Genomic DNA, 57671 nt, shown 5'->3' on the forward strand with positions numbered 1-57671 from the left:
TTCCGTCACTCCGCCTTTTCTTTCCGTCGCTCTGCCGTCGCTCTGCCTTCTTTCCGTCACTCTGCTCTTTCTTTCCGTCACTCCGCCTTTTCTTTCCGTCACTCCGCCTTTTCTTTCCATCACTCTGCTCTTTCTTTCCGTCGCTCTGCCCTCTATCCGTAACTTTGCCCTTTCTATCCGTCACTCTGCTCTTTCTTTCCGTCGCTCTGCCTTCTTTCCGTCACTCTGCTCTTTCTTTCCGTCACTCCGCCTTTTCTTTCCGTCACTCCGCCCTTTCTTTCCGTCGCTTTGCCTTCTTTCCGTCGCTTTGCCTTCTTTCCGTCGCTCTGCTCTTTCTTTCCGTCACTTTGCCTTTTCTTTCCGTCGCTCTGCTCTTTCTTTCCGTCGCTTTGCTCTTTCTTTCCGTCGCTTTGCCCTTTCTTTCCGCTGCCTTACTTTTGCTATCCGTCTCTTTTCCTTTTAAAAACCTATCTAAAATAAAAAAAGACGTCCAACAAGTACGAAAATACTTATCGGACGTCTTAATTCTATTAATTATGCTTTTTGATAGCGCAGCACTGGTGTACGAGCAGCGCGTGTTTCGTCTAGGCGAGATACGACTGTTGTATGTGGTGCTTCTTGAACGATTGATGGATTTTCTTCTGCTTCTTTTGCAATTTGAATCATCACATCGCAGAATGCATCTAACGTTTCTTTAGATTCTGTTTCTGTTGGCTCAATCATTAACGCCTCTTCCACATTTAATGGGAAGTACGTTGTTGGTGGATGGTAGCCAAAGTCCAACAGACGTTTTGCTATATCTAGAGTACGAACGCCAAGTTTCTTTTGACGACGACCTGATAATACAAATTCATGCTTACAATGACGGTTATATGGTAGATCATAGAATGGCTCTAGGCGACGCATCATATAGTTTGCGTTTAGTACAGCGTATTCTGTTACAGCTTTTAAGCCATCTGGACCCATTGTACGGATATATGTGTATGCACGTACATTGATGCCAAAGTTACCATAATAAGGTTTAACACGTCCGATTGATTGTGGACGTTCGTAATCGAAGTGGTATGTTCCTTCTTCTGTTCTTACTAAAACTGGTTTTGGAAGGAATGGAATTAAGTCCGCTTTTACACCAACTGGACCTGAACCTGGGCCACCGCCACCGTGAGGGCCAGTAAATGTTTTGTGTAGATTTAAGTGTACGCAGTCAAAGCCCATATCACCAGGACGCGCTTTACTCATAACTGCGTTTAAGTTTGCTCCATCATAGTATACTTTACCGCCAACAGAGTGAATTAGCTCTGCCATTTCGATAATGTTTTCTTCAAATAGACCAAGTGTATTTGGATTTGTCAGCATCAATGCCGCTGTGTCAGGACCAACTACTTTGCGTAAATCTTCAATATCTACTAAACCATCTTCATCTGATTTAACAGTGATAGTTTCAAAGCCTGCAACTGTTGCCGATGCTGGGTTTGTACCGTGAGCTGAGTCAGGAACAATGACTTTATTACGGTGACCTTCACCATTTGCTTCATGGAATGCGCGGATCATCATTAATGCTGTCCATTCACCATGAGCACCTGCTGCAGGTTGTAATGTCACTTCATCCATACCTGTAATTTCAACTAATGACGTTTGTAGATCATAAAGAAGCTCCATCGCACCTTGAGTTGTTGATTCGTCCTGTAATGGGTGAACATTAGCAAAACCTGAAATTCGTGCAACGGCCTCGTTAATTTTAGGATTATATTTCATTGTACAAGAACCAAGAGGATAGAAACCAGAGTCTACACCGTGGTTGCGACGAGAAAGTGCTGTATAGTGACGCATAATATCAAGTTCAGAAACCTCTGGTAATTCTGCCGCTTCCGCACGTACTAAGTTCGCAGGAAGTAAATCTGCAAGATCAACCTCTGGTACATCAAGTGCTTCTAAGCTATAGCCTACGCGACCTTCTTTGGAAATTTCAAAAATGAGTGATTGATTTTCGTTATGCATTAAGAGCCCCCATTTCTGCAACAAGTGCATCAATTTCTTCCTTCGTGCGTAATTCTGTTACTGCGATTAGCACGTGATTTTTAAGAGATTCATATGTTTGACCTAAAGGATAGCCACCAATGATACCTTTTTCAATTAAGCCTTTATTGATTTCTTTCACACATTTATTTGTTTTCACAACGATTTCGTTAAAGTGTGCACCTTGGAATGCAACTGTAAAGCCTGCCGCTTCAAAAGCATTTTTAGCATAGCGTGTTTTCGCAATATTTTGAGTAGCCATTTCACGAACACCTTGTTTACCTAGAGCAGTCATTGCTGCAGATGCTGCAAGTGCAAGAAGTGCTTGGTTAGAACAAATATTAGAAGTTGCTTTATCACGACGGATATGCTGTTCACGCGCTTGTAATGTTAATACATAACCACGACGACCTTCCCCATCCACTGTTTCACCAACCAGACGGCCTGGAACTTTACGCATAAGCTTAGTTGTTACGGCAAAGAAACCACAGTGTGGACCACCGAATGCTTCAGCAATACCAAAGACCTGTGCATCCCCTACACAAATATCAGCACCAAGTTTACCAGGTGGTGTTAAAATACCTAGTGCAAGCGGATTTGAAGATACAACAAATAAACTTTTTGCCTCATGTGCAATGTCGCCAATTACTTGTAGGTCCTCTATTTGACCAAAGAAGTTTGGATATTGTGTAATTACAGCTGCTGTATTATCATCGATTAGTTCTTTTAAAGCTGCTACATCTGTCACACCATCTTTTTGAGGAACTGTAACAATTTCAATGGATTGGCCGTATGCATATGTAGCAACAACATCTCGATACTCAGGGTGAACCGTTTCAGATACTAAAATTTTCTTACGGCGTGTATGTCCAGCTGCAAGCATGCCTGCCTCAGCTAGTGCTGTTCCCCCATCATACATAGAAGAGTTTGCTAGATCCATACCTGTAAGCTCTGCAATCATCGTTTGGAATTCAAAAATTGCTTGTAATTCCCCTTGCGAAATTTCTGGTTGATACGGAGTATACGCTGTGTAGAACTCTGAACGAGAAATAACATGGTCCACGATAATTGGCTTATAGTGATTGTATACGCCTGCACCTAAAAACGATACGTTAGCATTTGTATCCTTATTTTTTGCAGCAAGTGCCGATAATTCTTTTAATAAAGCTGACTCTGATTTTGCATCTTTAATATCATATAGGCCTTTAAAACGTACTTTTTCTGGAATATCCTCAAATAACTCATCAACTGAAGATACACCAATTACGTCTAACATTTCTTGTTTATCTTGCTCCGTCATAGGTAAATAACGATGTTTCATAAATGTAGCTCCCTCTTTTCAAATATTATTTTGAACGCTTGTAAAACGGTGTTTCTACTGTCACTACCTTTAAGTGCTTACCACGAATTTCGATTTCTAATTCAGTTCCGATAGTTGCGAATTGGCTGTCAATTAATGCGTTACCAACATTACGTTTAGAAGAAGGAAGTTGAGTACCTGTTGTCACTTCACCGATTTCCTTACCGTCCTTAAATACTTTATAGCCATGTCGAGGAATTCCTTTATCGATCATTTCAATGCCCACAATTTTACGTGACAGTCCATTCTCTTTTTGCGTCACTAATGCATCATGACCAAGAAAGTCTTCTTTATTTAATTTCACAGCAAAGCCAATACCCGCCTCAAGAGGTGAAATTGTCGCTGATAGCTCTTGCCCATATAATGGAAGACCTGCTTCAAAACGAAGTGTATCACGGCATCCTAAACCAGCTGGCACAACGCCTTTGTCTTTTCCAGCCTCTAAGATTTTATCCCATAACGCTTTAATATCTTCTGGAGAGCCGTATAATTCAAAACCATCTTCTCCTGTGTAACCACTACGAGAGACTAATGCTTTATGACCAGCAACTTCAACATCTGCTTGGAAGCGGAAGTATTTAATGGCACTTACATCAGTAGCTGTTAATGATTGAAGTACCTCTTCTGCTAATGGACCTTGAAGGGCAATTTGTGCATAAGCAGAAGATTGATTGTCGATTGTGACATCAAATTGATGTTGATTTTCCATCATCCAATCATAATCTTTTTCGATATTTGCAGCATTGACGCACAATAAATAATGCTCATCGGCTAATTTATATGTTAGTAAGTCATCGACAACACCACCATCTTCATAGCACATTGCATTGTATTGCGCTTGACCTACTGCAATCTTCGAAATATCATTTGTCAAAAGATTTTGTAAAAAATTTAGAGAATCAGGACCAGTTACTAAAATTTCACCCATATGTGATACATCAAATAAACCTGCACGATTACGTACTGCATCATGCTCTTCCTTAATAGAAGAAAATTGTACTGGTAATTCCCATCCACCGAAGTCAATTGTTTTACCACCATATTTTGCGTATTCGTCAAATAGAGGTGTACGTTGTAATTCGTTCGTCATTCTTTTTGCCCCCTTATTGTTAGTTCCATTTTTACTGGTAGTAGTTCGTCTGTTTTTGTATTAGTACAATGAATGTTCTGCCAATTCATTTAAATGCTTAAACAAAACATTTTGACATAAAAAAAGACAGACGAACCCCTTTTCGGGATTCTCTGTCCTTGCACCTGAAAGTTACACCAGACTGGCTCGCATTGTTACAATGCCAATCAGCCGGCTTTCTCCTTCGGTGGCTGTTGTAATACAGCTCTCTCCAGAGTTGCGTCTTGTACGAGTCCTTTTACCTGAGAGATTCATAACCTTTGCTACTTGCTCCTTCGGTGACGTCTACAACGTTCTCTCCCCGCACAATCATCCGCCCAAGATTTATCTTGGTACTATTTAGTATTCAATGAACTTTTAGTTACTTATTTGTCTATATCCTAACATTAATTGCATTGAAAAGGCAATCATTTTTTAAATTATAATAAAACACGAACATTAAATTTAATTTAAAATGTTATCGTTCGCCTTTCAACCTTTTAACTTGGAATACTAAATACTCAAGAATTTGACGGATTGTCCTACTCTCTGTTAACACCTGTATATGTCCTGCCTCACGATAGAACTTTCTTCTGTAATGATACAGATTCTCTAGCTCCTCTTTTGTTGAACTCTGTACGATTGGTCTATTTGGATCATGCTGTATTCGTTTGTAAATATCTTCGAATGTCGCATCTAAAAAAAACACGAGTCCGCTGCGTCTCATTATTTTTCGATTTTCAGCATTGACTGCAACCCCACCACCTGTTGAAATAATACAAGCTTCGTCTCGAAAATTTTCTAAAAATTCTGTTTCTATTTCTCGAAAACGTACTTCTCCGTATTTTTCAAATATTTGTGGGATTGTCATACCTTGCTGCCTAACAATTTCACGATCCATATCATAATATGGCATCTTTAGCAAATAGCTTAAACGTCTTCCTAACGCACTTTTCCCGCAGCCCATAAAGCCAACTAAATATATTTTTCGCATTCGAATCACCTTCTTATAACTACGATTCTACACTGTCTGACAAAATTTGTCCCAATAAATTTATCGTAGCTCGAACATTCATCTTTTCTAGCCCTTCATATGTTCGAAACTGAATTTCATAAGACGTATAATACGTAAGAACAAAAGTAGTTACAAAAAATAATAATGCAATTGCGATTAAAAAAATAGCCCCTCTGTCATTTTTCAATAATTGGTACATAGAAGGTTCGCTCCTTTTGGATACCGCTTGGAAATTCAACAGCTACCGTTAACATATTTTTTTCATATTTGAACTGGCATTTATTTATACCAATTAACATTGGCACATGACCACCCTTTACTTGATCACGAATTAGATTGCTATAACAATCAATATTATGAATGGTATCTGCCGTTTGAAAAGTTATTCTCTTTTGATCTTTTCGAATCGTAAATGATGAAATATCCTCTAAATATATATTCAAATCATAAGCAAATAGCTCCCACTTCGATTGTTCATCAGAAAGTACCGTTGTTTTCATTTCTGCGAACCAAAGCATAATGAAAACAACAAGATGAGCAATAAGCACAAAAACAACTAATTGAAACAACGCTTCTAATAATGTATAGCCCCGCTCATTCATCGACTTCACCTGTCAACTGGATGCATTTTTTACGCAATTCTCGTGTATTTTGAAAGCTTACACATATCCCCTGCCCATCAAAAGCCCAATTATATTCTACATTTTCGATTGTTTTAGAGCCTTCCACTTGCTGTAAAGAGCGATAGTGCTTTAAGCCCTCATAGGCCGTTTCAGCTGCTATAACCTCTAGCTTCTTGTTGTAAAGAGTTGTTTTCATAGTGTAGCTAATGGGTATTAATGTCGTGCATAAAAACATGACAATGACCACTGATAGAATCGTTTCAACAAATGAATAACCAGATTCATTCAACTCTCGACCTCCCTCGCCCTAACGTAATCACAACTTTTTTAATGCCCTGGGGTGTATTAAAATAAATAGACCCTGGAGTCATGATGTTCCCATAGTAGTTAAATATAATCGTGTGCACCGAACTCGAATCAGGAATGAATTCAACCCCTTTCGGAAAAGGGCGTGCATATAATTCGGTATAAAAATCTTTTTTAATGATATATCTTTTTGATGAACTCTCAAACTTCATCGAAATATATTCTCTTTGATGCATACTATAAGTTTGTATATATTGAATATCTAATTGAATTTGTGAAAAAAATTGTTCAAGCTCCCGATTTTCCGCTGCTTTTAACGAATACTTTACGACAATTACTGACAAACACATAACGATAAACAATACCATTAGCATTTCAACAAACGTAAAGCCACGCTCACTTTTTATAACAACCATTATCCACCAGAACCTGTTTCAGCAGAGGTCTTTGCTAATCGTACTTCCCCTTCATTAGTGATCATAATCTCTTCCTTATTAGGACAGGTCGTTTCATTTTTCTTTAAATAGCCTTTTGCTACTAAATCTTCAATAGTTGGATAAACCATAAAATCTACTCGATACGCCTCTACCTGCCCCTGCACCATGCTAATATATGCTTTACAGCCCTTCTCATCGATCGTAGCAAAATGTTTCGTAACGTTTGGAATTGTGATTAAAATTAATATTGATATAATCAACAAGACTATTAGCATTTCGATCAAAGTAAATCCGGCTTGCTGCTTTATACGTTTCATTATTATCCTCCTAAACTAGTTCAATCATGTTATATATTGGTAATAATAAACTGACATATGCGGCAACTATGCACAGTGCAATAATGATAAAAAAGCTCGGCTGCACAAACGCAAGGATTTTATGCAATAGCTGCTCCTGCTTTTCTGTCAATAATTCGCTATACAATATTAGCTCTTTCCCTAAATAGCCACTGTTTTCTCCATGCTCAACAAATGTCGAGAAATCCTTCTGCCAAACTGCCATCAAATTTACAGCTTGTGTTAACGTATCACCGAAAACAACACGTTCCTTTATACATCGAGCCAGATATTGGAGAAATGGTTGAAGTCGCTGCTCCTCTAAAATTTGTAGACTTGCCTGTAAAGAAAATCCACTTTGTAGCAGACTTCCTAAATACGCAGCAAATTGTCTCGTCAAAGATATTCTTACCCAAATCCGAATAAATGGGGTTTTTAGGATCATATTTAGCTGGTGAGCAATTGGTTGTCGTTTGAGATAAAGCTGAAAAATCAAAATGCTACAAATTACTGCTATCGCTACGACAATTAGAGCATCAGGAAAATGTAACAGTATTTTTGACAAAGCAACGCTCGTCTCCTCTGTGCCGGTAGTTCGATTTGCCACCATTTTTTCTATATTGGGAAAAAATACGGTGCGAAATACTAAAAACAACAGCAACAAAAATAGTATGAGTACCATTGGATACAAGAGTAGCTTCATTAATTTTTTCTTTGTGGACTCACTCAAAGCCATTTGCTTAGCCACACCTTTTAGCGTCTCAATCATATGGCCATTGTTTTCTGCAACTGTAATAGCCACTAAATGCTGTTTTGAAATATGCAAAGCTTCAAGAACTCCCGAAACACCGACTCCTTGCCTCAGCTTCTCATTGATTAGCTTTTGTATTTCTTCATGTGCTTTAATATGATGGGGCAATAGAATAGAAATAGCTTGCGGGAATAAATAGCCTTCCTGCATTAGCACGCTTAATCGACTAAAAAAACGAGCTTGTTCCTTTACTTGCCAAATTGTCGCCTTTTTATATTCAAAACGAATTCTCTCAATAAACTTTTGTATTCGCATAGTTCTGGCTCTCGATTAATTCTCTTTGACCTGTAAGCGTTACATCATGTGGTAGCTCAAAGCTAGTTTTTTGCTTAATTGCCTGAAGGGCACTTTGAAGATGAGCGTTGCTTAATATTTCAAACAATGCGCGACGTTCTTCCTGGTTAATTGGCGATTGGAAAAGTGTTTGAGCAACAACACCTACCACAGTTTGACGAAGTTCTTCTACTGAAACGCCTAAGTCCATGAATCGATAAAGGCAATTGACTGAATCCTTGGCATGAATCGTCGTTACCACTAAATGACCTGTTAACGAAGCCTCGATTGCGACTTTCGCTGTCTCTTTATCACGTATTTCTCCAATCATAATAATGTCAGGTGAGTGGCGTAAAATAGCCTTTAAGCCTGTCGCATATGTAACACCAGCTCGTTCATTCACCTGAATCTGAAGTAGATTAGCCTGATTATTTTCTACAGGATCCTCTAATGAAATGACGTGTCTATTTAACTCTGAAGAACAATAATGGATCAAAGAATACAAAGAGGTTGACTTACCAGAGCCTGTTGCACCAGTGAAACATAATAGCCCTTGTCGGTGTTTCACAAGTTCCATTAACATCTCTGCCGCATGCTTGGAATAAGATAGGGAAGTAAGTGGGAAAGTATGATTTTGCAAAAGAAGCCGGATAATTAGACTTTCTTTTAAAAATACTGAGGGAAGTGTAGAGACACGGAAGGCATATTGATCTTGTTCCATAGCTTTATGGAAGGCGCCACTTTGGTTTTATTAAAAGTCAAGAAATTAATTAAAGTACCCGATAACTAGATATCCAATTATAATGTCACACATTATATAGGTATTAAGAAAAGGATAGATGAACAGGAATTATACCTGTTTGTATCTATCCTTTTTGCGCACCATATGACCACATTAACTACTACAACATTAAATTTCCCTCCACTAATACCACAACAAATAATCATTTGTTTCTTCAATAATCGCGCTCTTGAATTGAATAACTAATATATACTAGTAGATAATTTCTTTAATTAACTTTTCAACAATATTCATTTCCTTATAAACGGTGGTTAACAGGTTTTCTAAAGATTCAGATGTTAGTGTTTCTACCATAATTTCGAAATAGTTTTTGCTCAATGAAGGAGTAATCTCCTGAGAAAGCCTATAATGAAACAGATTATTTCTAAAAGTACTGCAATTAAATATTCTATTATGAGTCTCTATTACTGCGGTAATCGTTTCTTGTTGTTCTTCTAGAGCTTCGAAATAGCCTGATTCAGAAGCAAAACCTATTGCTTGGACAGAGTAATAGTAAATCAATAATTGAATTCTGTATTTCAGTGGATGTTCGTCTATTAGTAAATCTAAAATATAAAGGGCGAAATTTAATTGACATTGCATATTCATTAAATATAATGAAACTCTTTCATCCATAAAATTATTAAAAATATTTCTACGTTTTTCTGCGCTGTAGATATAATCTTGGTAAATGAAGTCTTCACAATCTAAATTAGTAATGTAATCCTCTCGCTTCAAATGTGGTGACGTGTATCCTTCTAGCACAGAACAAAACTCGTTTATGTACATAGCGACCTGTGTACTAAATTTGAATACATCCTTCCCAACTTCCCCTACACTTGAATTAAATGGTTTAATATATAAATTTATTTGACTGCTGTTAGCATACGGCTTATTTTTATAATAGAAAACACCTAAATCGTCTTGTCCGAATGCTTTTACATATGCTAATTGTTCTTCAGTATATCCTTTTATTAACTCTTGATGAAATTTTTTTATATCACTATCTAGCATCTCTATTGAAGTTCTTAGTTTTTTTTTATCAGTAAGTAATTTGGAACTTACTCTTATTTTTTTGATAAGCTTCGTAAAACTCTCTCCATTTATATCTTCAAATTTACTAGAAAGTACAACAGTATCTTCAATCAGAAAAAGACTATCAATTCCATCAACAATCAATGAAAGATACGGTAATAGTGAATTTGAGATATTTGATTGAATATTTTTTGGTAAGTTTATTAATCTGTAAATCATTTTTTTACATTCGTATACTTCACTGATTAACTGGCTTCTAGAGACTTGCAATAAATCCATATCTACCACCTCGGTTAATATCTACTTTCTTTATTCTCTTACGTTAAACGGCTCTCTAGTCCGAAAGGTACTATCACTGGCTCAAAACTGTGCATACATGGCTCAATTCACTAACAATAATAAAGAGACAAAGATTCTGTTTAACTATGCTGTCATATAGTTTAAGTAAAATATCTCACAAAGTCCATACTAGCGATATCAAAAGAATTCATATCTCTGGGTACTATACTCCATTGAATGGCCCGTTTTTACTATAGGAAACAGACCTATAGCGAAAAGTGTTGATTTAAAATAAAGATTGATAATTTATAAAAAAGACACGATGTTTTGAATAAAGTCGCGACGTTTATAAAAAAGTTGCGATGTTTCGCCTCTTTGGATAGGAATATTCTAAAGGGGGTGTTTTTATAGTTAAAGGGAAAAGAACATCTGAAGTTGAAAAGTGGATTAAGTAAATGTTGGGTGACAATAGAGTTGTTCCGTTAAAGGATTATTAAAAGGAAGAAATTTCTTGTGGGAATTATGAGGATTTGAAATAATGGAATTCTTAGAATTATAAACAAAAAAGCGAGGGTGACAATAGATGGACAATGAAAAGTCCCTAGAAATACTTCGAGTAATCACAGAAAGAGAAATAGCTTATCAAAGAGCAGTAGCACTATCAGTTCAAGCACTTACAGAAGATGAACGAAGTTGGATAAGGCAGGTTGTTAGTGGTTACGATGCTGATTCTCTTACAATATCGCCATCCTATGTCCATCTAAAAAAAATACAGTTTGAACGTAATGCAAATAAAGAAATTGTGAGAAAAGAGTTAGATGCTCTAAGTAAAGAAATAGAAAAATTTACTCCACAAGAGTTGATTAAACTTGGTAATAAAAAAGAAAGAGATAGCCGAGGTATTGAGGATTTCGAAGGTATTTATATCATACATAATCTAGTAAAAGATATTTATTACGTTGGACAATCAATAGGAGTATTCGGCAGGGCTTATAAGCACTTTGTTACAAATCCAGCAGAAAATAGGGCTAGGTATTCACTAAGCGTTGAATTCAATCTTCCTGAAATATATGAGGATTATCGTTTAGGAGAAAAATTTAGTATTAGTTTAATCCCTTTAGAGAATACATCATTTTCAACTCTAGACGAGTTTGAGTATAATGCTATAAGTGCATATAATGCATCAGTTGAATATGGTGGTTATAATCGAACACATGGTAATGTAATAAATAAAGGTTTTTTCAAAAATGATGACCTCGAAAAAGCTGCGAGCTTAATATTAAATAAGATAAAAGGAACGGAAATTTTTTCAACCCTTACAAATGATAAACTAAGGATGAAGTACACCAAGACTTTATCCTCAGAACTTGTATTGCCAAGCAATCCACCTTTTCTCCTTAACTTTGTTAGGATGATAAAAGAGTATCAAAAGGCTAATAAAAAAAGAATTTATAAGAAATGATCAAACTTTATTATAAAAAATTGATAATAAAATTCAAATAAACCATCCTTTTGATCAATCTTTTTTTCAAAAGGATGGTTTTTATTTGCAATAAAATAGGGATTACAGGGAACTTTTTAATCAAACTTTATTCAAAAGCTACAAAAAGTAAATAAATGAGGTCATTTAAGAGGTCAAATAAATAAAAAGTACACCACTAATATATAAGTGATGCACTAATTTTTATATTATGTGTGACATTAAAGACAAGTTATTATTTTCATAATAAAAACATACACTCACTTATCTTTAATTTACATAGTAGGACGGGGTAAAAATATTATTATCTAATTTTATAACAGGCTTTAATAAGTGTTTTTTTATCATTAGACTTTCACTTAGACCAATTAATCAAAATTAAGACTCCCTACGATTAGAAAATGACTTGATTTTCTCAACCATGTCAAACTACAACTACCCTCAATCAATCTCCATTATTTAAGTTAGTATTATCTAAAGTGCTTTTTAATGAGCTTCGATTCTGATTCAGATAAATTAACCCCAACATGAATTGTTTGATTTATTTTGAACTGCCTTACAAGATTAAAAATTTCAAAAGAATGTTCTGTTTTACGATATAAGTCCTTTGTAATCTCTATTTGAGGTGGAGAACTCAAATACTGATAAAATTTTTCATTATCTAATGGCCCTCTATAGATATCAAATTTAGTACTTGGAATTTCAATATATTTACCTTTATCAAAATACTTTAGTAAAGGTGGTTTTCGACTAATAAACTTCACTAAAGAAGATTCATCAACCATATATACGCCATTAACAAAAATTGGAGCTCCCATCATCGATGTAGTTAGTAATATTCGGTGTACTTTCTTAGGTTTAAAATTCGCTTCTAATTCTAACTGCTCAATTACAAAATTAATATTTTCTTCGTAAAAATCCGCTATTCGGTTTAATTGATAGGTTTCTTCATATAATTTATATAAATGATTAGCATGTTGTCTGACTGTAAAAGGTTGAATGTGAGCTTTACATTCTATAAAGTACAACTCATCATCCAATACAAAAGCAATGTCACACTCATATTCTTGATTTGTTTTTTTATACAAGGACGAGTTTTTCAGATGTTTTAAATCTAGGGAAGCCTTCATTCTTTCCTCAAATTCAGGTCCTCTGAAAGCCAAATTAATATTTCGGTTAAGAAAGTTAGAAGCCAGTGCTCTAGAGGGATCAGCATTAGAAGTTAAGGAAGGTATTAAAACTAAATTTTCATCAAATTTTATCAAGGGACAATCTATTAAATCTTGACTTTTATCTTCAAATGTAAACATTCGAATTATTTCCTTCGACTCTACTCTAGTAAATCCATTCTGTTGAAAAAGCTTTTCCCATTTACTGTTAGGCTTACAAATACAAACCTTATCCAAATTAAAAATCGATAATTTCCCTCTTCCCTTCAAGAATTTTTTAGATTCTGAAGTTAATAATCTGTATGCACGGATCCAATCAATTAATTTAATATCATTAACTTTCTTTTCTAAAAAAGGATCGCCAAAATATTGTACTGCAAATAAATAGTCTAATTGGTGGTCTATATTATTTAGAGTGTCATCAGTAATTTTCTCTCTCGTTTCCAATACATTTTGTAGTTGTCCTAATTTCCCCATCTGCCACCCTTGACGAAGATTTAAAAATCTCTCATTAGAGACAACGTTATTTAGTTCAAAATTTTCATCCATAATTTCAAATTGTATTTTTCCTTGATTATCTCTTTTAACACTTACATCTGAATACTGCCAGTACTCCAAAATTTCATTTATAGTGTTCCAGAACTCACTAAAAAATATATGATACCAAGATGATTTTAATGTTTTAGGAGATATATTTCTTTTAATTCCTTTAAAGCCGTACTGTTTAAATTTAAAGTATTTTAAAATCATTCCTGATGATTCAATTGCCGAGTTAAATAACGCTTCTCTAGTATTAATATCTGTAAGCTCTACCTGAGAAGAAATATCTAATTCATCACTGTAATGAGATTCCTTAAATGAACTTAAATATAATTCTAGTGAAATTAAATAAGCTGCTACTTTGTAACTATCGTGGATTTGTTCAAATTCTTTAAAAAACCCTTCTCTTTCCTCAGTCAAACTTTCAAATAAATATTCTATAGATTCTATTTCCGATAATAAATTACTGATTTTTTCTATATCTGAACCTTCAATTTGCATAATAATATGCTCAATAACTTCTTTGAACTGTTGCCTTCTTTTAGAATTGTTAAAGATATTCACAGCCAATCCAGATGCCTTAAGTATATTTAAAACCTGTTCTATATCTTTTTCTTTCAAAGTCTTATCCAATAAAACTTTAAAGCTATCTATACCTTTTTTTAATTCATTTTCATATTTATAAAAATTAAATCTTTCAATATTTGTAAGAGCCAATTTAGTTTACTCCCCACTGTTCCGCACCTAATTAATCGGAGTTTTCTGTTGATTCAAAATCTATTACGAATATAATTTTTAATAATCGAACTAATTCTTTTTTCCTTCCGCAAAATTATGGTCTTATTCAGGAAAGAGGCTATGTTAATTTAAATAGAGTCTATACAAATTAATTAGAGAAAAACCCTAACTTTGTCAATATGACCCGATTATCACTCTACAAAAAAACTTAACCAATAGATCATTATAAAATCTATTTAAACTATGATTAAGACTTATAATCATATATTAGGTAGTCAATGTAATTGCAAATTCTGATAGCATAAGTTTAAAGGCATTTACGTATTTTTCATCTAAAATTTTACTGGGTTTATGGCTGGTATAATCAATATGATTTATATTGTCAAAATCTAGGGTATCATACTTGCCAGATTCTTCTTTCTTTAATGTCGTAGTCAGTATTATTTGGTTATTAAGCTCACTAAATAAATCTATAACCTTTTGTTCTTTGTCTGACGATAAATCTTCTGCTCGGAAAGAATCAACAATAATTGGATAGTCATGTTTTAGTTCGCTTGCTAAAGAATAAATCTTTACTAACTGAAAAATTGTTTCTTCACTACCAGAAAATACTTCATCTTGTTTAGTGAAGAGGCTTATAAATTCCAAGTTTCCTTCTGGATCTATAAATTTATATTTTTCATTCATTATTTTTAGAATTGATTCAATCAACGCAACTTGATTAGCTTTATCAGTTTCCTCCAATTCCGTAGAAGCTGTTAAATCCGAGCTTAAATCGGAAATCTCTCGCTCAATTTCAAGAATTTTCTTCTCCGTATCTGCTGCGCTAAAAATGTCTTCTTTGTATATTAACAAAGCCTCTAAAGAGACATTCTCAACAGCTAGCAGATCATTTATTTTTGTTTGTTGAAATGCTATTAACTCTGTAATGCGTTCAATTTCTTCTTTGTAATCTTCTATTTTATTTTTAATTGAATTCATTATATCTGCTCTAATTTTTGGAGTAGATACATCAAAAGTATATGATTTTTCCCCACTTAACTTGTAACCTATTTGAATAGAGCCACAATCTAAGCATACTACTTTACCACTCTCCATTTCACGGTTAAGAGAGTTTAATTCCTTTATTGTACCTTCACATTTCGACATCCTATTAAATATTAAATTCCGTTCCTTTTGAAGCTCTGTTAATGTTTCTTTTATTGTTTCTATTTTCTGGATATTCTTCTTAAAGTTTTCTCTATCATTCACGCTGCTTAAATAAGAAATTGGTTTTTTTTCTGATTTTAAAATTTTATTTTGTTTTAATAACAGCTTTTTTTCTTCTTTCAATTTAGCTATTACTTTTTTCTTTCCTTTTATTTCCTCAATTGATAAAAATGATGCCTCTGATCCCTGTAGATTATATAAAGCTTTAATAAAGTCTTCTTTGTTATATTGCCCTTTATTAACTATATTTGAGGTTTCTTTTTTATCTTGCCCCACAAAAAATATTTGTAAATATAAAACTGGATCTACAATTTTTTTAGCACCATTTTTTTCGATTATTGGCAATGGAAAAATATTTTGATGCCAATATCTTTTAAATTCCGATGTATTTTCAAAAATAAAGAATCCCTTACGACTTTTTATAATAAATGTATTCTTAAATCTACATATGTCATAACTTTCACCTTTGTAGCTAAAATTTATTATGTAATGATAATGTTGATAATCAAAACTTGTAGGAAATGTTGGTTTGTTTCCAAGAGCATACATCATTCCTTGTATCAGTATCGTTTTTCCTTTGTTATTATCATTACTTGAAATTATATTCATTCCTTCATTAAATCTATCTTCAATAAACGCTTCTTTATCGTTTCCAATCGCCACTAAGTTAATTTTCATAATTCTATTCCATCCTTAATCAAAGATATAAAGTACTTCAGTGATATAACATCAAAATCCATACATCTTTCTAAAAGGTCCAGATCCAACTTAGAATAAAGCTTATTAACATCTGTATTAGGATTTATCATTATCACATGGTAGACATTTTCAAACAACTTCCAAAAATTATCCGCATTATTCTTATTGTATAAGGCTTTAGATAATGCGAGTTGGCTTTCTAAAATAATATCTTTTTGTCTTTCCCCATCAAGCTTACTAATTATGCTATAGAAGGCTAAAGGAACTCCTTTTTCAAATGGATCTCTGTTAATAATCCTAGCAATAGCTAATAGTCTAATTTCTCCTGTGGTTAAATGACGGCCATAGTTTAATGCTTCATGACATGTTTCAATAGTGATGTTTTCAACTACCGAATTTTTTTTATTCGACTGTTTGTCTCTTATTTCATTAAATATTGAATTAAGGATTTCTTGGCTAGGTATTAATTTTACATGTGTCTTTATTATAGACTTCACATAGTCACTATTGGGCTTATCATCAACAACAAATTGCACTAAACTTAGAAAATCATTAATTTTTTGTTCATCTATATCCTTATTATCTATATAGGTTTTGGCTTGGCATTCTTCAATAAGACCTTCTCGGATTTTTACTACTGCACTTTCTTTTATATTTTTCAATTCAAAAACATTTAAATCTGGATTAATTCGAACTGAATTTGAAATTCCACCCATGAATAATATAAAGCAGTTAAATTCAAATTCACTTAAATAATTTTTATACAATGTGACTAGTTCTTTACCTATAGCTTTAGGAGGTGAATTTTTAGCCCCCTTTGATTGAATATCCCACATTTTTTGTCCTATTCGAGACATCCCGGTTAAATCATTAAAAAAGTCAACTATGTAATAGTGTACATCATCACTATCTTCTCTAAAGTTCATTAAATATAACAATGCTTTGGTTTCATATTCAGCCCCAGCAGCTCTTAATTTTTCAGATGACTTTACAGTATAAACCATAATTCCTCCTAACCTCAGATAAAAAATTTAGTATCCAAAATAAATTTACAAAAATAAGATAAAATCATCTCAATTGTTATAACTGAGATGATTTTTATAAAACTAATTATTCATCGTTTGTAGAAGATGAATTTTGTAAATACTAAAATGTTTTAGCCTCAAAATTCTCTCGTTTGTAATACCATTTTCTTGGAAGAAAATTTGCTGTCTCACATCTAGTTAGATCTATACCTATCTAAATATAATACCCCTCAACACCCTTTATTACAATATATTACATTCATAAGAATACAAAAAGGTAAAATAAAGATTTTTTTATTATTAATTTCATATATGTATAAAATAATAAAAGTAAGAGGCAGTAAGGATATCCTCTTAACTACTTCTTACTTTTACTTTTTCTTATTCCGTTCTCTTAACAGTTTACTGATTCTTCCTTCTTCAATTTTAACCACATCTTGTTTCTCATGCCGATTATTTAAAATTATAATTTTAATATAGCTTCTTAGTTCATTTTCTAAATTACAAACCTCCATTATAGCTCTAACTAATATCTTTAACTAATTAGGATGGAATAGAAACCTATCCATCCTATTTTATTTGAACTCCTCAAACTGATTCGTTATCCAACGATTCTGATTTTTAGCAACATATTGTTCAACTTCAATTAACCTATTTACCAATTCATCCTTTGACATCTTCATATATTTCTTTTTTACAACCTTTAAATCTCTTTCTAATGAGATGCACCTTAGTGACGTTTCATCGAATTTAGATGGCAGTGTAGTTTTTTTACGAATGCTATTTACTTTATATGTATTGCTACATTTTTTGTACTTCTCATACAATACTTTATTTTCACTAACAGTATTTTGATGAATGCCTTTCCCTTCAGGGTCAATATTTTTCGAGTATTTATGAATATTGTTATAAGTTACTGCTATGCCTTCCCTAACCAAAAAATCAATTGTTTCAATACCTATCTTGATAGAACGTTCTTTACGTTTATTATGGACATCTTTCAACCAATGATAATCTTTATCTAAACGGGTTAAGTTTGTATTGTGTTTCAATTTTTCTTTCCTCACGATATTTTTTTATTAAATCAATTTCTTGTAACTCTATCCTTGCTTGTTTCATCATTTCTTTTGCTTTACGAGCTTCAATTTCTAATCCCATTTTATTAAATCTCTTTTGCATATCTGTTGATAGTTTTATAACATCTAACAATTCATCCTCCTGATCCGGTTCTGGAATCTTAGCTTTACAACCTAAACATTGCATTTTTGTTGGGCAAACAAACTCAGTCACACAAGTACCACCTAAAACTTTATTAAAAACACCAACTTTTTCTGTGTATTCATCTAGTTCCCTTTGAAGTGATTCTGGACTTCTTAGGTATATATCATCTATGTCAACATAGCTCGATATAATGTCGTGATATTCATTTAATGACTCTATAATCTGTGTGTCAGTTGGAGCCGAGTAATAAGCCGTAGTATTAAAATTTTTATGATGTAGGAGTTTTGCTACAATATCTATAGGGATTTTTTGTCTTTGAAGTGCTTCTGTTGCGAAAGCATGCCTTAATAAATGTGATTTTATCGTGACAGGCTCTCCATTTTTCGTTTCAAAATACAATCCATGCAACAAGAAACGGATACATTGGGTTGTACTTTCCTCACGCATAGCTCTATTATTACATTGAAAATAATATGGCTTTACTTCTTTAAACAGATATTTCCTTGTTCCTCTATATTCAACATAGGGGATAATATTACTTTCGTTTTGTCCTTTTAACATCTTTGCAACTATTTGTAATATGCTCATTGTTTGTTTAGAAATATAATATTCTTCAGGTAAATCTCTTCCTTTCGGAATAGCCATAAAAGAATAACATATCTTATCTTTGACTTTTTTCATTTTAATACATTCTTTTGTATTATTTATTTGTAACAACTCATTAATCCTTGCACCTGTTGTAGTTAAAATATCAATTGCTAATAGCCCGAAGGTACAACTTACATATAAGGGTTCAATATCTAATAAGTATCCATCTGCTTTACATTGCCAACTCGAAATTAGTCTAGGTGGTGCTAAAACTCCTTCATGCAACGAACGATATGGATTTGAATATCCACCGTTCTCTAAATATCCAATAGATTTTAAAAAAGTTAAAGATTCTTCATAACCTTCATCATCAAGTTTTAGTCTCTTATGTGCAAATAACCTATAATCCAACAATTCTTGAAACCAAAAACCTTCAATTTCTCCAGTAGAATTTGTAGACTTAGTTTCAAGGTATTCTACAAAATAACTATCTTTTTCAGCAGAATAACAATCTAGTCCTAATCTTACTGAAGTTAAAACACTACGACTAAACTTTTCTGAATTATTAAGTATAAAGGAACGCTTACTCCATAATCTAAAATAATGAGTTTCGTTTATATGTTCTGGTTCGTCATATGAAAATTCAACTGGAAAAGATAGTTCCGTTTCTAAAGCATTTGAAAGTACTTTTTTATAAGTTTGATATAAACGATTAATTTGATTCCATCTAAAATTAGCTTTGACACGTAATTGTGGTAAGTAGGGTACAATTGCATCTGTTTCTGCTTTTCTTTTTGTTCTTGCTTTTTGCTCGGCTTTACCTCTAATTTTAAATTCTGTTCTCCTATAGTAAAAAACAGGTAGCATATAGTTTTGAAATTCTTTTAATTTCTCTGAATCAAACTTACTTTCAACCCATTTTTTCATTAATAATGAAGATGAAGTATAAGCTTTTAGGAAATCCGTTCTCTTATTAGAAGTATGATCTAAATAAATTTCTTCGCTATAATATTTATAAAGGGTTTGCTCAAACTTTTCATCATTAAAACTCTCTAGATTTAGGTCAGAGAAAAACAATTTAAAATTACGATGTAACATTTTTAATCTTTCTAATATTGTTCTCTCAACAGTATTTTTATCTAATCTAATTAATGCCATTAAAATAAGATGATGACTCCATTTTACTTGTAAACAATTTTTTGTAATGAATTTTACTACCGAATCACCTAATTTATCAATTAAAAATTCATTATTAAGATTTTTTAAATGTAAAATATTTTTATCAATATATTTTTCCCAGTCTATATACCATTCTGATTGCGGATATTTCATATTTAATCTAGCCCTTCTAATAAATCTTTTAAATCCTCGTCCAATTCAACTGTCATTGGAGTTAAATGTTCAATTAATTTAGCAGCTTTAATATTTGGATTTTTATTAAATTCTCTTTCTTTATTTTGCATATCTTCAAGCATCTTATCATGTGCTTCCCGATGCCTTAACTCATCAAAATAATGTTCATATACATAAATAGTATCTTTGTTACGCCATTTCATATAGTTAATCAATTCGTTCTTTCTTATGTCAATCTCAGCGTCGTTTTTAGAAATACTATAAATCTCCCTCAAACGTGTTGTAACAAACCAATGGCGTGTTTTATGTGGATTTATAGCTAATTTATTTTCTTTCAAAGATTTGGTCCAATGGTAATACCAAGTATGATATTTTAAAGGACAACCCTTAGAATTTAAAAACATTGGAGCATTGTCTGGTAAAGTTTCAAATCCTAAACTATTTTTATCTAGTGTTTTTCGTTGTCCTTCAACATATTGTTTTAATAGCTTTACAGTTTCTTTACTAAATCTAATAAATTTAATTCTTTTTCCGAAGCTACCCTTGTTAAAGGTAACTGCCTCCTGAAAACTTCTTCTTGCTCTAAAATCACCTATAGTTAATTCAATAATTTCACTAACTCTCGCCCCTGTTTCAAACAACATTCTTGTTACGATAACAATAACCAACGGAACATTTGAATTCTTTAAAGCATTATATACTTGATATGGTAAAGTAGAATCATCTATAATCTGAGGCTCCCATTCTTCATTAACAACTTTAAAATATGAGTTTGTAAGCCTACGGTACTTAATTTCTTCTTCTGTACCCGATATTTCTGGTAACCTAGGTTTATTTTCACGTACTCCTTCGCTATAGTTAGGATTTAATTTTGCAAAACTATCTATTAAAGGATTTGTGTATTTATAATACTCTAATCGAATTAAACAGTTATAGAAGGATTTAAAAGCTGATAGAAAGACCTTTATAGTATTTGGGCTTTTTTTTGTTAAATTTACAATATTAAAACTCTCTTTCTCCCTAACTTTACAAAACATTTCATGTGTTAAATAATCTTCTATTACCGCTCTTAATCCGTCTGGTTCTGAATCCCATTTTACTTTTTCTCCCCGATACATACCTTTTTCAATTAGCCAGTTAAAAAAGGGTATTAACTTATTCAAATATGTATTTGCAGAACTTTTTGAAATTTTTTTTGATATATAATCAAAATATATTGTCAATGGCATAAAAACTATATCGTTTTTAAATACTAACAATTCATATTTGCTCTTAACACCTTTGGGTTTTAATGCGTACCAATACATAAAGTATCACCTCATAAAGAACGTAAGTTCTAGCTCTATTTATTAAACTATAAGGTATTTTGCTCAAATTAAAAACATTACTTTGATTACAAAGAAATGTTTTTTGTTTTTTGATATATAATGTTGCACATCTTATTAAATCCTTTATATTACGTATATTAACTTTAAATAGTATATTTTAATTATACAGATGAGGTTTACGACGCTCGCTAATATCTAATGCCGCTAAAAATTTATAGAAGGAAATCATTCGTTCCGCAAGATCGTGCGGTAACTCACCTGCATGGAGTAACCGATCATATTTTCGAAAATAAATACGATAATGTACACTTTCCGGAACTAATAATATATCTGATGCACCAAAGTTATAGGCCTTTAGTAAAAGTTGCTCGCATTTTTGTTCAACAACCGTTTCAAAATTCTGCATATTCGCACCCCTCTTCTAGTTCAATCGAATATGACCGCTCTATTCGTTATTTCCTAGTATAGATACGAAACTGTCACGAGAAAAGCCCTTTTCTTAAAATAAAAATTTACTATAGATTCCCCTATTATTTATGATTTTTGCTATCAAAATGTGGATAACATGTATTTTTCCCTAAAAACGAACATAATCCGAATTCGAAAAACTAATGAACGAGACGAATCAATAATTTTGTTATGCTGGCGCAAACTTTAAAGCTTCTGGAACATAATGATTGTTTTCATCTTTAATATTCCTTTCTTACTCATCTGCTCCTTCACTCAATTATACTACTATATTCTATGCAAAAAAATTTGTTCAACAGCAGTTTCAAAATTCTGCATCCCCCCTTCTAGTTCATCTAAATTTGACCAATCTATTCTTAATTTCCTATTTTCTCGTATGAATACGCCACGAAAAAAGACCTTTTCTTTCGAAAAAAATTGCTGTTAAATTTCCTATGAAATAGGAATTTTTCTATAAAAACATGAATAACGTGCAAAATTTCACTAAAAATGAACATAATCCTATGAAAAAGTTAAGATTTATGTCAAAAGGAACTGTTTCTTTTTCAATAATACAATATAATAGAATCAACATGAATTTTTTCCTAACACTTGGTAGAGGAGCTATTATTTAAAAAATTATCTTGAGGTGAAGCAAATGATCCATCCATTAAAAATTACTAGTACTTTAGCTGATGAAACTAGATACTCTATTTACGAGTACATCCTGAAAGAGAAAAAAACTGTAACGGTCCAAAATATCGCTGATGAATTCGGCATACATCCAAATGTTGCACGCCTACACTTAACAAAGCTCACGGAAATTAATATTATAATAGCTGATTTTGCTAAGACTGGAAAAGGTGGCCGACCTGGTCGTGTTTATAAAGCCTCTGACAAAGGCTTAACATTAACGTTTCCAAGACGTGATGAAGATCGACTATTAAAATGGACAATCCAATTAATTCAAGAATTTGGACCATCTGCATTAGAAAAATGCCAGGACATTAGTTATCAAGATGGTTACCAACAAATGAAGAACTATGTAAATGCTGAGTTAACATTAAATAATACCCTTACCTTCGAACAAAAACTTCAGCTATTAACTGACAATGCTGCATTAATTGGTTATATTCCACAAGTACAGCAAACGGAGCATGGTAAAAAAGTGATATTCTCCATTTATAATTGTCCATTCCAGGAGCAGCTTACTTCCCATTCAGAAATTGTTTGTTCTTTACATGAATCCTATTTAAAAGGACAATTAGATGCATTATTTTCAAGTAATGAATTCATACAGATTGAAAGCATGATACATAATTGCGATTTATGTAAATATGAAATAAACGTGACAGAAATCGATCGCTAATTTAAAAATCCATTTGTTTGTCACAAAGAAGAGGAAGTTCCAGTTTACAGATACCTTTCATATCATTTATAATGAGTAAGAGATTATTGTGTCGTGGGCAAAAGGAGGGGAAATCTTCATGGATAATATGTATAAAGTTATGGCATTCTGGACAGGTATTTTCGCCGTTATGTTCTACCTTGGTGGTATGAACGAAGTATCGCTATTATTCGTAGGTAATACAGGTTTATTCTTATTATTAGGCTTCTTAAACCTTTCAGAACGTATGTACATGTACATTTTCGGAGCATATTTAACTGTATTCTTCGCTGGCTTCACGTACTATACAACATTCATTCACGTGCCTGGTGGCGGTCATTAATACAAAGAAAAAGCGTATCTCACCGAATGTGAGACACGCTTTTTTATGTGAATTTATTCATTAGATACAGAAGCTATAGATGAGCATAGTAAAATCCCCTTTGCGATTATATAGATTAGAATTTAGTTTATTCTATCTATCCAACGAATTGCTAAGGGGATTTTTGCATTTTATGAAGTTACTGTAGGCTTAAAAACCATTTAAAAAAGGATTTGTCTCCATTTCTGCACCGACCGTTGTATAATTACCATGGCCTGGGTAAATAATAGTATCCTCAGGTAGTGTTAATAACTTATCATGAATGGATGCAAGCAATATTTTCGTTGAGCCTCCAAGTAAGTCTGTACGTCCAACACCCTGCTCAAATAGCGTATCCCCCACAATAGCAAAGCCATCATTTTCAAATATATACGAAATACTACCTGGTGAATGTCCTGGTGTAAAGATCGCTTTAAAACTAAAATTACTTATTTCAAATAGCTGTTCTTCTTTAATAATATTTTCTTCAGCCGGTGCAGCGACAATATAATCTGGTAATGCTGCGTATTTACTAGAGCCATTTTTTGTTGGATCTCCTAACCAGCTAACTTCCTTTTCATGAATCCATACTGGAACATTAAAAGCTTCTCGGACAGCATCTACAGCACCAATATGATCAAAATGTGCATGTGTCAAAAAAATGGCTGATGGCTTCAAACCGTTACTACGAATAGTCTTGATGATTCGATCTGCTTCCTCTCCGGGATCAAATATTAAACATTCCTTTTCTTTATTCGATACGATATAACAATTCGTTTGGATAGGTCCAAGCGAACAACTTCGTACGTTCATCATTGACATCACCTCAATTTTATATTATACAGCCTTTGCCACAATTTGACGATAAATGTTCATAGTTTTCGCTATATTAGTTCTCGACAAAAACAGGTGGAACGTTTACAATTAAGGAGGAATATTGTTTACGACATTCATTTTCTGATGTCGAAAGGAGTGTCAATTTTTAATGAACTTATTAATGGTTATTTTTGGTCTAGTAGCGATTTTAGCTGTAATTGGTACATTCCAAGCAATTAAAGAAAAGAACCTTTTAAGTGTTGTTTTCAACTTGTTAAGTGCGGCTGTCTTCGGTTGGTTTGTAATTATGACAGTCATTAATAGTGGATACCCACCAAAATTACACTAAGATTTAGACAGAAACAAGAGCAGTCTGCATTCCGAGACTGCTCTTTTTCTTTCTGTCGTATTGTCTATTTTGATTTAAATTCTCCTATTTTAACCCTAAGCGATAACGACTTCCCTCTGAGCTGTTTTATTAGGCTCTCTGAACGCATTAAACTTCAATTTGACGTATACTCCTGTTACATGCAAATCTTTTCCATATACTCCTCTTTAGGGGTAAACAAGAGGGTTCTATAGGATACCCGTAATATGACGGATTGTACCCTTTAAACGATGATAGAACATTTTGCCTCACTCCAACATTTGATATAGAACCATAAAAAAGAGATCTCATGTTTAGTGAGATCTCTTTTTTATTATTCGACTGCTTCTTGCTTCAAGTTACCTGTCTTTTCATCATAGAAGCGAAGCAAATCACCGTTAATGATAGCATCGGAATTTTCTAATTCTGTCGTCGCCCGATCAGCGTATGGCTGACATGGCTCGCCATCAATTTCTTCACCAGTAGCTTTGTCATAGCAAGCTTCACCAGCATAAACATATTTATCTGTTACAAAACGACCGTCACGGAAAATAACGAAATCTTCATGCTCTGGTGAGAATAAGTCAGCACCAAGTTGCATATCTTTTGAAGTTTCAATACCAAGAAGGTGTAGAATTGTTGGACGTAAATCCATTTGTCCAGACACTTCTGTCATTTCTTTACCATCACCTGCTCCTGGGATATGGATGAATAAAGGTACTTCTTGTAGCATTGCATTATCAAATGGTGTAATGCTTTCTTTTCCTAAATATTGAGCCATCGCTTTGTTGTGGTTTTCTGAAATACCATAATGGTCACCATACATTACGATAATTGAGTTATCATAAACTCCTTGATCCTTTAAACTTTGGAAGAAGTCTTTAAGTGCTTCATCCATATAACGAACTGTTTGGAAGTAACGATTTAATGTACCTGAGTTTGAAGTGTATTCAGGAATCATGACATCTTCAGGATCCAAAGTAAATGGATAGTGGTTCGTTAATGTAATTAGACGAGAATAGAATGGCTGTGGCATATCTTTCATTAAAGCTGCTGATTGCTCTAAGAATGGAGTATCTTTCATACCCCAGTTAACAGCTTCGCCTTCGTTAACTTTATATGAATCTACATCATAGAATTTATCAACTTTTAATGATTGATACATCATGTCACGATTCCAGAATGATTTATTATTCGGGTGCATGACATTCGTATAGTAACCATTTTCTCCAAGACGCTCAGCCATTGAGTTATACGTATTTCCACCGTGTGTGAAGAATACCGCACCACGACCTAAGCCAAACAATGAGTTTTCTACAATAAACTCGGAGTCAGAAGTTTTCCCTAATCCAGTTTGGTGATAGAAGTTGCTGAAATAAAACGTATCTTTATCTTTTGTTAAAGAGTTTAAGAATGGTGTAATTTCATGACCATCCATCTGGTTATTAATCACAAAGTTTTGTAACGATTCCATTGACACAACAATTAAATTACGATCCTTGTACTTACCAAACATCTCAGGGTTAACCGCTGCTTGATTAGATCGAATATAGTTGTTCACTTCTACTAATTCACTGCCATCCGCTAATGCACGTTGAGCAGAAGATTTAGATTGAATATAAATATCATACAGATGGTAGTTATAAGTCCCAATGTTTTTCACAAGTAATTCACGGTCAAAGCTTCGAGTCAACAATTGTGGACGTTCAATTTCTGCTAATCCTAAGTTTAAGAAAGTCATAGCAACTGCTAATACGAAGTACGCACGACGGAATTCCACGTTAACTTTCACTATTGTTTTCATTCTTGGCCAATATTTATTAGCTAAAATTAAAATAAGTACGTCGATGAAATATAATACATCCCAAGGGTTTACAATCGCTGAAACGGAAGTTCCTAAATCACTAAAGTTACTTGTTTGGAATAATACCGGTAGCGTAATAAAGTCATTGTAGAAACGATAGAATGCCACATTTCCGTATAAGACAATTGATAAAAGAACACTGACTGTAATAATATAACGGTTTTTAGCTTTTGAAGATTTAAAGAATAACGCTAAACCATAAGCAAACAGCAAGAAGCTCAATGGATTAATAAACAAAATAAATTGTTGCATTGCATTTTCGATTTTCATATCAAAGCTTGTGTGATAAACAATGACCGTTTTTATCCAAGTTGCTACAATTGCTAGTATCATAAATGAATGTTTAGGCCACTTAATTGATTTCATTCCTAACATCCTCCCTACTTTTTAAAACGAAAAAATAATAATGTTAATAATTTGTTACTGAAACAACATATATCTTAATCTTTTTTTTACAGATGCGCAACAGATATATTTTGGAAAGCCATTCTGCTTGCTCGTCTACACGTTAGATATTTATATATACGTCTTTGTTTGTAAAAAGTTTCGCAAAATCATAAAAACAGTGGAAACCCACTGTCTCTTAGAATATTACATACATGTTACATTATTTTTACAATACCCCAAAGGAATTATATTTAAAACATTATTGATTATTCTCTTTCATACGAAGTTTTGTCGTTTCTTGTCGAATTAGTAACAATGCCATTTGGTAATCTTTAATATCTAGTACATTCGCTTTATACAACTCACGAATTTCATCCTCCATTAACATCAAATCACCAATAGGATCTCTTGTATAAATAAAAGTGCCATATGTTTTTAATAATTCATAAATATCTAACATCTTATCCATTTTAGTTCGCTCCTCGTTGTGTTACACAGTCAATACGTTTAGTCGGTGTCACAATGATATCTACTGGGCAATCGTGTGCGTCTGTAGGTACTTGTTCATATAGCTGCTCATCAAATAACAGCGATACTAGCTTACCTTTGCTATAGTTTAATACATAGCGATCATAATAACCACCGCCATAACCTATGCGATAGCCAAACTTATCAAAAACAACTCCCGGAACAAGTATGACATCCATTTCATTTGCGTCAACAAACTCACATTTTTCTGGAATTGGCTCACGCAAATGCATATAAACAGTTTCTAGCTGTGCAAACGAATCAATAGCATAAAATGTCATTTCTCTTGTTTTTGGGTTGCATTTAGGAACAGCGACTTTTTTACCAAGTTGCCACAATTCTTCAATTAAATGAATTGTGTCGACTTCTGGCTTATTAGAAATGGTAATGCCGATTGTATTTGCTTCTATTATATATGGTTCTTGTAGCACATTTTTTGCGACAATAAAAGATCGGTCTTGGTAAGCCGCTTCACTCATTTTTGCGAGAGCTCCCCTTACCTCGTTTCGTAAAGTTGTTTTATCCATACCAAGCTATCCTCCTATCTATATGTAAAAAGCCAAAACCACTTGTGGTTTTGGCTTAATGAGCGATTACTTAGTTTCACGGTGAAGAGTGTATTTCTTCTCGCGAGAGCAATATTTTTTAAGTTCAAGACGCTCTGGATTGTTACGCTTGTTCTTTTTAGAAATGTAGTTACGTTCGCCGCAATCTGTGCAAGCTAAAGTAATGTTTACGCGCATCATTAACCCTCCCACTCTATATCAAGAATTTAAATTTTGAGCATGATTTATACGACTTACCTATTATAACACAAACTAAAAAAAAATCCACCTTCATTTCATATTAAGTTTGCTTATGGTAAAATACCTTATAATTACATAACTTAATGAGGTGAAACTTTTGGATTTATCCATCATACTTATGATTGTTGGAATTCTTCTAATCATCGTGTCGTTCTTTTTCAAAAATAACGCGAAAAAAGTCGAACAAGATGTAGAAGAGCTTTCCATCTCTATTTTTCAAGAAACAAATAATTTAAAACGTCGTCTAAAAATTGTTGAGGAGGAGCTGTTATTAGAGCCTGAATTCCAGGTTAAATCAAATTCAGTCCAAAATAACATGCCAGATCCAAAGGTGCAACAAGTGATACAGGCCGTACAACAAGCCGCTCAAGCATCAAAAGCTGGACAAGGAGCACCACAAACAAAAAATATTCATCAAATTATCGTTAGTCAGGTGCTTGAATTAAATAAGCAAGGTCTTTCGGTAGCCGATATAAGTATTCGCTCAAATTTATCAGAAGAGCAAGTGCGACAAGTGATTGCAAATGGAGGTCGGTAATACATGAATAATTCCTCTATTCGTGCATTTGGCATTGCACTTTTTCTTGTAGGAGCAATACTTGCTTTAGCAACTCGTTTCGATCTTCAAATTGGTCTACCAACTAAAGCTTCCTCAGGCGAGGAAAATGTAGAGGAGCTGCAAAAAAAGCTCGAACAGGCAAATAAAGAAATTGCATTGTTAAAGGAACAAGTAAAGCAAGCTCCAAAGGAAAACACTCAGAAGACAGATGCACCTGAAACAAAAGCTAAAGACAATCATGAATCAGCAGACGCCCCGGCAACCAACGTTACCACTATGACACTTCAAATTTACAGCGGCATTACACCATATATTGTGGCGCAAAAGCTTGAAGATGGTGACATTATTGCCAATAGTGTTGAAATGGAACTGATACTTGCAAACCCTAAATATGCTCGAAGCTTACAAATTGGTTCCTACGAAGTCAATTCTTCAATGTCTTTAGAGGAAATTGCAAAATTGATTACAGGGAAAAAGTGATAACATGATCTCTTAGTGAAAGAGAGCTTAAATATTACTATTCTTCATAATAAATGGCTGTCATCCAAAAATCACAACTCCTGATTTTTGATGACAGCCTATTTTGTTTAGTTTATGAAATTTGTTCTAAGAAGGCTTGCATCATCTTGCTGCCCTCTTTCGTTCCAATGGATTCTGGATGAAATTGTAGCCCAAAAAGTGGATAATATTTATGTCGAATCGCCATAATTTCACCATCATCACTGGAGGTTGCTAAAATAGTGAAATCCTCATGTAACGTGCTTTGCTCAATGATGAGAGAATGATAGCGCATTACTTCGATTTTACCGTCTAACTGAGCAAATAAATCTGTTTTTTTATATTGAATTGTAGATAATTTCCCATGCATAATATGGTTAGCTTGAACGATGCTGCTGCCAAAAGCCTGCCCTATCGATTGGTGCCCAAGACAAATGCCCAAAATTGGAAATTTCGTGTAAAGCTCTTTGACAACATCCACTGTTATCCCTGCATCAGTTGGCGTACCTGGGCCAGGCGATAAAATAATAGCTTCTGGTTGCATTTTTTTAATTTCCTCTATTGAAATTTCATCATTACGTACTACTTCTACGTCTTTCCCTAGCATACTTATTTGCTGAAATAAATTATATGTGAATGAATCATAGTTATCGATCAGTAAAATCATTTTTTCACCTCCAATAACGCGCGAGCTTTATTGAGTGTTTCCTCATATTCAGACCATGGCACAGAATCATACACAATACCAGCCCCTGCCTGAACATGTGCACGATGATCCTTAATAACCATGGTACGAATGGCTAGAGCTAAATCCATATCCCCTGTAGTGGAAATATAGCCTACTGCTCCTGCATAGACACCACGTTTTACGGGTTCTAGCTCATTGATTAGCTGCATAGCACGAATTTTTGGTGCACCTGATACTGTACCTGCAGGCAAGCAGGCTCTGAGGACATCCAAAACATGTACATCATCACGTAATTCACCGATAACCTCTGATACAATATGCATAACATGTTTATAACGCTCAATATTCATATATTTTACAAGCTTCACTGTACCGACTTTTGCAATTCGTCCAAGATCATTACGACCTAAATCCACTAACATCCGATGTTCAGCAATTTCTTTTTCATCATTGAGTAAACCTTCCGCAATCGCTTTATCCTGTTCCACTGTTTTGCCTCTAGGCTTTGTTCCTGCGATTGGATTTGTCGTGACCATTCGCTCCTTCACCTTCACAAGACTTTCAGGAGACGTTCCTAAAATGATATACGTTCCAAAATCCATATAGAACATATATGGTGACGGATTTGATGTACGCAACTGACGGTATAAATCAAAAGGATTCCCTGTAAATGGTGAGGTGAAACGTTGTGATAAGACAATTTGGAAAATGTCACCCTTACGAATATACTGTTTAGCGCGGTCAACCATTGCTACAAAATCTTCTTCAATCATCGGCTTGAAATTGAGCTCTCCCAGTGACATGGCGTCGAATGTTTTACCAGCATAAAGCTGTTCCTCCATCTTAGAAATAACCACTTCCATTGCGTCAAGAGAGCGCTCTTCATCAAATAAATCAATGGCCGCTAACGTCACATCTTGCTTTACATGATCAAAAACAACAAATGTATCATAGAAGAAGACATGAACATCTGGCATTTCTAAATCATCCTGCAAAAATTCTCCTATTTTCTCTGCATAAAAGGCCGTTTCGTATCCAAAGAAACCAATCGCTCCTCCAAAAAAGGCGAAAGGATATTGGTCCTCATGGAATGGCATAACCTGCTTTAATTTAGTGAGTACATTTTCACTCGCTTTTTCACTTTCTCCATCTTTGGTAAAAGTATATCCACCCTTATCTCCCATCAATTCCGCAACTGGATTGACGGCAATAAATGAATAACGTCCACTTTCTTCATGTTTGGCAGACGATTCAAAAAGCATCTTATGTTTCCCTTCAAGCGATTGATAGACGGAAATTGGCGTCATCATATCACCCTGTAATACCTTCATAGCAAACTTTCTAAGCTCAACTGTCATTCTCTTCTCTCCTTCTCTATGCTCTGCTCTACTACACCAAATCTTTATTCTATAGGGTAGAAACATTACTATTGAATAAAGAAATAAAAAAATAAAAAGACCTTCCCATCACAAAAGGACGGAAAAGCCGTGGTGCCACCTTCATTGGTCTTAATCAATTATGCCCGGTATAATTGCGTCCGCAATCGGCTTTGTGCTGAGGCCTGCAAATGTTTTTTGTGCGAAAGCGTAGTGCTAACGTAGCGGCAGCAACAAATGTTTTTTGTGCGAAAGCGTAGTGCTAACGTAGCGGCAGCAACAAATGTTTTTTGTGCGAAAGCGTAGCGGCAGCGGCAACACAGCACTGATGCAGGCCAGTTAGCCGTTATCGCATGGATGCGATGATTTTAGACTAACATCCTTTATTAACTACTGTCCGATTATGTGACATCCACCAGAGGCATAAACTTCTTTCATCAGATGTTTAAACATCCACTAAAAAAAGCTAAAAGACCCACTTTGTACCTTATAACGTAGGCAAACGCTAATCCATACTCTTTTTCAGGATTAGAGCTCCGAAGTCCATTCACCATTCATTTGTACTAGTTTCCACCTGCCACTAGCTCTCTATAACAAAAAATAATAGCTACTACTCTTCATCTAAGCTGATTACTATTTTCATTGTAAAATAAATAAATTAACAATTCAAATTTTTTTTACTATGAAGCCATTCATCTTCAGCCGGAGCTGCTAGCTCAATATTTAGTTCCTCAAATATTTGACGAATAGCAAATAATATATCCTGTTTCGTACTTAACATCACTGCAGTATCATTTGTCGCCACATAAAAACGCACAAGAATACGATAAGAGGTTGGATAAAATTCATCTATAAATACATGGATCAACTCTTTTTCTGTAGCTGTATGCAAATATATTTCCTTTTGAATAGCACTTAAAGCACTCCGTAATTTTTCTTCTTTATTTTCAGCAGCTACGAATAAAAATTGTTCACATTTTCGTTTTTCTCGTCTAGATAAATTATAGATTGGCCGATTGACTAAATAGGAGTTCGGGACATAAACAAGTCCTTTATCACCCGTTTGAATTAAGGTACTTCGAAGATTAATATCTTCAATAGTTCCATCAATTTTTTGATCTTCTGTCGCTATCCAGTCGCCAATCTGAAACGGATTATCTAATGCAACTGACATCCCACCAAAAACATGTGCTAAAGTATCACGTATACCAAAGGCGATGGCTACTCCCGTTAAGCCAATCCCTGTTAAAAAGCCATTCAAGTTAAAATTCCAGAAAGAAGCAATCGTAAACATCGCCGCTATCATAATAAGCACTTTTCCTACGCGTAGAAAAAACGGTAATAGGACGTTTGGTTCTTCTTCACTATTCAACTGCAAAGGCTGTTTTGTATAAAAATGTAAAACATCATATACACCTTTAAAGGCAAAGAAAACAATAATGGACAATACAAAATTCTTTGTCACTGCATTTGTAAATAAATTTTCTTCTAATAATATGGTTAAGCTGAGTACAATGACAGCTGACATAAATGCATAGCGAATCTCTTTATTAAATTGTTCTAGCACTATTGCCTGAAACTCTCGCTGACGATTTCTTAAAAATGCAACAAGACGATTAATAATTTTCTTTATAACAAGTTGCTGAAAAAGCCAACCAACGACGCAAATAGCAACTGCAATAATAACGTCCATCCACGTTGGTGCTGAAATATTTGGTAGTAACCATTTCAATGAATCCATGTTTTTCTCCTTTAACTACTATGTATACTCACAGAAAAGGAGCCGATCAACAATGATGATCAACTCCTTTTTTATTGAATAGCATCATCCGCAAAAAAAGCCTTGTTGGCAAACCAAAACTGCTGTTCATTAAATTTTTGTTCATGCATGGCAATCACCAAAAATTCAGCATAATACTTACGCTTCATCTCATCAAGTATGGTTTTCGCTTGCTTTCCAACGAGATGCTGACCATCAATAGGAGTTCCTTCTGTAAAAATGATAATATCCGCTTCTGTACAATGTTGATTTTCTTGTAGCAAGCCTTTTACAAAATGAAGCACGGGCAGAATTGCTGCTTCTCCCTTTGCTTTGTATTCAATAAAATCCTTAAAATCACATAAATTTAAATGACCGTTTTCAAATCGATAATGTACATGAATTTGACAGTCATATGGAACGATATATAAATCTCGCCCTTCACGGTGCGCAATCATGAAAAATGGTAAAATCATACTTTTGCAAAGATCCGAATATGCTGCCATACCCGTAGTTTGTTCAAGACATATAATGATTGGACCTAGTTCTTTTTTGTATTCATCAAACGGAACATACAGGATATTTCCTTTTTTAGTTATTTGATACTTTAGCTTTTGTCGTCTAGCTATCTGCCACTTTCGCTCATAATACAAACGCTGCTCTTTTCCGTTGATCAATCGTTCAGCTTGCTCAATAGCTGGTATGTTTTCACACATTTCACGCATGATATCTTCCAATTCAAGTGCAAATGCTGCCATGTTTCGCAATGTTTCACTCTTGTAAAAATAATCAATAAAGATACGTTGTTCCTTGTCATTTAATTCTTCAAGATGTAAGTGATCATAGAGAAAACGTAAAAAGTCATGTTGTTCTGACGTGAGTGCCAGAGCAAATTTCTCTATAAGTGATTCTACAGCGTCTTTCACGAAGCAACACCTCCAAAGCACGTTTTTTTGGATAATGTCTATAGTATAACCAAAATTATTTTTTGACAATACAATTATGCCTGTAGTATTTGACGCTATTTTCATCAACAATGTTGCTGTTATCCTATACCTTTACATCATCATGACAGTAAAAAAGAGAAGAGCTTGTCAACGGCTCTTCTCCTACTAATTATTCAATTCGTAATGTTTGCCTTTGATTAAGTAGAATAAGTGTTCAGCAATATTTGTTGCATGGTCAGCTGAGCGTTCTAAATAGCGGCAAATAAATGTTAAGTGTGTTATTTGAGAAATATGTGCTGGATTTTCAGCACCTGCACGAAGCAATAGCGTTACTGTCGCTCCATATAAATCATCGACGTAATCATCTAGTTCTGCAATTTCCTTGGCACGAGCCGTATCTTCATCCGTAAAGGCTTTTAAAATACTTTCTAACATTTCTACCGTCTTGTTACACATCGTTTGCAAATTTGTTATAGGAAAGACAAGTGGTTCTTTTCCAATACGAATCGTCTCTTTGGCAATATTAACCGCATAGTCCCCTACTCTTTCCATATCCGATGCCGCTTTGACAAGCACCATGAGACGACGTAAATCTGTAGCTACAGGTTGCTGCTTAGCGATTATTAAAATAACATGATCATTGATTTCTTCTTCAAGACGATTAATGATTAAGTCGTCTTCAAGAATCTTTAAGGATTTCTCTAAATCCTGCTCTACTAATGCTTCAAATGCCAATTTAAGAGCATTGATACTACTAGTAGCAATGTCGATAAATTGCGCTTGAACTTCTTTTAATTCCTGTTCAAAACGTTCACGTACAACCATCTTCTGCTCCTCCTTAGCCGAATCGACCTGAAATATAATCTTCAGTACGTTGATCCGCTGGTGTTTGGAAGATAACGTCTGTTTTATCGTATTCAACAACCTCTCCGCTTAGGAAAAATGCTGTACGGTCGGAAATTCGTGCTGCTTGTTGCATATTATGTGTCACGATAATAATTGAATAATCTTTTTTCAGCTCTTGTACAAGCTCCTCGACTTTTAATGTAGAAATTGGATCAAGTGCGGATGTTGGCTCATCCATTAAAATAACATCTGGTTCAATCGCTAAACAACGCGCGATACAAATACGTTGTTGCTGACCACCTGATAAACCGTATGCATTTTGATTTAAGCGATCCTTTACTTCATCCCAAATGGCTGCACCGCGTAAAGATTTTTCAACAATTTCATCAAGAATCTTCTTATTTTTTATGCCATGGATACGTGGACCATAAGCAATATTATCGTAAATAGACTTCGGGAATGGATTTGGCTTCTGGAATACCATCCCTACACGAGTACGTAATTCCTCAACAGTATAGCTTTTATCTAAAATATTGCGCTCACGATATATTATTTCTCCTGATGTTCGAACACTTGGTACAAGCTCTACCATTCGATTTAACGTTTTTAAATAGGTAGATTTCCCACAGCCAGAAGGGCCAATTATAGCTGTTACTTCATTTTCATAGATGCTTAAATTAATATCTTTTAAACCATGATGATCGCCATACCATAAATTTAAATTACGTGTATCATATACAACTTTTTTAGCAACATCAGCTGAAGGCTTTGTCGCCATATGATTCGTTTTGACAACTGATTTTTCCTGTTTAAAATCTAGTACCATAAGGTCACCTCATTAATAACGTTTTTGGAATTTATTTCGAATAAAGATGGCAATAGAGTTCATCAGTAAAAGTACTGTCATAAGTACTAAAATACCGGCTGCCGCTACATGTTGAAATTCCTCTTGCGGGCGTTTTGCCCAATCATATATTTGCATTGGTAAAGCAGTGAATTGGCTTAATAAACCATTAGGTAAAAACTGTAAAATAACTGGAATCCCAATCACAACAAGTGGTGCCGTTTCACCAATTGCACGAGACAAGGCTAATATACTCCCCGTTAAAATCCCTGGAATGGCCGCTGGTAACACCACATGCACAATCGTTTGCCATTTCGTCGCGCCCATACCATAAGAAGCTTCTCGTTGTTCATTCGGTACTGCACGAATTGCCTCCTGTGCCGCAACGATAATAACTGGCAAAATTAATAAACTCATTGTTAAGCCAGCTGCTAAAACACTTTTTCCTAGTCCCATCATTCGAACGAAAATTGTTAACCCCAGTAAACCAAAAACAATGGAAGGCACACCTGCTAAGTTAGAAATATTCAAACGAATAAAGTCATTTAGTTTATTTTTCTTCGCATATTCCTCTAAATAAATTGCTGTTCCTACACCTAAAATAATGGACACTGGTGCAACAACTGCCATCAGCCAAAGTGAACCTACTAGAGCCGCTTTTATGCCCGCTTTATCTGCAAAACGCGAAGCAAAATTTGTTAAAAAATCGATTGTTAAATAGTCGACACCCTGCGTCACAATACGATAAAGCAAAACAGCTAGTGTCACTAATGCAAAGGTCGTTGCTAGGAAAAATAAAGCTTTCCAAATTTTATTGAATGTAATACGCTTTGTCATTCTTTTCATGACGACCGTGTCATCAATATAGCGCATGCTAGTAAACCTCCCTGAAGCGTTTCGAAATATATTGAGCGAGTAAATTCATCACTAAAGTAAAGATAAATAATGTGAAGCCAACTGAATAAATAGAATAATAAATTGTTGTACCATAACCAGCATCGCCTGTTGCAACTTGTACGATATACGCAGTCATCGTTTGAATCGAGTCTGTCACATTTAAATCAAGTTTAGGTGTAGCGCCTCCTGCCAATGATACGATCATCGTTTCTCCTATTGCCCGGGAAATGGCGAGAACAACTGAAGCGACAATGCCCGATAAAGCGGCTGGTAATACTACTTTTATAGCAACCTCAAACTTTGTTGCACCAAGAGCTAGAGCTCCTTCACGCATACTATTTGGAACAGATGACATAGCATCCTCGGAAAGTGACGTAATCATCGGTAAAATCATAATACCAACAACAATACCTGGACTAAGTGCATTAAAAAGTTTTAGTTCTGGAATAATTTGCTGTAACAACGGTGTTACGAACGTTAATGCAAAGAAGCCATAAACGATTGTTGGTACACCTGCTAATATCTCTAATATAGGCTTAACAATACGTCTTACTTTTTCGCTTGCATACTCACTTAAATATATTGCTGAAGCAATCCCAAATGGTACTGCAACGACAACAGCAATTAAGGTAACTTTCAATGTTCCCGCGATTAATGGTAAAATCCCGAACAATGGTTCATTCCCTGAAAATGGTAACCATTCTGTACCAAATAGGAAATCCGTAATCGGAACACGTTTGAAAAATTCAAACGTTTCAAAAATAAGGGTGAAAACAATGCCAAATGTCGTCAAGATAGAGATAAGAGCTGCAGAAAATAATAGAGCTGGCATTGCTTTTTCCACTATTTTCTTTGATTTATGATTGCGCGAATTTGCAATTAATTGCTGCACAGATGTTGTCTTGTTTTCTTTTTGAGAAACCATTGGGTACTCCTTTCAAATAAGTGAGGGAAAGAGCATACATCTCTTCCCCTCTATGCATGTCTACTTATTTTAAGCCTTCTAAAGTTTTTAAAGCTTCTGTATATTTTTCTTCAGGTAGACTGACATAACCAACTGCTTCTGCCATATCTCCCGCGTGTTCAAGTGTGAATTTCACGAAATCATATGCGGCTGCGTTATCTTTCATCGCACTATTTTTCACATATGTGTATAATTCGCGTGAAAGTGGCGAATATTCACCAGCTTCGATTGTTTCATTTGTTGGCTCAACACCATTTACTTTCACAACGCTTAATTTATCTTTATTTTCTAGGTAGTAAGCATAGCCGAAGAAGCCGATTGCATTTTTGTCACCTGCTACACCTTGAACTAGCATATTATCATCCTCTGATAATGTTGCTGATTTTGCTAGATCCGCACCGTCTAAAATCACTTCATCAAAGTAATCGTACGTGCCTGAGTCAGTACCTGGTGAGTAATACACGATTTTTTCATCTGGCCAAGATGGATCGATATCAGACCATTTTTTCTCTTTACCATCCTCAACCCAAATTTTCTTTAATTGTTCGACTGTTAAATCCTTCGCCCAATCATTTTCAGGATTCACGACTACGGATAAGCCATCATATGCTATAGGAAGCTGTGTAAAAGCAATTCCTGCTTCATCTAGTTTTGCTTTCTCTTCATCTTTTACTGGACGAGATGCATTAGAAAAGTCTGTCTCACCTGCGATGAATTTTTCAAAACCACCACCAGTACCAGAAACACCTACCGATACTTTGACATCTGGTTGAGTTCCTGCATACTCTTCAACAACTGCTTCAATAATTGGTGCTACTGTTGATGAACCATCTCCAGCTACAGCTCCTTGCAGTTTTTCGTCAGCAGCGTCTTGTCCTGAGCTCGCTGGTGCGTTTGTTTCTGCATTGTTACCATTTTGCGCTGAGTCGCTTCCGCATGCACCAAGCATTAATGCTGAACCCATTACCGCTGTCATCGTTAAGTACTTCCACTTTTTCATCTCATTTGCCTCCGTCACTAACATTTTTATAGTTATTTGTCTTACAACCTTTACTATAATGACTGATTGTTGAAGTCGTATAAACGGTTCGTAAAAGAGACGTAAAGGAATGTAATGCTTTGTAAACGATTGTAAAGATGAATTTACAATTGCAATCAATTTTCGCCTTGGCGTAATTGCCTCTGACGCTTTGCTTTCGCACAGAAAACATTTGTTGCTGTCGCTGCGTTTGCACTGCGCTTTCGCACAGAAAACATTTGCTGCTGTCGCTGCGTTTGCACTACGCTTTCGCACAGAAAACATTTGTTGCTGTCGCTGCCTTTGCACTACGCTTTCGCACAGAAAACATTTGCTGCTGTCGCTGCGTTTGCACTACGCTTTCGCACAGAAAACATTTGCTGCTGTCGCTGCGTTTGCACTGCGCTTTCGCACAGAAGACATTTGCTGCTGTCGCTGCGTTTGCACTGCGCTTTCGCACAGAAGACATTTGCTGCTGTCGCTGCGTTTGCACTGCGCTTTCGCACAGAAGACATTTGTTGCTGTCGCTGCGTTTGCACTACGCTTTCGCACAGAAGACATTTGCTGCTGTCGCTGCCTTTGCACTACGCTTTCGCACAGAAAACATTTGCTGCTGTCGCTGCCTTTGCACTGCGCTTTCGCACAGAAAACATTTGTTGCTGTCGCTGCGTTTGCACTACGCTTTCGCACAGAAAACATTTGCTGCTGTCGCTGCGTTTGCACTGCGCTTTCGCACAGAAGACATTTGCTGCTGTCGCTGCCTTTGCACTACGCTTTCGCACAGAAAACATTTGCTGCTGTCGCTGCCTTTGCACTGCGCTTTCGCACAGAAGACATTTGCTGCTGTCGCTGCGTTTACACTACGCTTTCGCACAGAAAACATTTGTTGCATGAATAAACTTGCTTCCTATTGGAAAGATGCTATAATAAGCAATTGTGTCAGGAAATATTCTAAGAGGAGTTTGACTTTGTGATTAAGCATGCAAAAGTACAAAATGCCGATTACTTTAAAACGTATTTAACACTTGTTATGGATCATCGGGAATTTACTCTGCAGGAAGCCATTGATTTTATGGTAGAGTCTTATTTCTGTAATAATATAGAGCTATATGGAGAAAAACCGAAGCAACAATTTGAAATTGCTATTCAACAATTATCTGTATAATAAGTCTTCTATTATATAGAAATACAAAAAACACGGTATGAAATTGATTTCATACCGTGTTTTTTGTTCTCGGGTATTCTCTGAAACTGTAAAAAAACCGCTAGGCATTTTCATGCACTAGCGGTTTCTATTATTTTTGCTCATCTTCACCAATTTTTTCTTTTGTGATTGCTGGTAAAATTGGTTGTTTTACATTACTCTCTGTTACTTTCTCAGTTTCATATTTTGCTTTTAACTCAAAATATTTATCGACAGAACGTCTAGCGATAACGTTATTATTTGTCAAATGCCCACGTGTTGTTGTTGCCCATGGAATGACAACAGCATAGGCAATTTCAGGATTTTCATAAGGAGCAAAACCAACATGTGTAAGAGTAAGTGCTTCCGTACCATAATACTCTTTTAACGGTCCGAAATACACTACCTCAGCTGTTCCTGTTTTCCCTGCCGCTGTATATGGAGCATTTGCAAATTCATGTCGTGCAGTACCTTTTGAACCTGTATAAACTCGACGCAATCCTCGTTTCACATAGTCGATTTCTTCCGGTGTATTATCAATTTGATTTAAAACAGTTGGACCTATTTCAGTTACTAATTGTCCTAACTGTTGCCCATCTTTTGATGGCTCACGCACCTCTTTGACAACATGTGGCTGAATGCGATAGCCACCATTGGCGATTGTTGAGATATACTGTGCCAATTGTAATGGTGTATACGTATCATATTGTCCAATCGCTAAGTCAAGTACTTTCCCCCCATAAGTTGGACCAGATGGACCTTGCACGCCGCTAAATTCATTTGGTAAATCAATCCCTGTATTTACACCTAACCCGAATTGTGCATAAGAATTACGCATTTTTGGGAATGTATCGTCCTTTAGACGTAATGGCATCTTGTAGCTATACGGTGTCCCATTAATTAGCAAAGCTGTTTTAAACATATAAACATTTGAAGATCGCTCAAGTGCGCTTAAACCATCCATTGAAATATAACCACCATGATTAAAAATGGATTGTTTCACTGGCGTATTTAATAAATGGATTGGTTCATCTCCTAGTACAGTGTTTGGTGTTATGGCTCCTAATTGATAACCAGTTAGTAAGGTTGCTGCTTTAACTGCAGAACCTGACTCATAAGCTGTGGTAAAGGTACCATACGAAAAATCGACGACTTCATTTTTCCCTGTTTCAGGATTTTTTTCAATCTTCTTACCAGTCATTGATAAAACATCGCCTGTATTTGGGTTCATCATGACTAAAAAGGCACGATCTAATAATTGTGAGCCAGAACGTGCTTTTAATTTAAGCAACTCTTCTTCGACAATTTTTTCTGTTTCAGCCTGTAATTCACTATCCAGTGTTAAAACTAAATCCTTACCAGGCTCACCTTCATATGTCGTAACGGTGTCAACTACTTGCCCTTTTTTATTCGTAATATTTTTTACAACCGCTTTTTGTCCTTGTAGTAATTCTTCATATTGCGCTTCAATATAACTTTCGCCAACACGATCATTTCGTGAATAATCACGAGCTAAATAATAATTCAGGTTTTCCTTTGGAATACCTTTTGTTGGTACGGTTGTGCGCCCTAAAATACCGAGTGATGATAATTTCACACGCTTCCAGTCTGTCGTTGTGTTGACACCTGGTAATTCAGATAATCGCTCAGAGACACGTGCAAATTCGTCGGCAGAAACATTTTCACTCTTAATAATTTGCGGTGATAAGTTATAGCCTGATACCATCTCTCGATAGATTGCTAATACTTCTAAATCAGCCTCTGTCAATTGCGTTATTTCTTCGTGTGTAATTCGTTCACGTACAAGCTTATCAATCTGTGCATTGGTTTCACTTGTCGTAATATTTTCTTGTGCTCCAATTTTCTTTTTCTCTGCCTCTGTTACCTTTGCATAGGCAGCATCATGATTTTTTAAAATCCAAAAATCCTGTTTATCACGTAAAGTGACACGGTTTGTTGGCTGTTCAATCAATTGTGCCAGCTTTTGAGCTATATCCAGCATTTCCTCCGTTGTTGTAGACTGCATTTTCGTATATGTAATCGCATTTTCTGGTTGGTTATCCACTAAAATACGTCCGTTACGATCATACATTCTTCCCCTTGGCACACTTGTATTGACAGGTACTTCTTCTGTACGCTCTAAAACACGTACATAGTCTTCCCCTTTTACGATTTGCATATAGCCAAGCCTGAAAATTAACATCGAAAATAAGATAAATATTGCAAAGAAAAGGACATTCATACGAAATGTTAAATTAGAGTGATGTTTTGCTTTAACACTCGTCGCGCGATTTTTCCCTGGTGCTTTGCGCATATGTATTCCCCTCCTCATCTAATTACATTTTAAATACACGATACTTAGTATACCATTCGAAGGTACGACAGGAAAGCATGCACTTGCGAATTCATGATTGAAAACACCATTTATTTGACGGCACTTTACGATAAAAAGTTTCTGTTTCTTATCAATAGCTCGAAAAAGATATGCTTCCCCATCGTTTTTGGGGTTCTATCTGTCGCTCTGACCTTTCTTTCCGTCGCTCTGTCGCGGCTATCCACGTTTTTGGCTGTTCTATCCACGACTTTGACGGTTCTATCCACGACTTTGTCTATTCTATCCGTCGCTTTGCCGGTTCTATCCTTCACTTTGACCTTTCTTTCCGTCGATCTGACTTCTATCCGTCTCTTCGGCTCTTCTTTCCGTCGCTTTGACGGTTCTATCCGTCGCTTTGACCTTTCTTTCCGTCACTTTGACCTTTCTATTCATCGCTCTGACTTCTATCCGTCACTTCGCCTCTTCTTTCCGTCGCTTCGGCTCTTCTTTCCGTCACTTTGTCGGTTCTTTCCGTCACTTTGACCTTTCTTTCCGTCACTTTGCCGCGGCTATCCACGTTTTTTGCTGTTCTATCCACGACTTTGACGCTTCTATCCACGACTTTGACTATTCTATCCGTCTCTTCGGAGGGTCTTATCCGTCACTTTTTCTACTACTCCTAAAAGAAAACAGTAAAAAAGGCTATGCCGAGGTGATTCATCACCTGACATAGCCTTTTTCGGCATAATTGCGTCCGGATAACGCTTGTGGTTGCACAAAGCCGAATCCGTGACATTTGCCGGAGAATATAAATTATTTTGCAGCTTGGAATTTAGCTTCTACTACATCCCAGTTTACTACGTTCCAGAATGCACCGATGTAATCTGGACGACGGTTTTGGTAGTTTAAGTAGTAAGCATGCTCCCAAACGTCTAATCCTAGGATTGGCGTTTTACCTTCCATAATTGGTGAGTCTTGGTTTGGAGTAGATGTAACAGCAACTGAGTCACCATCAACGATTAACCAAGCCCAACCTGAACCGAAGCGAGTTGTAGCAGCTTTTGCAAATTCTTCTTTGAAAGCATCGAAAGAACCGAATTTAGCATCGATTGCTTTTGCAACTTCGCCAACTGGAGTATTTGAACCTTCTGGAGCGATTACTTCCCAGAATAATGTATGGTTAGCATGTCCACCACCATTGTTACGTACTGCAGTTTGTTTGTCAGCTGGAAGAGCATCAATGTTTGCAATAAGATCGTTAATACCTTTTTCAGCAAATTCAGTGCCTTCTACTGCTGCGTTTAAATTTGTTACATAAGTATTGTGGTGTTTTGAGTGGTGAATTTCCATTGTTTTTGCATCGATATGTGGTTCTAATGCGTCATAAGCGTAAGTTAATTGTGGTAATTCATAAGCCATTATTAAGTTCCTCCCTAAAATAAAGAAATAATTAGTACATCCTTAGATTATCAAAATTGGTCAAACCATTCAACGAAAAATACTTCATATTGAAGATTTCAGCCTTTTGACCGAAAAAACAATACGATTATTATCCTGCCCACATTTTTAAATGACTAAACTTTCATAAGGGTGGAAATCATATCGCGATAAAGAACACAACAATCATAACGATTTGAATGACAGCCTTCGCTATTGTTGATGTTAAAAAGCCGACTAGAGAACCAATACCGCTTTTCACGGCCTCTTTCAATGTACGGCGCTCTACGATTAACTCTGCAATCACCGCTCCTAAAAATGGGCCAACTAATATCCCTGCGACTGGAATAACGAATGGTCCAATTAACAAACCAATAGTACTGCCCCACATACCAGCATTAGAGCCACCGAATTTTTTTATACCAAAGGCATTTGCCACAGTATCAGCACCAAATAATAAAACTACAAACAAAATTTCAATCGCCCAGAACCACCAGCTTAACTCTGCAAATGAGAAAAATAACCCATATACGATAAAACCACCGATTATAAATAACATACCTGGAATTATCGGGTATACTAATCCAACAAATGAAACGATAAAGCAGGCAATCACTAAAATCCAGCCAACAACTTCCATAAAAATTCTCTCCTTTTGTCGTGCATTGCCTTTAATACGAAATCACAAAGTAAAAAGTTTCATTCGCTTAATGTCGAATTCCTAATATGGAGTCCGCTATATTAACTGCATGATCTCCTATACGCTCTAAATTGCTAACGATATCCGTATAGACGATTCCTGCCGCTCCATTACATTCATTTGTATTTAAGCGTGCAATATGCTTTTGTCTTAGTTTATCTTCCATGTCATCTATCAAACTTTCGAGCTCTGTTACTTCCTGTGCCAAGCTTAAACTTCCCGTATCTAGAGCCTCTATGCTCTTACGAACAGCTTCAATGGCTAAACTAAACATACCTATTAAATCTTGTCGTGCTGACTTACTTAAATTTACCTCATGATGATCTTTATATTGTAAAAGCTCTAAAATATTTTCAAAATGATCACCTATACGTTCAATGTCTCGAACATTTGTTAAGAGTGTATGATGTCTTACTGAGTCTGCACGAGAAAGTGGCTGCTTAGACACCATTACTAAATAATTCGTGATTTCCTCGTCTAAATGATTGAGCGCCACTTCTAACTGTAAAACTGTAGGTATGAGTGTAGCTTCACCTGTTTTCATATATAAAAATGTTTCTTCTAGACCACGGAGTGCATGCTCACCCATTCGTAACACTTCCTCTTTTGCTTGACCAAGTGCAATCGCTGGAGAGGAATCAATAAATGATGGATCTAAATGCTTCGTTGTTACATCAATATTTCCGTCATGTCCAGGAACTATCTTCGTGACAAGCGCAGTCAATCCTGCAATAAATGGTAGCTGAATCATCATATTAATAACATTAAACGAGCCATGCGCTATCGCTATTTGCATTTTCGCTTCTAAATGGAATAGCTCACTAACCCACTGAACATAGTGCATAAATGGTGTAAAGAACACCATGAAAATAATAGTACCTATCACATTAAATAGTACATGTGCCATCGCTGCACGCTTAGCATATATAGAAGCACCGAGCGAAGCTAAAACTGCTGTAATCGTTGTGCCTATATTTTCTCCAAACAAAATGGGTAATGCACTATCTAGACCAATTAAATGCTCAGCATATAAGCCCTGTAGCACACCGACAGTCGCTGTTGAGCTTTGTACAAGCAATGTGAATATTGTCCCAAGAAAAATTCCTAGAATGGGCTGATTACTTAGATGCAGCGTTAATGATTCAAAGTCAGCTAATTGATGAAGCGACTGCATGCTTGCACTCATAAGCTCTAATCCTAAAAATAATCCACCAAAGCCAAATACTATTTGCCCAATATGCTGGTATGTGGCTTTCTTAAAGAAAAATAACAACCCAGCACCAAGCGCTAGTAACGGATAAAAATAAATGCCAATATCAATACCAATAATAAATGCGGTTATTGTCGTGCCAATATTCGCACCCATGATGACGCCGATTGCTTGACGCAATGTTAAAAAGCCTGCACTCACTAACCCAACCGTAATCACTGTCGTTGCAGAGCTCGACTGTATACAAATCGTCACAAAAATGCCCACTAATACACCCATTAAAGGATTTGTTGTAAAACGATTTAACCACTCACGCAGCCGATCATCTGCTGATTTTTGGAGCCCATCCCCCATAAACTTAATGGAAAATAAAAAGACTCCTAAACCGCCTAAAAATTGAAACAGTATGCTTTGCCAATCTATTGTCAATTGTATTCGCTCCAATTCCTACGTCTATACTACTCTATCCCTAATCTTTAAATGATAGTGTACAAAAAGTAAAGAAAACCTTTAACTTTTTTACACAATGTTAACATTTCAATAGCGTATTCTCAGTTATTATTACTTATTTCATATCTTGTCAAAGTTGAACATGATAGAATAGCGATTGGAGGAGATATGTTATGAAACACTCACAACTATTGATCGATAGCTTAATTCATCCAAAAAAACTTGCTGCCTATCGATTATTACCTATCGGAAAAGTCATTCAATATACCTTTCTTCTAATTACTATTGTTACAGTTTTCTCTTTTGGTCGTTTTACGGCTGGTATTTCTGTTGATACATTTGATATGAATAGTGTAAATGGTATAACTGAATACATAGAAGACATTAAATGGTTATTGTATCCCGTCACATTCATCATGCTATTTGTTTTTACAACGATGCTTATTTTTACACAAATTGCTCTCTATGCTTTGGCGGGTCTATTTATTTTAAAAGTCATGAAGCGTCGCGGTGAATACCGTCATATTTGGCGTACTACAACATTTGCCATGACATGGGCTGTTCTTTTAAGTATGTTATCAGATTATTTATCAATTAACAGTACAATTATCTCTGTTTTTTCTTTACTTTTAACGGTAACTCTATTAATTGTAGCCCTCATAAAATATCCAAAACAACCAATTGCAAAATAATGTGCATGATTCCCCTCTCTTCTAAATATAGTGTAGAAAAGGAGGGGATTTTTTGCGTGCATTAGTGTTAACAGCCATCATCATTATTTTTGCTTTTGTCATAAAAGTAGATTTAACAGAGGGATCATTACAGCTCGCTGCCTTTTATCCGAAAGATACAGAAAACGCTATTTGTGAAAAGCAGCGAGAACCAAACTATATCACCGTACAAACTATCCCAGGCGATACTATTCACAGCTTATTTGCACTACATCCTGCAAAAGTACCCATGACCTTTCCTGAACGCTTACAATTATTTTATGAATTGAATCCACACTTACAATTACAGGCACTCGTCCCTGGTGAAAATATTAAGCTTCCTCTGTCATTTGAATTTGAAAACAAATGTGGAAAATGAAAAGTTAGCGTTTCTTCCTTGTCCTTATTTTCTTACACTGCTAAAATAAATGTCAGTGACGGTCGAAAGTATGGCCCGAAAAGGAGAGAAAGTTAATGAGTGAAATTTGTCACCGTACAAATACACGTCCTGTGCGTGTCGGTAATTTAACAATTGGTGGTAGTAATGAATTATTCATTCAAAGTATGTGTACAACAAAAACACATGATGTCGAAGCAACAGTAGCAGAAATTCTTCGTCTTGAAGAAGCAGGTTGTCAAATTGTTCGTGTCGCAGTACCAGATGAGCGTGCAGCGGATGCGATTGCAGAAATCAAAAAACGTATCAATATTCCATTAGTAGCTGATATTCACTTTGACTATAAATTAGCTTTAAAAGCAATTGAAAATGGTATCGATAAGGTTCGTATTAACCCAGGTAATATTGGGCGTAAGGAAAAAGTAGAAGCTGTTGTGAATGCAGCTAAGGCTAAAGGTATTCCAATCCGCATCGGGGTAAACGCTGGTTCATTAGAACGTCATATTCTAGAAAAATATGGTTATCCTACTGCGGACGGTATGGTAGAATCTGCCCTTCACCATATTAAAATTTTAGAAGACTTGGACTTCCACGATATTATCGTATCCATGAAGGCATCAGACGTAAATCTTGCGGTAGAAGCCTATGAGAAAGCAGCTAAAGCCTTTAATTATCCTTTACATTTAGGGATTACTGAATCAGGTACACTATTTGCTGGTACTGTAAAATCAGCAGCTGGCCTTGGAGCAATCCTTTCAAAAGGTATTGGTAATACTTTACGTATTTCTCTATCTGCTGACCCTGTTGAAGAAGTAAAAGTAGCACGTGAGCTATTAAAATCATTCGGTCTTGCTTCTAATATGGCAACGCTTATTTCATGTCCAACATGTGGTCGCATCGAAATTGATTTAATTACCATTGCTAATGAAGTAGAAGAATATATTTCTACACTTAATGTACCATTAAAAGTAGCTGTTCTTGGCTGTGCGGTAAATGGACCTGGTGAAGCACGTGAAGCAGACATCGGTATTGCAGGTGCACGTGGTGAAGGTTTACTATTTATGAAAGGCAAAACAGTTCGTAAAGTGCCTGAAGAAACAATGGTTGAAGAGCTGAAAAAGGAAATCGATAAATTAGCAGCTGAAATGGCAGAAAAACGCGCTGCTGAAGAAGCAGAAAAAGCGAACGCCTAAGGAGGTGCTAGCATGAATAAGCCCCGCTTTGGAATTGATATTGATGGGACAGTGACATGTCCGAGTACACTCATTCCACATATCAATAAACAATATAATGTAAATATTACGCTTGACGATGTGTGCGAATATGATTTTTTATCAGCATTTCCTCACCCCGTTGATCGTGTTGCATTTAATACATGGTTTAAAGAAAATGAACCCTATATGTATGAGGTATCTGAAGCGGCTAAAGATGCGAAAGATATTTTACATGCATGGAAAGATAACTACGAGCTTTATTACATCTCTGCTCGTGGTGAGAATGTATCTGATGTTACAGTAAATTGGTTTAAAGCTCAGTCAATTCCGTACGATCATATCGAGCTCATCGGTAGCCATGATAAGGTTTCCGTAGCTAAAAAACATGGTGTTGAGGCATTTTTTGAGGATAAGCATGATAATGCGGTCATACTTGCAGAGGAATTAAAAATACCCGTCGTATTATTTGACACTCCATATAACCGTCTTGCTGTTCCTGACAATGTCGTACGAGTTTATAACTGGCAAGAAGCCAATCAATTTATTACCAATTATTTCAAATAATGCAGTAAAGAGTCGTGTTCAAGTGCTGAACACGACTCTTCTTATTCCTGTCTCTTTATACTTCAAGTATTCCTCGTAACCAACGCTCAACAAAATTTTCAAAGGTAATACCATAGTTTTCATAAACACTATGGTATACAAAATAAGTCCCTAATCGCTCAAGTAATTCATCATTAATCTTCATCACAAACCGCTCCTTTTTTATAATTTTACTGAATTTTCAGATACCTAAACTTCCGATTTTCTTGACATTCGAGTGGAGTTCGTATCGTTGCAAAACCGTCACAATCTGCCTCCTTCATGCCCTTTCTTCGTATTTTTCTTTTCGTTAATATAGTAGTAACAACTTGCAAAACTGGAGGGACTACTTGTGAAATGGATGACAAAGGTAGCTAGTATAACATGTCTCTGTGCGTTGCTAGCTGGTTGTGGAGATCGGCTTTCTGAAATTAAAGATGCAGCATCTGGCATAAATTCAGCAGCAAACTCCGCAGCTAGTGCAGTTAGTCGCGATGTACATGCTATACGAGCAATTGACATTAACTATAAAGATACATCCTTTACAGTTAATGACCTATTTAAAACTATTTTACGTGACGTACGCTGGGATTATGACGCTAAAAAAAATGAGCTTCATGTGAAGGGGACATGGCAGGCACCACTATTTTCAGAGCAAACGTGGGATGATACTATGAAAAAACAACTCTCGGAAACTGGTGTAGTAAGGGTTACATGCACTTTAACAGACAATATGATTGAAAGTACTTCTACAAATGTAACACTTGTTTTTAATGATGAAACAATTCTAGAAATGACTGGTGAAAATGCGCTTCACCACTTATATGATACATATTTACAAAAATAAACTCTGTGGCTTTTAAACAAGGCTGTTTCCCCAAAAATTGTTACTATAAAAAAAGGCTCATCACCATAACGTATGGTTGATTTCCGTTCCGACTGAGCGCTTTGTAGCTGCCGCTTTGCTCTCGCTACAGAAAACATTTGTAGCTGCCGCTTCGCTTTCGCACAGATAAAAAATTGCCGCTGACGCTTCGCTTTCGCGCAGAGCAGAGGTTCCTGGGGGGCGTCCGATGAGCCGCTTGGGGCAACAGATGTTTTTTGCGCGAAAGCGTAGTGCTAACGTAGCGGCAGCAGCACGATGTTGGTCACGAAGGCGTTATCACAGGACGTGATGCTTTTAGCCTTCGTTCCTCAGCCTGCTCGCTCCAGAGCCCCATCTGTGACGCTAATCTCTAAGGAGTCGCCCAGTATCCACTTCAATCAACTAATATACAGGGCATATAATTTAAAAAATGTCATCCACACCTTTTGGTGATAAACCAAAAAAGGCAGATTTAATCTACAAAACGTGTAGAATATATCTGCCTTTTTTGATATTTCGTGAATCGAATTTTTAACTAAAGAACCCCATTTATCGCAGCCCCTTCTAGACTGTTATTCTGTAGAGAGGATATGTATTTTTTCTAAATAATACTTCACGATAGCTAAATATTCTCTGGTGTAGTACTTAATACGAAATTCAGGTGGTGTTGCAGCTGGTAAGCCGGTAACGTTAAGTCCTAAATCTTCAGCAATGGATTCGGCTCGATAGAGATGGAATCGGTTTGTCACAACTACGACTGTGGAATCTTTGTCTATGTAATCCAATGAATACTGAAAGTTTTCAAGTGTGCGAGTAGAATTGGATTCGGTGATGATTCGTTGTTCATCAATACCTAATTGTATTAATGATTCTTTAATTACAGAAGCTTCAGACACAATTTCGTCCTGCCCCTGGCCACCAGATGCGATTGCAATTGTATTTGGATTCTCTTTTAAGTATGTAGCTGCGGTCGTGATGCGCTCGAGCAGCAGACTAGACGGTTGATCCCCCGATAAACGTGTACCTAAAATAATGAGGTAATCTGCATCTTCTATCGCAGTATCTTTGCCTTGAGACACGATAAGTAAGTGTAAGCAAAGAAAAAAAACAAGTACTGCCGCGAGCAATATAGTGATAAGCTTGAATATCTTCTTCATAATAATCTCCTTTTTACATTGTAACGATTGACATTATATAAATTTTCGGTAGCAAATTTCAATTTATATTGTTGATGTCCAAAATATAACTATAACATCTTCACCTAAAACAATCTCGCTCGGTGGCAGTTCTTTAGTAAATAAATCCATCCCCTGAAGAAGTCTTACAATTTAGAAATATTGTGCCCTATTATTTGAAATTCATAAAAGCATCACGTTATAATCAAAGTATCACGTGATGGTTCGGAGGTGTTTGCATTGGGACAGAGAAATTAAAAATTGGCGAGCTTGCAGAAAAAACTGGCATTACAAAAAGAACAATTGATTATTATACAAACATAGGCCTATTAGCAGCTGAACGATCTGCATCAAATTATCGCTACTACGCCCCTGCAATGATTGAACGACTTCATTATATTGAGCAACGCAAACAAGAGGGTCTTTCACTCATAGACATACAACATGAACTTAACATCACGCCGTACGAAGAAATCGATGTACAAATATTACGTATAAAAATGCAAGATTTAGAGCATGATGTAACTTCTTTACTTGAAAAAATGAACAAACAAGACAATAAAGATATTGAAAAGATAAAAAAAAACGTTTCACCCGAAAGCATTGCACTTATGCAATCTTTACTATTACTTATTCATAATTAGGAGGTGACGTTCTGTTCATACAGAACGACTATTTGGAGACCATACTTAACTTATCGATTTTCACTATTTTATTAGCTTTAACTGGCTTTTTCGTGGCAACAGAATTTGCCATTGTAAAAGTGCGTTCCTCAAGACTTGACCAATTGATTGCAGAGGGCAATAAAAGAGCTATTTCTGCTAAGCATGTTGTCAATCATTTAGACGAGTATCTTTCTGCCTGTCAGCTTGGTATAACTGTAACAGCACTTGGTATCGGGATGGTCGGTGAAAAAACTTTTGAATTTATGCTACACCCCCTTTTCGACATGATTGGCATTTCAGATAAATATATGACGATTTTTACAATTGGTAGCGCTTTTGCCATTGCAACATTTTTACACGTTGTTGTCGGTGAGTTAGCACCCAAAACTGCTGCCATTCAAAAGGCTGAAAAGATTACACTTCTTTTTGCCAAACCTATTATGTTGTTCTATAAGGTGATGTATCCATTTATCTGGTTCTTGAACGGCTCAGCTCGAGTGTTAGTTGGCATATTTGGTATGAAGCCTGCATCTGAGCATGAGTTATCCCATACAGAGGAAGAATTGCGCTTACTGCTATCTGAAAGTTTTAAAAGTGGTGAAATCAATAAAACAGAGCTAAAGTTTGTAAATAATGTCTTTGAATTCGATCAACTTATTGCTCGTGAAATTATGGTACCTCGAACAGAAATTGTTGGAATTGAAAAAAATGATTCTTTTACAAAGATCATTCATTTTATCGCGGATGAGAAATATACTCGATATCCTGTTTATGATGGTGATCGTGATAATATTTTAGGCTTTATAAATGCCAAAGAATTGTTTACACACGGTTTGCTTGAGCAATTAACAGATGACTCTTTAATTCTTGAAAATTTCATTAATCCTGTAATCCGAGTAATTGAAACGATTCCAATTCAAGAACTACTTGTGCGTATGCAAAAAGAGCGAATTCATATGGCCATATTAATGGATGAATACGGTGGAACATCAGGGCTTGTTACAGTGGAAGATATTTTAGAAGAAATTGTTGGTGAAATTCGCGATGAATTTGACGATGATGAAATTGCAGAAATCCGAAAAGTAAGTGACAATCACTATATTTTAAATGCAAAAATGCTCATTGAGGATGTTGAAAATCTATTAAATGTAACACTTGAAGCAGAAGAAGTTGAAACATTGGGCGGTTGGTTTTTAACATTGAATAATGGCATTAAAGCAACTCGAAATATCGAATTAGCTCCATATGTATTTAGTATCTTTGAGCAGCATGGCCATCAGATTCATTTTATCGAGGTTCGTCCCCTTCGTAAAATTATATCTGCTGTAACAGAAGCATAAGACAACCGGTACATTTTTCATACATTTAACTTTACCAGCATCACCCAATAGGTCTATACTAGTTTTTCTAGATACTTTCGTCTTATTCCATTATTAGGTATATACGTATATAATAGAAACATGAATATGATTCTATTTTCAGGGGGCATCACATAATGAAATTATTTAAGCTATATCATTCGGACGGTATTCATATCATTACCGACGTCAAAAAACACAAAACGAACATTGAATTAAAAACGATCACAGGTGAGGTATTATATATTATCGTTGTGACAGACGAAAACTATACAGTATACGATGATCGCTTTGCTGGTGCTTCAAAGCAATTAAACTCAGTGGAGGCATTTGATATTGACGGCAACTTCCGTAGCTTGGATTTTGATAATATGCGTTCACTTTTCAAAGAGGCATTTACGAGGCTAATGCAAGAAATCGCAGAATGTGTCAATGATAATAGTGAGCTAGTAGATATTGATACACTACGTCATAAAATAAGCGATCAAATTAAAGGTATCCATTTCCGCGTTATTTCTGATACGAAAAAATACGAGATGTAAGCATTTAACAGACTGTCCAACATTCTATTTTTGGACAGTCTGTTTTTTACGTTACAAAATGCATCGACACACTCGCCATTCATCAAAAAATATCCTCGCCCCCTCATTTCCCACGATTTAACCACAATTACTAGCGAAACAGAAAACACAGTTTACCACTTTCATGTATAATGGTACTTAACTATCTGAAAGGAAGGGTGTTTGGATGAATCGTGAACAATTAATCACACTTATTTCAGAAAAACTGAAATTAATCCGTACTGAAAAAGATTTAACGCAGGATCAGATGAGTGATTTACTAGGACTTTCTAAAAAAACACTTGTTCAAATTGAAAAAGGTCGTATTCAGACTGCCTGGACTACAACTGTTGCGGTTTGCGCATTATGCCGAGAAAGCTCAATTTTACAGCATGAGCTCGGTGGTGATCCACTTGAAATTGTTGACTTAATCGCTAATAATGGAACATTACAACCTAAAGAAAAAACGATGGGTGGATACATATGGTGGAAAAATCTTAGAGAATACAATGGTTATCGCTTACAACAAAACGCCATTAGTCAGCATTTTCGAATTCTAGATACAAACAACTATCGACTACTATCAACATTTGATGAATCATTGGCCGAGCAAGAATGGGAAAAGATTACAGTATAAATCAATTATGCCTCGGCATAATTGCATCCGGAATCGGCTTTATGCTTAGGCCTGCAGATGTTTTTTGGTGCGAAAGCGTAGTGCTAACGCAGCGGCAGCAACAAATGTTTTTTGTGCGAAAGCGTAGTGCTAACGCAGCGGCAGCAACAGATGTTTTTTGTGCGAAAGCGTAGTGCTAACGCAGCGGCAGCAACAGATGTTTTTTGTGCGAAAGCGTAGTGCTAACGCAGCGGCAGCAACAAATGTTTTTTGTGCGAAAGCGTAGTGCTAACGCAGCGGCAGCAACAGATGTTTTTTTGTGCGAAAGCGTAGTGCTAACGCAGCGGCAGCAACAAATGTTTTTTGTGCGAAAGCGTAGTGCTAACGCAGCGTCAGCAACAGATGTTTTTTGTGCTAAAGCGTAGCGGCAGCGGCACCGATGCAGGTCAGTTAGCCGTTTTCGCATGAATGCGATGATTTTAGGTTAACATCCTTTGTGAACTCCTTTACGATACCGTTACATCCGCCAGAGACTTTAACTTCTTTCAGCGGATGTTTGGACACCCGCTGAAAAGTTACTTAATACCGCATTCATCTCACCATCTATAGAAGCGGTGACTTCTGTAACTGACGCTTTGCTTTCGCTACAAAAACCATTTGCTGAAAGAAGTTAAATTTTGTTCGCGTTTAACGTAAAAGCACAATGTTTCTACGTTAAGTGCGAGTAGTACTACAATCCCCTCCACCATTCAGTTACGGAAGACTCAGCGTGGTCGAAGCCTCCTCGTCGCTCATACTTCGCTCTATGTACTTTCATATCATACCTACTTTTTAAATCAAGAACAGATTTTAGCCAAAAAAAATTAGTTTAGCATCTATTACTATCACACCAATAGATGTATTTGCAATGGCGTCATTATATTTTTCATAGCCTCGTTGAATTTGCTGTAGCAAATAAATCTTCGTATGATCTAGCGAACACTATAGACAAATGAATATGAAAATGAAATCACCTCTTCATATGATAAAGTATAAATAGATACTAGTGGTATGGAGTGATAACTTTACAATCAATCTTTTGGTGTAATGTTAGATCAGTTGAATTATGCAAAACTATTCTTGATACTTAATAGTAATTGCTTTAATACTGGAGAGGATGCGCTTTATGGATCGAATACTAGCAATTAGTGATATACATGGAGAATTGGACCTTTTTGAAGAATTATTATTAAAAGCTAAGTATGATACTATGCAAGATCAGCTATTTTTACTTGGCGATTATATTGATCGCGGGCCTTCATCTAGTGGCGTTTTAAACTTAGTGGGTGAATTGCAAACAAAAGGTGCACGTGTTCTACTAGGAAATCATGAAGCCCTTATGTTAAAAGCCTGTCGCTCCGGGCACCCCAAATCTTGGAATCATTGGGTGAAACTTTGCGGTGGTCATGCAACTCTTGCAAGCTATGGTTATCAGTTAGACGATTTTAAGGAAGCCATTGAAAACGATACATTACCTAGCTTTATCCAGACCTTACCAAAGCTCGAAGAACATTTACAGCTTATTGAAACCTTTGATATTTATATCGAATTAGAGGATGTCATTTTTGTACATGGTGGTGTTGTTCCTGGAGTAGCTATGACAGAGACAGATCCGATGCAATTTTTATGGATTCGTGAAAATTTCCATGCTGGTTATCAAGGAGAAAAAGCTGTAATCTTTGGCCATACACCTACCTACAAACTTCACCAAAATCCAACAGAGCACAGTGTCTTTTTTGGTGAAAATAATATCATTGGAATAGATGGTGGGGCTGTTTTTGGAGGTCAGTTACACGCTATAGAATGGCCAAGTCGTCAAATAATCTCAGTGGAAAGGAAAAAGCCAACAAGTGTAGAATAACCTGTTGGCTTTTCGTGCTGAATGAAGCTTTAATACAATTTAAAAATAACACCTACTACAGAGTAAACAATAACCGTTGAAAATAAAATTGTCATATGGATAAGTGAGAAAACAAACATTTTGGTTGCCCACTTCGTTTGATCTTTATTACTACGATAGCCATAAATACTCATTACAAGCCATGCGATGCTTAGTAAAAGTGCAACAAGCATAATACCAACACTTAAAGTGCCAAATAAGAAGCTTGAAAAAATCAATAATATTAAATAAAAGTTCGTTTGATAATAAGTACGGCGCATCCCTTTTACAACTGGCAGCATAGGAACTTTAGCCGCTTCATAGTCAGCATGCTTACGAATAGCAATGGCATAAAAATGGGGCATCTGCCAAATGACCATCACGAAAAATAGACCAAGTATCGCAGGATGTGTAATATCATTAGAAACAGTAGCCCAACCAATTAAAGGTGGAATTGCCCCTCCGATACTCCCAATTTCCGTGTTATAAATTGTGCGTCGTTTTGTCCACATTGTATAGGGTACTACATATAAAAACACCCCTAAGAGACCGAATGCCGCAGCTAATGGTGAAGCAAGTCCTAGCAAAGCTACCCCGGTAATGAGCATGGCAAAAGCTAATATCAACGTAGATTTCGCTGACATTTCACCTGTTACAGTTGGTCGACTTTGCGTACGAGGCATAATAGCGTCAATGTCACGGTCGTATACATTATTAAATGCTCCAGCAGCCCCAATAACAAGTGCAGAACCAATCGTAGCAAAAATAATTTCAGGTATATTCTCTACAAATGTCATTTTATTTTTGTAAATACCTAACGTTAAACCAGCCCACATAGGAATTAAATTTGATTTAATGATTCCTGTTTTAACTGTCTGCGCTAAAATAGTAGAGCGTGAGGACTTCCCTGATGATTTCTTAGAAGATTGTAGCTTATGCTCCGTTTTTAGATTTTGTTCCATTCATCTTAATTCCTTTTCTCTCAAAATTTCTACACGCTTTACTCGATCGAAAGCGACAAAATTTCCAATCAATTATGCCTCGGCATAATTGCGTCCGGGATCGGCTTTGTGCTTAGGCCTGCACGAGGGCCGACACGATGTCGGTCATTTCGGTAATGCCACAGGACGTGGCGTTTTTACCGATGCAGGTCAGTTAGCCGTTATCGCATGGATGCGATGATTTTAGGCTAACATCCTTTAAGAACTCCTTTCCGATTCCGTGACATC

Annotated in this window: 62 protein-coding genes, 1 pseudogene, 1 riboswitch and 1 other annotated feature; of the genes and pseudogenes, 19 read left to right on the plus strand and 44 right to left on the minus strand. The window is 35.7% G+C overall.

Going from position 1 to position 57671, the window contains the following annotated elements:
• Nucleotides 1-534 precede the first annotated feature (534 nt).
• The 12 genes and pseudogenes from gcvPB to BFJ97_RS04770 all read right to left on the minus strand — a co-directional run bounded on the left by gcvPB (nt 535) and on the right by BFJ97_RS04770 (nt 10379).
• Nucleotides 535-1998, minus strand: coding sequence for an aminomethyl-transferring glycine dehydrogenase subunit GcvPB (gene gcvPB / locus BFJ97_RS04715; protein WP_068983510.1), 1464 nt, complete (start codon nt 1996-1998; stop codon nt 535-537).
• On the minus strand, nt 1991-3337 hold the full coding sequence (gene gcvPA, locus BFJ97_RS04720) for an aminomethyl-transferring glycine dehydrogenase subunit GcvPA (RefSeq protein WP_068983511.1): 1347 nt from the start codon (nt 3335-3337) through the stop codon (nt 1991-1993). The genes gcvPB and gcvPA overlap by 8 nt, the downstream gene beginning before the upstream one ends.
• 25 nt (nt 3338-3362) lie before the next feature.
• Nucleotides 3363-4466 (minus strand): glycine cleavage system aminomethyltransferase GcvT, encoded by a 1104-nt coding sequence (gene gcvT, locus BFJ97_RS04725; RefSeq protein ID WP_068983512.1) that lies wholly within the window; start codon nt 4464-4466, stop codon nt 3363-3365.
• Between the two features lie 259 nt (nt 4467-4725).
• A riboswitch (glycine riboswitch) is annotated at nt 4726-4818 on the minus strand.
• 144 nt (nt 4819-4962) lie between these two features.
• Nucleotides 4963-5478, minus strand: a complete 516-nt coding sequence (locus BFJ97_RS04730; RefSeq protein WP_068983513.1) for a shikimate kinase — start codon at nt 5476-5478, stop codon at nt 4963-4965.
• A 19-nt stretch (nt 5479-5497) separates the two neighbouring features.
• A complete protein-coding gene (locus BFJ97_RS04735) occupies nt 5498-5698 on the minus strand; it encodes a hypothetical protein (protein ID WP_068983514.1) in 201 nt (66 codons plus the stop codon).
• On the minus strand, nt 5676-6101 hold the full coding sequence (comGF, locus tag BFJ97_RS04740; RefSeq protein ID WP_068983515.1) for a competence type IV pilus minor pilin ComGF: 426 nt from the start codon (nt 6099-6101) through the stop codon (nt 5676-5678). Before comGF ends, BFJ97_RS04735 begins: the two co-directional genes overlap by 23 nt.
• Nucleotides 6094-6411: a type II secretion system protein gene (locus tag BFJ97_RS04745; RefSeq protein WP_068983516.1), complete on the minus strand. Its 318-nt coding sequence runs from the start codon at nt 6409-6411 to the stop codon at nt 6094-6096. Before BFJ97_RS04745 ends, comGF begins: the two co-directional genes overlap by 8 nt.
• Entirely contained in the window at nt 6404-6844 is a 441-nt protein-coding gene (gene comGD / locus BFJ97_RS04750; RefSeq protein ID WP_068983517.1) for a competence type IV pilus minor pilin ComGD, read from the minus strand. Before comGD ends, BFJ97_RS04745 begins: the two co-directional genes overlap by 8 nt.
• Complete coding sequence (gene comGC, locus BFJ97_RS04755) at nt 6844-7182, minus strand: competence type IV pilus major pilin ComGC (RefSeq protein WP_068983518.1); 339 nt, start codon at nt 7180-7182, stop codon at nt 6844-6846. Before comGC ends, comGD begins: the two co-directional genes overlap by 1 nt.
• 10 nt (nt 7183-7192) lie before the next feature.
• On the minus strand, nt 7193-8266 hold the full coding sequence (gene comGB / locus BFJ97_RS04760; protein WP_068983519.1) for a competence type IV pilus assembly protein ComGB: 1074 nt from the start codon (nt 8264-8266) through the stop codon (nt 7193-7195).
• Nucleotides 8244-9017 (minus strand): annotated as a pseudogene (locus BFJ97_RS04765) (ATPase, T2SS/T4P/T4SS family); the annotation flags it as partial. The gene comGB and the pseudogene BFJ97_RS04765, both read right to left, overlap by 23 nt.
• Nucleotides 9018-9278: 261 nt before the next feature.
• Nucleotides 9279-10379 (minus strand): hypothetical protein, encoded by a 1101-nt coding sequence (locus BFJ97_RS04770; protein ID WP_068983520.1) that lies wholly within the window; start codon nt 10377-10379, stop codon nt 9279-9281.
• Nucleotides 10380-10962: 583 nt separating this feature from the next.
• On the opposite strand from BFJ97_RS04770, the gene BFJ97_RS04775 reads away from it, so the two are divergent.
• A complete protein-coding gene (locus tag BFJ97_RS04775; RefSeq protein ID WP_254660116.1) occupies nt 10963-11841 on the plus strand; it encodes an excinuclease ABC subunit C in 879 nt (292 codons plus the stop codon).
• Between the two features lie 488 nt (nt 11842-12329).
• Here the strand turns inward: BFJ97_RS04775 and BFJ97_RS04780 are convergent, their stop codons facing one another.
• The 7 genes from BFJ97_RS04780 to BFJ97_RS04810 all read right to left on the minus strand — a co-directional run bounded on the left by BFJ97_RS04780 (nt 12330) and on the right by BFJ97_RS04810 (nt 22135).
• The gene (locus tag BFJ97_RS04780; RefSeq protein ID WP_068983521.1) at nt 12330-14285 is read right to left on the minus strand and encodes a hypothetical protein; all 1956 of its coding nucleotides are present in this window, start codon (nt 14283-14285) and stop codon (nt 12330-12332) included.
• A 288-nt stretch (nt 14286-14573) separates the two neighbouring features.
• Nucleotides 14574-16193 (minus strand): hypothetical protein, encoded by a 1620-nt coding sequence (locus BFJ97_RS04785; protein ID WP_068983522.1) that lies wholly within the window; start codon nt 16191-16193, stop codon nt 14574-14576.
• On the minus strand, nt 16190-17218 hold the full coding sequence (locus BFJ97_RS04790; protein ID WP_068983523.1) for a hypothetical protein: 1029 nt from the start codon (nt 17216-17218) through the stop codon (nt 16190-16192). Before BFJ97_RS04790 ends, BFJ97_RS04785 begins: the two co-directional genes overlap by 4 nt.
• A 596-nt stretch (nt 17219-17814) precedes the next feature.
• Nucleotides 17815-18291 (minus strand): hypothetical protein, encoded by a 477-nt coding sequence (locus BFJ97_RS04795; protein WP_083226911.1) that lies wholly within the window; start codon nt 18289-18291, stop codon nt 17815-17817.
• Nucleotides 18257-20380, minus strand: a complete 2124-nt coding sequence (locus tag BFJ97_RS04800; RefSeq protein WP_068983524.1) for a site-specific integrase — start codon at nt 20378-20380, stop codon at nt 18257-18259. Before BFJ97_RS04800 ends, BFJ97_RS04795 begins: the two co-directional genes overlap by 35 nt.
• A 2-nt stretch (nt 20381-20382) precedes the next feature.
• Nucleotides 20383-21708, minus strand: a complete 1326-nt coding sequence (locus tag BFJ97_RS04805) for a tyrosine-type recombinase/integrase (RefSeq protein WP_068983525.1) — start codon at nt 21706-21708, stop codon at nt 20383-20385.
• Between the two features lie 178 nt (nt 21709-21886).
• Entirely contained in the window at nt 21887-22135 is a 249-nt protein-coding gene (locus tag BFJ97_RS04810; protein WP_068983526.1) for an ATPase, T2SS/T4P/T4SS family, read from the minus strand.
• A 699-nt stretch (nt 22136-22834) separates the two neighbouring features.
• Here BFJ97_RS04810 and BFJ97_RS04815 point away from each other — a divergent pair.
• Nucleotides 22835-23545, plus strand: a complete 711-nt coding sequence (locus tag BFJ97_RS04815) for a helix-turn-helix transcriptional regulator (RefSeq protein ID WP_068983527.1) — start codon at nt 22835-22837, stop codon at nt 23543-23545.
• 118 nt (nt 23546-23663) lie between these two features.
• Nucleotides 23664-23906, plus strand: a complete 243-nt coding sequence (locus tag BFJ97_RS04820; protein ID WP_024361272.1) for a DUF2626 family protein — start codon at nt 23664-23666, stop codon at nt 23904-23906.
• Nucleotides 23907-24095: 189 nt separating this feature from the next.
• Here BFJ97_RS04820 and BFJ97_RS04825 read toward each other — a convergent pair whose 3' ends face one another.
• On the minus strand, nt 24096-24740 hold the full coding sequence (locus tag BFJ97_RS04825; RefSeq protein WP_068983528.1) for an MBL fold metallo-hydrolase: 645 nt from the start codon (nt 24738-24740) through the stop codon (nt 24096-24098).
• Nucleotides 24741-24909: 169 nt separating this feature from the next.
• Between BFJ97_RS04825 and BFJ97_RS04830 the strand changes: the two genes are divergently transcribed.
• Nucleotides 24910-25089, plus strand: a complete 180-nt coding sequence (locus BFJ97_RS04830; protein ID WP_068983529.1) for a DUF2759 domain-containing protein — start codon at nt 24910-24912, stop codon at nt 25087-25089.
• Between the two features lie 352 nt (nt 25090-25441).
• Here the strand turns inward: BFJ97_RS04830 and BFJ97_RS04835 are convergent, their stop codons facing one another.
• The 4 genes from BFJ97_RS04835 to rpmG all read right to left on the minus strand — a co-directional run bounded on the left by BFJ97_RS04835 (nt 25442) and on the right by rpmG (nt 28629).
• A complete protein-coding gene (locus BFJ97_RS04835) occupies nt 25442-27337 on the minus strand; it encodes an LTA synthase family protein (RefSeq protein ID WP_068983530.1) in 1896 nt (631 codons plus the stop codon).
• A 280-nt stretch (nt 27338-27617) separates the two neighbouring features.
• The gene (locus BFJ97_RS04840) at nt 27618-27827 is read right to left on the minus strand and encodes a YqgQ family protein (RefSeq protein WP_068983531.1); all 210 of its coding nucleotides are present in this window, start codon (nt 27825-27827) and stop codon (nt 27618-27620) included.
• A gap of 1 nt (nt 27828) precedes the next feature.
• Nucleotides 27829-28413: a 5-formyltetrahydrofolate cyclo-ligase gene (locus BFJ97_RS04845; protein ID WP_068983532.1), complete on the minus strand. Its 585-nt coding sequence runs from the start codon at nt 28411-28413 to the stop codon at nt 27829-27831.
• Nucleotides 28414-28479: 66 nt separating this feature from the next.
• Nucleotides 28480-28629 carry a 50S ribosomal protein L33 gene (gene rpmG, locus BFJ97_RS23425; protein ID WP_008408521.1) on the minus strand — a complete coding sequence of 50 codons (150 nt, stop codon included), beginning with the start codon at nt 28627-28629 and terminating at the stop codon, nt 28480-28482.
• 160 nt (nt 28630-28789) lie between these two features.
• On the opposite strand from rpmG, the gene BFJ97_RS04850 reads away from it, so the two are divergent.
• Together BFJ97_RS04850 and BFJ97_RS04855 are read left to right on the plus strand one after the other, a co-directional pair.
• Nucleotides 28790-29230, plus strand: coding sequence for a hypothetical protein (locus tag BFJ97_RS04850; protein WP_068983533.1), 441 nt, complete (start codon nt 28790-28792; stop codon nt 29228-29230).
• Between the two features lie 3 nt (nt 29231-29233).
• The gene (locus BFJ97_RS04855) at nt 29234-29731 is read left to right on the plus strand and encodes a hypothetical protein (RefSeq protein ID WP_068983534.1); all 498 of its coding nucleotides are present in this window, start codon (nt 29234-29236) and stop codon (nt 29729-29731) included.
• A gap of 112 nt (nt 29732-29843) precedes the next feature.
• Here the strand turns inward: BFJ97_RS04855 and BFJ97_RS04860 are convergent, their stop codons facing one another.
• From BFJ97_RS04860 to BFJ97_RS04905, 11 genes are all read right to left on the minus strand, one after another.
• The gene (locus BFJ97_RS04860) at nt 29844-30416 is read right to left on the minus strand and encodes an anthranilate synthase component II (protein WP_068983535.1); all 573 of its coding nucleotides are present in this window, start codon (nt 30414-30416) and stop codon (nt 29844-29846) included.
• Nucleotides 30413-31795 carry an anthranilate synthase component I gene (gene trpE, locus BFJ97_RS04865; RefSeq protein WP_068983536.1) on the minus strand — a complete coding sequence of 461 codons (1383 nt, stop codon included), beginning with the start codon at nt 31793-31795 and terminating at the stop codon, nt 30413-30415. The genes BFJ97_RS04860 and trpE overlap by 4 nt, the downstream gene beginning before the upstream one ends.
• Nucleotides 31796-31906: 111 nt before the next feature.
• Nucleotides 31907-32446: a binding site (T-box leader), on the minus strand.
• Between the two features lie 25 nt (nt 32447-32471).
• A complete protein-coding gene (locus tag BFJ97_RS04870) occupies nt 32472-33554 on the minus strand; it encodes a mechanosensitive ion channel family protein (protein ID WP_068983537.1) in 1083 nt (360 codons plus the stop codon).
• 71 nt (nt 33555-33625) lie between these two features.
• A complete protein-coding gene (locus tag BFJ97_RS04875; RefSeq protein WP_068983538.1) occupies nt 33626-34498 on the minus strand; it encodes a hypothetical protein in 873 nt (290 codons plus the stop codon).
• A 186-nt stretch (nt 34499-34684) separates the two neighbouring features.
• Entirely contained in the window at nt 34685-35344 is a 660-nt protein-coding gene (gene phoU, locus BFJ97_RS04880; protein WP_068983539.1) for a phosphate signaling complex protein PhoU, read from the minus strand.
• Nucleotides 35345-35357: 13 nt separating this feature from the next.
• On the minus strand, nt 35358-36143 hold the full coding sequence (pstB, locus tag BFJ97_RS04885) for a phosphate ABC transporter ATP-binding protein PstB (RefSeq protein ID WP_068984056.1): 786 nt from the start codon (nt 36141-36143) through the stop codon (nt 35358-35360).
• A gap of 60 nt (nt 36144-36203) precedes the next feature.
• Nucleotides 36204-37082, minus strand: a complete 879-nt coding sequence (gene pstA, locus BFJ97_RS04890) for a phosphate ABC transporter permease PstA (protein ID WP_068983540.1) — start codon at nt 37080-37082, stop codon at nt 36204-36206.
• Between the two features lies 1 nt (nt 37083).
• A complete protein-coding gene (gene pstC / locus BFJ97_RS04895) occupies nt 37084-38031 on the minus strand; it encodes a phosphate ABC transporter permease subunit PstC (protein ID WP_068983541.1) in 948 nt (315 codons plus the stop codon).
• A 64-nt stretch (nt 38032-38095) separates the two neighbouring features.
• Nucleotides 38096-39070, minus strand: a complete 975-nt coding sequence (locus BFJ97_RS04900) for a PstS family phosphate ABC transporter substrate-binding protein (RefSeq protein WP_068983542.1) — start codon at nt 39068-39070, stop codon at nt 38096-38098.
• Between the two features lie 372 nt (nt 39071-39442).
• A complete protein-coding gene (locus tag BFJ97_RS23980; protein WP_139114378.1) occupies nt 39443-39778 on the minus strand; it encodes a hypothetical protein in 336 nt (111 codons plus the stop codon).
• The gene (locus BFJ97_RS04905; RefSeq protein WP_068983543.1) at nt 39765-39980 is read right to left on the minus strand and encodes a hypothetical protein; all 216 of its coding nucleotides are present in this window, start codon (nt 39978-39980) and stop codon (nt 39765-39767) included. Before BFJ97_RS04905 ends, BFJ97_RS23980 begins: the two co-directional genes overlap by 14 nt.
• A 78-nt stretch (nt 39981-40058) precedes the next feature.
• On the opposite strand from BFJ97_RS04905, the gene BFJ97_RS04910 reads away from it, so the two are divergent.
• Nucleotides 40059-40253 carry a hypothetical protein gene (locus BFJ97_RS04910; protein ID WP_254660117.1) on the plus strand — a complete coding sequence of 65 codons (195 nt, stop codon included), beginning with the start codon at nt 40059-40061 and terminating at the stop codon, nt 40251-40253.
• Between the two features lie 130 nt (nt 40254-40383).
• On the opposite strand, the gene BFJ97_RS04915 is transcribed toward BFJ97_RS04910, so the two are convergent.
• The 6 genes from BFJ97_RS04915 to BFJ97_RS04935 all read right to left on the minus strand — a co-directional run bounded on the left by BFJ97_RS04915 (nt 40384) and on the right by BFJ97_RS04935 (nt 46361).
• Nucleotides 40384-42585 (minus strand): peptidoglycan D,D-transpeptidase FtsI family protein, encoded by a 2202-nt coding sequence (locus BFJ97_RS04915; protein WP_068983544.1) that lies wholly within the window; start codon nt 42583-42585, stop codon nt 40384-40386.
• A gap of 321 nt (nt 42586-42906) precedes the next feature.
• Nucleotides 42907-43038 carry a hypothetical protein gene (locus BFJ97_RS25390; protein ID WP_302621783.1) on the minus strand — a complete coding sequence of 44 codons (132 nt, stop codon included), beginning with the start codon at nt 43036-43038 and terminating at the stop codon, nt 42907-42909.
• Nucleotides 43031-43183: a hypothetical protein gene (locus tag BFJ97_RS23430; protein WP_254660118.1), complete on the minus strand. Its 153-nt coding sequence runs from the start codon at nt 43181-43183 to the stop codon at nt 43031-43033. Before BFJ97_RS23430 ends, BFJ97_RS25390 begins: the two co-directional genes overlap by 8 nt.
• A 215-nt stretch (nt 43184-43398) precedes the next feature.
• Complete coding sequence (locus tag BFJ97_RS04925; protein WP_068983546.1) at nt 43399-44004, minus strand: superoxide dismutase; 606 nt, start codon at nt 44002-44004, stop codon at nt 43399-43401.
• A 178-nt stretch (nt 44005-44182) separates the two neighbouring features.
• A complete protein-coding gene (locus tag BFJ97_RS04930; protein ID WP_068983547.1) occupies nt 44183-44662 on the minus strand; it encodes a DUF456 domain-containing protein in 480 nt (159 codons plus the stop codon).
• Between the two features lie 67 nt (nt 44663-44729).
• Nucleotides 44730-46361: a Na/Pi cotransporter family protein gene (locus BFJ97_RS04935; protein ID WP_068983548.1), complete on the minus strand. Its 1632-nt coding sequence runs from the start codon at nt 46359-46361 to the stop codon at nt 44730-44732.
• Between the two features lie 194 nt (nt 46362-46555).
• On the opposite strand from BFJ97_RS04935, the gene BFJ97_RS04940 reads away from it, so the two are divergent.
• The 4 genes from BFJ97_RS04940 (at nt 46556) to BFJ97_RS04955 (ending at nt 49267) form a co-directional block, all read left to right on the plus strand.
• Nucleotides 46556-47074 (plus strand): DUF1189 family protein, encoded by a 519-nt coding sequence (locus BFJ97_RS04940; RefSeq protein ID WP_068983549.1) that lies wholly within the window; start codon nt 46556-46558, stop codon nt 47072-47074.
• 52 nt (nt 47075-47126) lie between these two features.
• On the plus strand, nt 47127-47471 hold the full coding sequence (locus BFJ97_RS04945; RefSeq protein ID WP_068983550.1) for a hypothetical protein: 345 nt from the start codon (nt 47127-47129) through the stop codon (nt 47469-47471).
• A 95-nt stretch (nt 47472-47566) separates the two neighbouring features.
• Nucleotides 47567-48682, plus strand: coding sequence for a flavodoxin-dependent (E)-4-hydroxy-3-methylbut-2-enyl-diphosphate synthase (ispG, locus tag BFJ97_RS04950; protein WP_068983551.1), 1116 nt, complete (start codon nt 47567-47569; stop codon nt 48680-48682).
• Nucleotides 48683-48694: 12 nt separating this feature from the next.
• Nucleotides 48695-49267, plus strand: a complete 573-nt coding sequence (locus BFJ97_RS04955) for a 5' nucleotidase, NT5C type (protein WP_068983552.1) — start codon at nt 48695-48697, stop codon at nt 49265-49267.
• 55 nt (nt 49268-49322) lie between these two features.
• Here BFJ97_RS04955 and BFJ97_RS25395 read toward each other — a convergent pair whose 3' ends face one another.
• Entirely contained in the window at nt 49323-49454 is a 132-nt protein-coding gene (locus tag BFJ97_RS25395; RefSeq protein WP_263297627.1) for a hypothetical protein, read from the minus strand.
• 192 nt (nt 49455-49646) lie between these two features.
• Between BFJ97_RS25395 and BFJ97_RS04960 the strand changes: the two genes are divergently transcribed.
• Nucleotides 49647-50132, plus strand: coding sequence for a hypothetical protein (locus BFJ97_RS04960; RefSeq protein WP_254660130.1), 486 nt, complete (start codon nt 49647-49649; stop codon nt 50130-50132).
• A 590-nt stretch (nt 50133-50722) separates the two neighbouring features.
• Here BFJ97_RS04960 and BFJ97_RS04965 read toward each other — a convergent pair.
• Complete coding sequence (locus tag BFJ97_RS04965; protein WP_068983554.1) at nt 50723-51307, minus strand: YdcF family protein; 585 nt, start codon at nt 51305-51307, stop codon at nt 50723-50725.
• A 278-nt stretch (nt 51308-51585) separates the two neighbouring features.
• Between BFJ97_RS04965 and BFJ97_RS04970 the strand changes: the two genes are divergently transcribed.
• From BFJ97_RS04970 to BFJ97_RS04990, 7 genes are all read left to right on the plus strand, one after another.
• The gene (locus tag BFJ97_RS04970; protein ID WP_068983555.1) at nt 51586-51969 is read left to right on the plus strand and encodes a MerR family transcriptional regulator; all 384 of its coding nucleotides are present in this window, start codon (nt 51586-51588) and stop codon (nt 51967-51969) included.
• Nucleotides 51970-52001: 32 nt separating this feature from the next.
• Complete coding sequence (locus BFJ97_RS04975; protein WP_068983556.1) at nt 52002-53330, plus strand: hemolysin family protein; 1329 nt, start codon at nt 52002-52004, stop codon at nt 53328-53330.
• 155 nt (nt 53331-53485) lie between these two features.
• A complete protein-coding gene (locus BFJ97_RS04980; RefSeq protein ID WP_068983557.1) occupies nt 53486-53890 on the plus strand; it encodes a hypothetical protein in 405 nt (134 codons plus the stop codon).
• 205 nt (nt 53891-54095) lie between these two features.
• On the plus strand, nt 54096-54545 hold the full coding sequence (locus tag BFJ97_RS04985; RefSeq protein WP_068983558.1) for a helix-turn-helix transcriptional regulator: 450 nt from the start codon (nt 54096-54098) through the stop codon (nt 54543-54545).
• Nucleotides 54546-54586: 41 nt separating this feature from the next.
• The gene (locus BFJ97_RS25400; RefSeq protein ID WP_302621784.1) at nt 54587-54718 is read left to right on the plus strand and encodes a hypothetical protein; all 132 of its coding nucleotides are present in this window, start codon (nt 54587-54589) and stop codon (nt 54716-54718) included.
• A gap of 30 nt (nt 54719-54748) precedes the next feature.
• Nucleotides 54749-54949 carry a hypothetical protein gene (locus BFJ97_RS23985; protein ID WP_139114379.1) on the plus strand — a complete coding sequence of 67 codons (201 nt, stop codon included), beginning with the start codon at nt 54749-54751 and terminating at the stop codon, nt 54947-54949.
• 740 nt (nt 54950-55689) lie between these two features.
• The gene (locus BFJ97_RS04990) at nt 55690-56424 is read left to right on the plus strand and encodes a metallophosphoesterase (protein WP_068983559.1); all 735 of its coding nucleotides are present in this window, start codon (nt 55690-55692) and stop codon (nt 56422-56424) included.
• Nucleotides 56425-56453: 29 nt separating this feature from the next.
• Here the strand turns inward: BFJ97_RS04990 and cyoE are convergent, their stop codons facing one another.
• Nucleotides 56454-57404 carry a heme o synthase gene (gene cyoE, locus BFJ97_RS04995; protein ID WP_068983560.1) on the minus strand — a complete coding sequence of 317 codons (951 nt, stop codon included), beginning with the start codon at nt 57402-57404 and terminating at the stop codon, nt 56454-56456.
• Nucleotides 57405-57671: the final 267 nt, after the last annotated feature.

Source organism: Lysinibacillus xylanilyticus (genome assembly GCF_001708185.1).
GTDB lineage: Bacteria > Bacillota > Bacilli > Bacillales_A > Planococcaceae > Lysinibacillus > Lysinibacillus xylanilyticus_A.

Excerpts from the sequence above, each read along its gene's own strand:
- BFJ97_RS04820 (WP_024361272.1), top strand. The coding sequence starts at position 23,664 with ATGGATAATATGTATAAAGTTATGGCATTCTGGACAGGTATTTTCGCC.
- BFJ97_RS04905 (WP_068983543.1), bottom strand. The coding sequence starts at position 39,980 with ATGCAACAAATGTTTTCTGTGCGAAAGCGTAGTGTAAACGCAGCGACA.
- BFJ97_RS04835 (WP_068983530.1), bottom strand. The coding sequence starts at position 27,337 with ATGAAATCAATTAAGTGGCCTAAACATTCATTTATGATACTAGCAATT.
- BFJ97_RS04985 (WP_068983558.1), top strand. The coding sequence starts at position 54,096 with ATGAATCGTGAACAATTAATCACACTTATTTCAGAAAAACTGAAATTA.
- pstC (WP_068983541.1), bottom strand. The coding sequence starts at position 38,031 with ATGGTTTCTCAAAAAGAAAACAAGACAACATCTGTGCAGCAATTAATT.
- gcvT (WP_068983512.1), bottom strand. The coding sequence starts at position 4,466 with ATGACGAACGAATTACAACGTACACCTCTATTTGACGAATACGCAAAA.
- comGC (WP_068983518.1), bottom strand. The coding sequence starts at position 7,182 with ATGAAACGTATAAAGCAGCAAGCCGGATTTACTTTGATCGAAATGCTA.
- BFJ97_RS04790 (WP_068983523.1), bottom strand. The coding sequence starts at position 17,218 with ATGGTTTATACTGTAAAGTCATCTGAAAAATTAAGAGCTGCTGGGGCT.
- BFJ97_RS04960 (WP_254660130.1), top strand. The coding sequence starts at position 49,647 with ATGACAAAGGTAGCTAGTATAACATGTCTCTGTGCGTTGCTAGCTGGT.
- BFJ97_RS04900 (WP_068983542.1), bottom strand. The coding sequence starts at position 39,070 with ATGAAAAAGTGGAAGTACTTAACGATGACAGCGGTAATGGGTTCAGCA.
- BFJ97_RS04800 (WP_068983524.1), bottom strand. The coding sequence starts at position 20,380 with ATGAAATATCCGCAATCAGAATGGTATATAGACTGGGAAAAATATATT.
- BFJ97_RS04785 (WP_068983522.1), bottom strand. The coding sequence starts at position 16,193 with ATGAAAATTAACTTAGTGGCGATTGGAAACGATAAAGAAGCGTTTATT.
- gcvPB (WP_068983510.1), bottom strand. The coding sequence starts at position 1,998 with ATGCATAACGAAAATCAATCACTCATTTTTGAAATTTCCAAAGAAGGT.
- pstB (WP_068984056.1), bottom strand. The coding sequence starts at position 36,143 with ATGGCGACAAAGCCTTCAGCTGATGTTGCTAAAAAAGTTGTATATGAT.
- BFJ97_RS04770 (WP_068983520.1), bottom strand. The coding sequence starts at position 10,379 with ATGGATTTATTGCAAGTCTCTAGAAGCCAGTTAATCAGTGAAGTATAC.
- BFJ97_RS04965 (WP_068983554.1), bottom strand. The coding sequence starts at position 51,307 with ATGAAGAAGATATTCAAGCTTATCACTATATTGCTCGCGGCAGTACTT.
- comGD (WP_068983517.1), bottom strand. The coding sequence starts at position 6,844 with ATGGTTGTTATAAAAAGTGAGCGTGGCTTTACGTTTGTTGAAATGCTA.
- BFJ97_RS04930 (WP_068983547.1), bottom strand. The coding sequence starts at position 44,662 with ATGGAAGTTGTTGGCTGGATTTTAGTGATTGCCTGCTTTATCGTTTCA.
- BFJ97_RS04815 (WP_068983527.1), top strand. The coding sequence starts at position 22,835 with ATGATCCATCCATTAAAAATTACTAGTACTTTAGCTGATGAAACTAGA.
- BFJ97_RS04855 (WP_068983534.1), top strand. The coding sequence starts at position 29,234 with ATGAATAATTCCTCTATTCGTGCATTTGGCATTGCACTTTTTCTTGTA.
- BFJ97_RS04870 (WP_068983537.1), bottom strand. The coding sequence starts at position 33,554 with ATGGATTCATTGAAATGGTTACTACCAAATATTTCAGCACCAACGTGG.
- cyoE (WP_068983560.1), bottom strand. The coding sequence starts at position 57,404 with ATGGAACAAAATCTAAAAACGGAGCATAAGCTACAATCTTCTAAGAAA.
- BFJ97_RS04810 (WP_068983526.1), bottom strand. The coding sequence starts at position 22,135 with ATGCAGAATTTTGAAACGGTTGTTGAACAAAAATGCGAGCAACTTTTA.
- BFJ97_RS04840 (WP_068983531.1), bottom strand. The coding sequence starts at position 27,827 with ATGGATAAGATGTTAGATATTTATGAATTATTAAAAACATATGGCACT.
- BFJ97_RS04940 (WP_068983549.1), top strand. The coding sequence starts at position 46,556 with ATGAAACACTCACAACTATTGATCGATAGCTTAATTCATCCAAAAAAA.
- BFJ97_RS04730 (WP_068983513.1), bottom strand. The coding sequence starts at position 5,478 with ATGCGAAAAATATATTTAGTTGGCTTTATGGGCTGCGGGAAAAGTGCG.
- BFJ97_RS04925 (WP_068983546.1), bottom strand. The coding sequence starts at position 44,004 with ATGGCTTATGAATTACCACAATTAACTTACGCTTATGACGCATTAGAA.
- BFJ97_RS04805 (WP_068983525.1), bottom strand. The coding sequence starts at position 21,708 with ATGTATTGGTACGCATTAAAACCCAAAGGTGTTAAGAGCAAATATGAA.
- BFJ97_RS04990 (WP_068983559.1), top strand. The coding sequence starts at position 55,690 with ATGGATCGAATACTAGCAATTAGTGATATACATGGAGAATTGGACCTT.
- trpE (WP_068983536.1), bottom strand. The coding sequence starts at position 31,795 with ATGACAGTTGAGCTTAGAAAGTTTGCTATGAAGGTATTACAGGGTGAT.
- BFJ97_RS04955 (WP_068983552.1), top strand. The coding sequence starts at position 48,695 with ATGAATAAGCCCCGCTTTGGAATTGATATTGATGGGACAGTGACATGT.
- BFJ97_RS04775 (WP_254660116.1), top strand. The coding sequence starts at position 10,963 with ATGGACAATGAAAAGTCCCTAGAAATACTTCGAGTAATCACAGAAAGA.
- gcvPA (WP_068983511.1), bottom strand. The coding sequence starts at position 3,337 with ATGAAACATCGTTATTTACCTATGACGGAGCAAGATAAACAAGAAATG.
- rpmG (WP_008408521.1), bottom strand. The coding sequence starts at position 28,629 with ATGCGCGTAAACATTACTTTAGCTTGCACAGATTGCGGCGAACGTAAC.
- BFJ97_RS04830 (WP_068983529.1), top strand. The coding sequence starts at position 24,910 with ATGAACTTATTAATGGTTATTTTTGGTCTAGTAGCGATTTTAGCTGTA.
- BFJ97_RS04980 (WP_068983557.1), top strand. The coding sequence starts at position 53,486 with ATGAAATTATTTAAGCTATATCATTCGGACGGTATTCATATCATTACC.
- BFJ97_RS04915 (WP_068983544.1), bottom strand. The coding sequence starts at position 42,585 with ATGCGCAAAGCACCAGGGAAAAATCGCGCGACGAGTGTTAAAGCAAAA.
- BFJ97_RS25390 (WP_302621783.1), bottom strand. The coding sequence starts at position 43,038 with ATGAATAGAAAGGTCAAAGTGACGGAAAGAAAGGTCAAAGCGACGGAT.
- comGF (WP_068983515.1), bottom strand. The coding sequence starts at position 6,101 with ATGAATGAGCGGGGCTATACATTATTAGAAGCGTTGTTTCAATTAGTT.
- BFJ97_RS04735 (WP_068983514.1), bottom strand. The coding sequence starts at position 5,698 with ATGTACCAATTATTGAAAAATGACAGAGGGGCTATTTTTTTAATCGCA.
- pstA (WP_068983540.1), bottom strand. The coding sequence starts at position 37,082 with ATGCGCTATATTGATGACACGGTCGTCATGAAAAGAATGACAAAGCGT.
- BFJ97_RS04845 (WP_068983532.1), bottom strand. The coding sequence starts at position 28,413 with ATGGATAAAACAACTTTACGAAACGAGGTAAGGGGAGCTCTCGCAAAA.
- phoU (WP_068983539.1), bottom strand. The coding sequence starts at position 35,344 with ATGGTTGTACGTGAACGTTTTGAACAGGAATTAAAAGAAGTTCAAGCG.
- comGB (WP_068983519.1), bottom strand. The coding sequence starts at position 8,266 with ATGCGAATACAAAAGTTTATTGAGAGAATTCGTTTTGAATATAAAAAG.
- BFJ97_RS04860 (WP_068983535.1), bottom strand. The coding sequence starts at position 30,416 with ATGATTTTACTGATCGATAACTATGATTCATTCACATATAATTTATTT.
- BFJ97_RS04825 (WP_068983528.1), bottom strand. The coding sequence starts at position 24,740 with ATGATGAACGTACGAAGTTGTTCGCTTGGACCTATCCAAACGAATTGT.
- ispG (WP_068983551.1), top strand. The coding sequence starts at position 47,567 with ATGAGTGAAATTTGTCACCGTACAAATACACGTCCTGTGCGTGTCGGT.
- BFJ97_RS25400 (WP_302621784.1), top strand. The coding sequence starts at position 54,587 with ATGCTTAGGCCTGCAGATGTTTTTTGGTGCGAAAGCGTAGTGCTAACG.